Annotated in this window: 49 protein-coding genes and 1 tRNA gene; 9 read left to right on the forward strand and 41 right to left on the reverse strand. The window is 47.7% G+C overall.

The window, feature by feature from the left end:
• A partial coding sequence (locus DFR44_RS08335) for an ESPR-type extended signal peptide-containing protein (protein ID WP_133620989.1) occupies positions 1 to 4,684 on the reverse strand: 4,684 nt, incomplete at its 3' end.
• A 760-nt stretch (positions 4,685 to 5,444) separates the two neighbouring features.
• Between DFR44_RS08335 and DFR44_RS08340 the strand changes: the two genes are divergently transcribed.
• From DFR44_RS08340 to pth, 4 genes are all read left to right on the forward strand, one after another.
• A tRNA-Gln gene (locus DFR44_RS08340) sits at positions 5,445 to 5,521 on the forward strand.
• A gap of 101 nt (positions 5,522 to 5,622) precedes the next feature.
• Positions 5,623 to 6,573, forward strand: coding sequence for a ribose-phosphate pyrophosphokinase (locus DFR44_RS08345; protein ID WP_133620991.1), 951 nt, complete (start codon positions 5,623 to 5,625; stop codon positions 6,571 to 6,573).
• Between the two features lie 111 nt (positions 6,574 to 6,684).
• The gene (locus DFR44_RS08350) at positions 6,685 to 7,239 is read left to right on the forward strand and encodes a 50S ribosomal protein L25/general stress protein Ctc (RefSeq protein ID WP_133620993.1); all 555 of its coding nucleotides are present in this window, start codon (positions 6,685 to 6,687) and stop codon (positions 7,237 to 7,239) included.
• A 79-nt stretch (positions 7,240 to 7,318) separates the two neighbouring features.
• Positions 7,319 to 7,903 (forward strand): aminoacyl-tRNA hydrolase, encoded by a 585-nt coding sequence (pth, locus tag DFR44_RS08355; protein ID WP_133620995.1) that lies wholly within the window; start codon positions 7,319 to 7,321, stop codon positions 7,901 to 7,903.
• Positions 7,904 to 8,327: 424 nt separating this feature from the next.
• On the opposite strand, the gene DFR44_RS08360 is transcribed toward pth, so the two are convergent.
• Complete coding sequence (locus DFR44_RS08360; protein ID WP_133620997.1) at positions 8,328 to 9,797, reverse strand: glutamate synthase subunit beta; 1,470 nt, start codon at positions 9,795 to 9,797, stop codon at positions 8,328 to 8,330.
• A 105-nt stretch (positions 9,798 to 9,902) separates the two neighbouring features.
• Positions 9,903 to 14,630 (reverse strand): glutamate synthase-related protein, encoded by a 4,728-nt coding sequence (locus DFR44_RS08365; protein WP_133621072.1) that lies wholly within the window; start codon positions 14,628 to 14,630, stop codon positions 9,903 to 9,905.
• A gap of 533 nt (positions 14,631 to 15,163) precedes the next feature.
• Here DFR44_RS08365 and grxD point away from each other — a divergent pair.
• From grxD to DFR44_RS08385, 4 genes are all read left to right on the forward strand, one after another.
• Positions 15,164 to 15,499, forward strand: a complete 336-nt coding sequence (gene grxD, locus DFR44_RS08370; protein ID WP_133620999.1) for a Grx4 family monothiol glutaredoxin — start codon at positions 15,164 to 15,166, stop codon at positions 15,497 to 15,499.
• 80 nt (positions 15,500 to 15,579) lie between these two features.
• Positions 15,580 to 16,461: a DMT family transporter gene (locus DFR44_RS08375; RefSeq protein ID WP_133621001.1), complete on the forward strand. Its 882-nt coding sequence runs from the start codon at positions 15,580 to 15,582 to the stop codon at positions 16,459 to 16,461.
• Complete coding sequence (locus tag DFR44_RS08380) at positions 16,461 to 17,063, forward strand: UbiX family flavin prenyltransferase (protein ID WP_133621003.1); 603 nt, start codon at positions 16,461 to 16,463, stop codon at positions 17,061 to 17,063. The genes DFR44_RS08375 and DFR44_RS08380 overlap by 1 nt, the downstream gene beginning before the upstream one ends.
• Positions 17,064 to 17,087: 24 nt before the next feature.
• Entirely contained in the window at positions 17,088 to 17,762 is a 675-nt protein-coding gene (locus DFR44_RS08385) for an O-methyltransferase (RefSeq protein ID WP_133621005.1), read from the forward strand.
• Between the two features lie 58 nt (positions 17,763 to 17,820).
• Here DFR44_RS08385 and DFR44_RS08390 read toward each other — a convergent pair whose 3' ends face one another.
• From DFR44_RS08390 to DFR44_RS08420, 7 genes are all read right to left on the reverse strand, one after another.
• Positions 17,821 to 18,123: an integration host factor subunit beta gene (locus DFR44_RS08390; RefSeq protein ID WP_133621007.1), complete on the reverse strand. Its 303-nt coding sequence runs from the start codon at positions 18,121 to 18,123 to the stop codon at positions 17,821 to 17,823.
• Between the two features lie 94 nt (positions 18,124 to 18,217).
• Complete coding sequence (gene rpsA, locus DFR44_RS08395; protein WP_133621009.1) at positions 18,218 to 19,912, reverse strand: 30S ribosomal protein S1; 1,695 nt, start codon at positions 19,910 to 19,912, stop codon at positions 18,218 to 18,220.
• Positions 19,913 to 20,036: 124 nt separating this feature from the next.
• Positions 20,037 to 20,753: a (d)CMP kinase gene (gene cmk, locus DFR44_RS08400; RefSeq protein ID WP_133621011.1), complete on the reverse strand. Its 717-nt coding sequence runs from the start codon at positions 20,751 to 20,753 to the stop codon at positions 20,037 to 20,039.
• Positions 20,754 to 20,887: 134 nt separating this feature from the next.
• Positions 20,888 to 21,526 (reverse strand): nucleoid occlusion factor SlmA, encoded by a 639-nt coding sequence (slmA, locus tag DFR44_RS08405; protein ID WP_133621013.1) that lies wholly within the window; start codon positions 21,524 to 21,526, stop codon positions 20,888 to 20,890.
• Between the two features lie 151 nt (positions 21,527 to 21,677).
• Complete coding sequence (locus DFR44_RS08410; RefSeq protein WP_133621015.1) at positions 21,678 to 22,436, reverse strand: hypothetical protein; 759 nt, start codon at positions 22,434 to 22,436, stop codon at positions 21,678 to 21,680.
• A gap of 193 nt (positions 22,437 to 22,629) precedes the next feature.
• The gene (gene recN, locus DFR44_RS08415; protein WP_133621017.1) at positions 22,630 to 24,276 is read right to left on the reverse strand and encodes a DNA repair protein RecN; all 1,647 of its coding nucleotides are present in this window, start codon (positions 24,274 to 24,276) and stop codon (positions 22,630 to 22,632) included.
• A 17-nt stretch (positions 24,277 to 24,293) separates the two neighbouring features.
• Positions 24,294 to 25,223: an NAD(+)/NADH kinase gene (locus DFR44_RS08420; protein ID WP_133621019.1), complete on the reverse strand. Its 930-nt coding sequence runs from the start codon at positions 25,221 to 25,223 to the stop codon at positions 24,294 to 24,296.
• A 170-nt stretch (positions 25,224 to 25,393) separates the two neighbouring features.
• Here DFR44_RS08420 and hrcA point away from each other — a divergent pair, with 170 nt between their 5' ends.
• Positions 25,394 to 26,428, forward strand: coding sequence for a heat-inducible transcriptional repressor HrcA (gene hrcA, locus DFR44_RS08425; RefSeq protein ID WP_133621021.1), 1,035 nt, complete (start codon positions 25,394 to 25,396; stop codon positions 26,426 to 26,428).
• Positions 26,429 to 26,456: 28 nt separating this feature from the next.
• Here hrcA and dsbD read toward each other — a convergent pair whose 3' ends face one another.
• The 31 genes from dsbD to DFR44_RS08580 form a co-directional block, all read right to left on the reverse strand.
• Positions 26,457 to 28,229, reverse strand: coding sequence for a protein-disulfide reductase DsbD (dsbD, locus tag DFR44_RS08430; RefSeq protein ID WP_133621023.1), 1,773 nt, complete (start codon positions 28,227 to 28,229; stop codon positions 26,457 to 26,459).
• Positions 28,230 to 28,365: 136 nt separating this feature from the next.
• Positions 28,366 to 28,746 (reverse strand): 50S ribosomal protein L17, encoded by a 381-nt coding sequence (rplQ, locus tag DFR44_RS08435; protein WP_133621026.1) that lies wholly within the window; start codon positions 28,744 to 28,746, stop codon positions 28,366 to 28,368.
• A 181-nt stretch (positions 28,747 to 28,927) separates the two neighbouring features.
• The gene (locus tag DFR44_RS08440) at positions 28,928 to 29,914 is read right to left on the reverse strand and encodes a DNA-directed RNA polymerase subunit alpha (RefSeq protein ID WP_133621028.1); all 987 of its coding nucleotides are present in this window, start codon (positions 29,912 to 29,914) and stop codon (positions 28,928 to 28,930) included.
• 96 nt (positions 29,915 to 30,010) lie between these two features.
• Entirely contained in the window at positions 30,011 to 30,634 is a 624-nt protein-coding gene (gene rpsD / locus DFR44_RS08445) for a 30S ribosomal protein S4 (protein WP_133621030.1), read from the reverse strand.
• Positions 30,635 to 30,906: 272 nt separating this feature from the next.
• Complete coding sequence (rpsK, locus tag DFR44_RS08450; protein WP_114561832.1) at positions 30,907 to 31,308, reverse strand: 30S ribosomal protein S11; 402 nt, start codon at positions 31,306 to 31,308, stop codon at positions 30,907 to 30,909.
• A gap of 24 nt (positions 31,309 to 31,332) precedes the next feature.
• On the reverse strand, positions 31,333 to 31,698 hold the full coding sequence (gene rpsM, locus DFR44_RS08455; RefSeq protein ID WP_133621031.1) for a 30S ribosomal protein S13: 366 nt from the start codon (positions 31,696 to 31,698) through the stop codon (positions 31,333 to 31,335).
• An 18-nt stretch (positions 31,699 to 31,716) separates the two neighbouring features.
• On the reverse strand, positions 31,717 to 31,833 hold the full coding sequence (gene rpmJ, locus DFR44_RS08460; RefSeq protein ID WP_114561834.1) for a 50S ribosomal protein L36: 117 nt from the start codon (positions 31,831 to 31,833) through the stop codon (positions 31,717 to 31,719).
• Between the two features lie 53 nt (positions 31,834 to 31,886).
• A complete protein-coding gene (infA, locus tag DFR44_RS08465; RefSeq protein ID WP_114561835.1) occupies positions 31,887 to 32,105 on the reverse strand; it encodes a translation initiation factor IF-1 in 219 nt (72 codons plus the stop codon).
• 2 nt (positions 32,106 to 32,107) lie between these two features.
• Positions 32,108 to 33,433 (reverse strand): preprotein translocase subunit SecY, encoded by a 1,326-nt coding sequence (gene secY, locus DFR44_RS08470; RefSeq protein ID WP_133621034.1) that lies wholly within the window; start codon positions 33,431 to 33,433, stop codon positions 32,108 to 32,110.
• 13 nt (positions 33,434 to 33,446) lie between these two features.
• Positions 33,447 to 33,881, reverse strand: a complete 435-nt coding sequence (gene rplO, locus DFR44_RS08475) for a 50S ribosomal protein L15 (RefSeq protein ID WP_133621036.1) — start codon at positions 33,879 to 33,881, stop codon at positions 33,447 to 33,449.
• 27 nt (positions 33,882 to 33,908) lie between these two features.
• Positions 33,909 to 34,091, reverse strand: a complete 183-nt coding sequence (gene rpmD, locus DFR44_RS08480) for a 50S ribosomal protein L30 (RefSeq protein ID WP_133621038.1) — start codon at positions 34,089 to 34,091, stop codon at positions 33,909 to 33,911.
• A gap of 11 nt (positions 34,092 to 34,102) precedes the next feature.
• Positions 34,103 to 34,618 (reverse strand): 30S ribosomal protein S5, encoded by a 516-nt coding sequence (gene rpsE, locus DFR44_RS08485; protein WP_133621041.1) that lies wholly within the window; start codon positions 34,616 to 34,618, stop codon positions 34,103 to 34,105.
• Between the two features lie 32 nt (positions 34,619 to 34,650).
• The gene (rplR, locus tag DFR44_RS08490; RefSeq protein ID WP_133621074.1) at positions 34,651 to 35,010 is read right to left on the reverse strand and encodes a 50S ribosomal protein L18; all 360 of its coding nucleotides are present in this window, start codon (positions 35,008 to 35,010) and stop codon (positions 34,651 to 34,653) included.
• A 72-nt stretch (positions 35,011 to 35,082) separates the two neighbouring features.
• Complete coding sequence (rplF, locus tag DFR44_RS08495; protein WP_133621043.1) at positions 35,083 to 35,613, reverse strand: 50S ribosomal protein L6; 531 nt, start codon at positions 35,611 to 35,613, stop codon at positions 35,083 to 35,085.
• A gap of 18 nt (positions 35,614 to 35,631) precedes the next feature.
• Positions 35,632 to 36,027, reverse strand: a complete 396-nt coding sequence (rpsH, locus tag DFR44_RS08500) for a 30S ribosomal protein S8 (protein WP_133621044.1) — start codon at positions 36,025 to 36,027, stop codon at positions 35,632 to 35,634.
• Positions 36,028 to 36,041: 14 nt separating this feature from the next.
• Positions 36,042 to 36,347, reverse strand: a complete 306-nt coding sequence (gene rpsN / locus DFR44_RS08505) for a 30S ribosomal protein S14 (protein WP_133621046.1) — start codon at positions 36,345 to 36,347, stop codon at positions 36,042 to 36,044.
• A gap of 10 nt (positions 36,348 to 36,357) precedes the next feature.
• Positions 36,358 to 36,897 (reverse strand): 50S ribosomal protein L5, encoded by a 540-nt coding sequence (rplE, locus tag DFR44_RS08510; protein ID WP_133621048.1) that lies wholly within the window; start codon positions 36,895 to 36,897, stop codon positions 36,358 to 36,360.
• Positions 36,898 to 36,907: 10 nt separating this feature from the next.
• Entirely contained in the window at positions 36,908 to 37,219 is a 312-nt protein-coding gene (gene rplX, locus DFR44_RS08515; protein ID WP_133621050.1) for a 50S ribosomal protein L24, read from the reverse strand.
• Positions 37,220 to 37,229: 10 nt separating this feature from the next.
• Positions 37,230 to 37,598, reverse strand: a complete 369-nt coding sequence (gene rplN / locus DFR44_RS08520; protein ID WP_133621052.1) for a 50S ribosomal protein L14 — start codon at positions 37,596 to 37,598, stop codon at positions 37,230 to 37,232.
• Between the two features lie 470 nt (positions 37,599 to 38,068).
• Positions 38,069 to 38,335, reverse strand: a complete 267-nt coding sequence (gene rpsQ / locus DFR44_RS08525; protein WP_133621054.1) for a 30S ribosomal protein S17 — start codon at positions 38,333 to 38,335, stop codon at positions 38,069 to 38,071.
• Positions 38,332 to 38,526 carry a 50S ribosomal protein L29 gene (rpmC, locus tag DFR44_RS08530; RefSeq protein ID WP_133621056.1) on the reverse strand — a complete coding sequence of 65 codons (195 nt, stop codon included), beginning with the start codon at positions 38,524 to 38,526 and terminating at the stop codon, positions 38,332 to 38,334. The genes rpsQ and rpmC overlap by 4 nt, the downstream gene beginning before the upstream one ends.
• Positions 38,527 to 38,536: 10 nt before the next feature.
• The gene (gene rplP / locus DFR44_RS08535; RefSeq protein ID WP_114561849.1) at positions 38,537 to 38,953 is read right to left on the reverse strand and encodes a 50S ribosomal protein L16; all 417 of its coding nucleotides are present in this window, start codon (positions 38,951 to 38,953) and stop codon (positions 38,537 to 38,539) included.
• Between the two features lie 2 nt (positions 38,954 to 38,955).
• Positions 38,956 to 39,759, reverse strand: coding sequence for a 30S ribosomal protein S3 (gene rpsC, locus DFR44_RS08540; protein WP_133621058.1), 804 nt, complete (start codon positions 39,757 to 39,759; stop codon positions 38,956 to 38,958).
• A gap of 9 nt (positions 39,760 to 39,768) precedes the next feature.
• The gene (gene rplV, locus DFR44_RS08545) at positions 39,769 to 40,098 is read right to left on the reverse strand and encodes a 50S ribosomal protein L22 (RefSeq protein ID WP_133621060.1); all 330 of its coding nucleotides are present in this window, start codon (positions 40,096 to 40,098) and stop codon (positions 39,769 to 39,771) included.
• 11 nt (positions 40,099 to 40,109) lie between these two features.
• Positions 40,110 to 40,385 carry a 30S ribosomal protein S19 gene (gene rpsS, locus DFR44_RS08550; RefSeq protein ID WP_133621062.1) on the reverse strand — a complete coding sequence of 92 codons (276 nt, stop codon included), beginning with the start codon at positions 40,383 to 40,385 and terminating at the stop codon, positions 40,110 to 40,112.
• A 10-nt stretch (positions 40,386 to 40,395) separates the two neighbouring features.
• Positions 40,396 to 41,223, reverse strand: a complete 828-nt coding sequence (rplB, locus tag DFR44_RS08555) for a 50S ribosomal protein L2 (protein ID WP_133621064.1) — start codon at positions 41,221 to 41,223, stop codon at positions 40,396 to 40,398.
• A complete protein-coding gene (gene rplW, locus DFR44_RS08560; RefSeq protein WP_133621066.1) occupies positions 41,223 to 41,522 on the reverse strand; it encodes a 50S ribosomal protein L23 in 300 nt (99 codons plus the stop codon). The genes rplB and rplW overlap by 1 nt, the downstream gene beginning before the upstream one ends.
• Positions 41,519 to 42,136 carry a 50S ribosomal protein L4 gene (gene rplD, locus DFR44_RS08565; protein ID WP_133621068.1) on the reverse strand — a complete coding sequence of 206 codons (618 nt, stop codon included), beginning with the start codon at positions 42,134 to 42,136 and terminating at the stop codon, positions 41,519 to 41,521. The genes rplW and rplD overlap by 4 nt, the downstream gene beginning before the upstream one ends.
• On the reverse strand, positions 42,136 to 42,807 hold the full coding sequence (gene rplC, locus DFR44_RS08570; protein WP_133621070.1) for a 50S ribosomal protein L3: 672 nt from the start codon (positions 42,805 to 42,807) through the stop codon (positions 42,136 to 42,138). Before rplC ends, rplD begins: the two co-directional genes overlap by 1 nt.
• Positions 42,808 to 43,080: 273 nt before the next feature.
• A complete protein-coding gene (gene rpsJ / locus DFR44_RS08575) occupies positions 43,081 to 43,389 on the reverse strand; it encodes a 30S ribosomal protein S10 (RefSeq protein ID WP_114561857.1) in 309 nt (102 codons plus the stop codon).
• 105 nt (positions 43,390 to 43,494) lie between these two features.
• Positions 43,495 to 43,589 (reverse strand): EF-Tu C-terminal domain-related protein (locus DFR44_RS08580; protein ID WP_133620714.1); only part of this gene is annotated, 95 nt, incomplete at its 5' end.

The raw sequence follows: 43,589 nt of genomic DNA on the forward strand, positions 1-43,589 counted from the left end.
TCAAACCTGCTGAAGTTGTTGTTGACAACGAGTTCACGCTGCTGGTCGATGTGCTAACTGCTGTGCTCAATGCTGTCGAAACGCCTGATGATACCGCCGTTGATAATGAAGCCACCGAACTGTTGGTGCTGCTCAAGCCTGTTGAGGTTGCAGTTGACAATGATGATACCGCGCCACCTGTCACTGAAGACAATGAGGCAATCGCACTACCCGCTGAACTCAAGCCCGTCGCGGTTGCGGTGGACAGTGACGATACCGCGCCACCAGTGGCCGAAGACAACGAAGCAATGGCACTGCTCGCCGTGCTCAAACCTGATGAAGTTGTCGTCGACAATGAATTCACACCACTGGTCGCAGTGCTAACTGCGGCTGAAACCGCACTTGAGACTGCTGTTGAAACGCCTGATGATAAAGCGGTTGACAATGAGGCAACAGAGCTATTTGTTGAGCTAATCGCCGATGATGTCGTTGTTGACAAGGAAGCAACCGCACTTTCTACTCCTGTCAAATCTGCGCCTGTTCCAGTTGAAGCCACTACAGTAGACAAAGATGCCAATGAGCTTTGAGATGTGGATAAGGCTGAAAACAACTGCGCACCGTTGACAGCATCAGTTGAGGTAGCACTCATTTCACCAGCTGCGACATTGACGATTTGACGCTCTGCCCCTGGCGAGCCTATAGAAAGAACACCAACTGCGCCATTTGTGGGGGTTTTATATGTCGAGTTGTTACCCAAAACAATGCTACCTCCCGACCCAGTGTCGACTCCGGCTGGTATCTTTACATTACTGCCAAGCACAACCGAGTTATCAGCAGCGACCTCGTTACCAACGCCCATGACAATACTGCCATCACCCGTGATGATGTTATTGTTACCCATTGCAGCAGAACTACTACTAGTAACGTTGTTACCTATACCGACTACAGTAGTTTGATCGCCAACGACTTCATTTAAAGCACCAACAGCAGTACTTTGATTACTATTTGTGACACTGTTTGTAGTACCAATAATAGTAGTATTGCTGCTGCCCGTACCGTCGTTAAAGCTACCAATCGTAGTCGTATTATAAGTTGCTCTTGTCGAGCGCCCCGTCAAACTCCTCGTTATATTACCAAAACCAAGACTGATTCCTTGGGCACTCCCAGCCTCACTCAAGGCACCGAGAGCGAGCGCACCGAAAGCTGTCGCCTTTGCACCTGCACCCACTGCGACCGCGTATTCAGCCGAAGCGGTAGCCTTGCTACCAAATGCAGAGGCATTGTTGGCTGTTGCGACCGCCATTGCACCTAACGCCACCGTATTTGCATGTGTTGCGCGTGATGAACCACCAAGTGCTAAAGAATTCTGCCCTAATGCTTCAGCGGCCGCACCAAACGCAGCAGCATTTGTGTTACTCGCTTGAGCTCGCGAACCAACAGCCGATGATTCATATCCTGCCGCTGTGGCTAAAACACCATATGCAGAAGCATTTGTCGCTGAAGCAAGACTTGCGCTACCAATGGCAAATGCATTATCAGCAGCTGCTAAGGCGCTTTTGCCTGCAGCAAACGATTGGAAGCCCGACGCCTCCGCCCCACCTATTGCAGCAGAGTTGCCACCCAATGCTTTGCTGGATGCACCTACTGCGACAGCGTTAGTGCCATAGGCAAGAGCAGTCGGACCCAATGCTGCCGCATAAAACCCTTGAGACAAAGCATTATTACCCAACGCAACCGATGAATTACCCGTAGACGTACTGTTAAAACCAATAGCTACTTGTCGATGGAATCCGCTTGCTCTTGAGTATTGACCAATCGCGATAGAGCCCTGAACGTCAGTATATGCGGAATCACCAATAGAAATTTGTCCGCCGATGAGACCGCCCGAGCTCACACTACCCACAACTTGAGCACCCTTACCTATCGCAACGCTGTTTGTGTTCGATACATAACTTGACGTGCCAATCGCTACACCATCAACACCTTGAGCCAGCGAGCCCTTACCCACGGCGATGGATTGAAAACCAGATGCGTTAGCAGTTGAACCCATGGCAAGGGCGCTTTCATTCGTCGCTTTGCTATTGCCACCAATGGCGACGGCATCGACAGCAATGGCTGAACTGCTTTGACCAACTGCAACCGTATTCGCCCCCGCTGCCCTTGTCCATGTACCAACCGCCACTGAATTATTGCCTAAAGCCGAAGACGCCGAACCAACCGCAACACCATTAACACCTATTGCCGCAGCAAGACCACCCACCGCAGTTGACCAATCGCCTGCTGCCGCAGACTGAGCACCGCTTGCAATAGAGCTGTACCCTGTCGCTCTTGCGATACGACCGACCGCCGTCGCATTTTCAGCAGTTGCCGATGACGCGTAGCCCACTGAGGTTGCATTTAATCCTGCGGCGTTGGCTTTCGCACCGAAAGACGTGGCAAAATTACTAGTCGCTTGTGATTGTTTACCGACCGAGCTTGACTCAATACCTGCAGCGTTGGCATACGTACCCATCGCGATGGCATCCGTACCGCCCGCCGTGCTTGACATACCCAATGCATAGGCATTTAAACCCGAAGCTTTGCTGGTATTACCCATAGCAAGTGAATTCACGCCTGAAGCCAAACTACTTGAGCCCATTGCCATGGCGTCTTTTTGTGAAGCCAATGCTGCATTACCGATAGAAACCGTACGGTCGGCTTGAACATTTTGACCCGCAGCATAACCCACTGCGATGTTGTTTGAACCAGAGACGGTCGAACCCGCTCTGAAACCAAAACTATAGTTACTTGAGCCAGACACATTTTGACCCGACTGGTAACCAATCGCAGCGTTACTTGAACCATTCGCATTAATACCTGCATTAAAACCAACCGCCAAGTTACCCGTGCCCGTCACCCCTGCGGCTGCTCCAAAACCCAAAGCTGTGCCGTAAGAAACATCTTTTGAATTAACAGCAGCCCCAGAACCGACAAAAGTAGACCAGCTTGGTGTGCCCAACACATTACGTGCCACACCGTCGCCAATCGCGACAGAAGAAACCCCTAAGCCAGCACCACCCGAACCTGCATTTGCGCCGATGGCAATCACACCTTGATTCAACGCACTTGATGCCGCGCCCACGGCGATTGCATTCACACCTGAAGCCGAAGCACTCGTACCGATCGCCACGGCGTTTTGAGCCGTTGCCTTACCGCTATCGCCCATAGCAATAGAATCTAAACCTATCGCCGAACTGCTTTGACCAATGGCAACCGCTTGGTCAGATGATGCAAGCGCCCATGTGCCAGTTGCCACCGAACCCACACCCATCGCTTTCGCCGCAGCACCTGCTGCAAACGAGCTCATACCCGAAGCTGTAGCAAGAGATCCGACAGCGGTTGACCAGTTCGCGGATGCCACAGAGCGATCACCAATCGCTGAAGCATAACTCGAATTGGCTATCGCAGAACGGCCAACGGCCGTTGTTTGAATACCGTTCGCCGTCGCGTAAGCACCCATCGCCAAAGCATCAAACCCACCCGTTGCCAAAGACTTCAAACCATAAGCAGCAGCACCTGCTTTATTCGCTTCGGCAAACGCGCCCATCGCCAGCGCTTGCTCTCCTGTTGCGGAACTATTTTGCCCTACGGCTATGGATTGGACCCCTGAAGCATATGAACTTGAACCCATGGCAATTGCGGATGTATTGAGTGCTCTACCTAGATTACCAATGGCCACCGCATTGTTAGCCGTGGCGGAGCTGCTCTGCCCCATGGCAACAGATTGAGCACCCGATGCTTTTGTCCATGTGCCCACAGCAACCGCCCCTGAAGCTGAAGACGCTGCCGCAGAACCCAACGCAACTCCATTTTCTGCAGTGGCCGAACTCAAGCCACCCAGTGCAGTAGACCAATTTCCTGACGCACTTGCGCTAGAACCCATTGCAATTGCCTCATTCGCGGATGCCAGTGCTGAGCTGCCCAGTGATATTGCTCGAGTGGCTCGAATCCCAACACCTGCCATACGACCTATCGCTATATTTTGACTACCCGAGGCAGTACCACCTGCCCCATAACCCAACGCCACATTGTCATGACCAGTCACTCTTGAACCAGCTGCATATCCAACCGATGTGTTGGTTGACCCAACCACAGACATCCCCGATAACGCACCAACTGAAACCGTATATGCAGCACCACTTGAATTGCTACCCGCAAACTTCCCGAGGAAAACGGAGTTATTTGGCGAGCCTTGCAAATTACGTCCACTGTTATCACCGATAGCGATGCTAGAGATACCTAAACTTGAACCATCTAAACCTGCGTTATTGCCTATCGCTATTGTGTCAACGTTTCGCGAGACGGCATCCATGCCTATTGCAATGGCTCTAAAACCTGTAGCTGCAGCATTTGTACCAATGGCTACAGCGTTCCCACCTGGTGCGTATGCGCCCGTACCAATATTGACAGCCACCCCTCGAGCCTGTTTAAAAGAGACCGGCCCCGCATCCAAGGCGATTTCATAATTCCCGCTTGAAGCATCAGATTGCTCGGCGATAACAACTTGCGCATTGGAAAAATTCGCGCTCAATGTACCCACAAGAGCCAACGAGGAGCTAGCAACTACACCTAATTTATTTTTTTTACCCGACGTGGACACATTTTCAGCAACTGCAACCCATGTTCCCGTTTGCTCATTATATATACTACGATAACTAATATTCATATCTACTCTATTTCCCCATCAAAAACAAAATATCAAACACAAAATAGCAATTAATTTGTTTATTAAATAAACACTTCAACCGCAAAAAAACTTATTTACACATTTTAGACTTTAGATTTTATATATTAAAAACCACAAGTGTAAAATAAATATATACTTTTAAAATTATTTTGTATTTTATTGTATTTAATATGTTAATTTTTAACGAGAAAAAGAAGCGATAATTTCACATAATTTTATTTTTATATACAATATATTTCTTTTTAAATACTATTAATTGCAAAGAAATCATTTATATATTTAAATTCTTTAGCATGAATACAAATATAACTGTGTTGTTAAAATCAAACATATACTGCCAACTTAAAGTAAATTAAAAAACAGCAAGCAATGCAACGTACGCCTTTTCATGCAACTTTTAAACTCAAACCCGCCCATGCCGGACAAATCTAAATCTAAACCCTCACCTACCCATTTAAAGCCCTCCCCGCCTAATACGCACATCGCCCCCATCAATCGACTCATGTACGGAACAAACAAACACAGAGACACGTAAAATTAACGAACCTGTTATATTTTTATCAACTTTCTATTTGCCCCCCCCAAAAAACAGAACCCGAGCCACACAACGCGACTCATCAACACCACAGCCGATGTCGCACTTTTCGCATCAAAAAACCTATTGGCTCACTTATTTGAAAATTTTTATTTAAAAAACTTGCACAGCATAAAAACCTTCGCTATAATTTCGGTCTCACATAGAGGCGTCGCCAAGCTGGTTAAGGCACTGGATTTTGATTCCAGCATGCGAAGGTTCGAATCCTTCCGCCTCTGCCAATAATAAAAAGTGTTTGTTTAAGGGAAGACCTGACAAACACTTTTTTTATTCGTGATACATCTGCAAAAAACCATCTTTTCTCTTGCGCACGGATGACACCATGTCCACCACCGATTTAATGATTTTTTCTGGCAACGCGAACCCAAAACTCGCAAAAGATGTTGCTGATTATTTACGCTTACCCTTAGGTCAAGCCAATGTTGGTAAGTTTTCTGATGGCGAAATCGCCGTTGAAATCAACGAGAATGTGCGTGGCAAGGATGTATTTGTCTTGCAATCGACATGCGCACCCACCAACGATTCGTTGATGGAAGTGTTGACGATGGTGGACGCACTCAAACGCGCCTCTGCTGGTCGCATCACTGCTGCCATTCCTTATTTCGGCTACGCACGACAAGACCGCCGCCCACGCTCAGCGCGAGTGGCTATTACTGCGAAATTGGTCGCCAATATGTTAATGGCTGCGGGTGTGAATCGCGTGATGACGATGGATTTGCACGCCGACCAAATTCAAGGCTTTTTCGATGTGCCCGTTGATAACATCTACGCCTCGCCTTTATTGCTGGACGACCTTTTCGCCAAAAAATTCGAAGATATGGTTGTGGTTTCTCCAGACGTTGGCGGTGTGGCTCGAGCACGAGCATTTGCTAAAAAATTAGAATGCGATTTGGCGATCATTGATAAACGTCGCCCTAAAGCGAATGTTTCTGAAGTCATGAACATCATTGGCGACATTGAAGGCCGCACTTGCGTTTTGATGGACGACATGGTCGACACGGCGGGCACATTGTGCAAAGCCGCTGATGTCTTGAAAGAGCGTGGCGCAAAGCAGGTTTTGGCATACGCAACCCACCCCGTTTTAAGTGGCCCTGCAATTGAACGTTTGAATGCCTCGGTTTTAGATGAGTTGGTTGTGACAGACACCATCCCGTTGAATGCTGAAGCGGCTGCGTGCGCTAAAATTCGCCAGCTCAGCTGTGCAAAATTATTGGGCGAGACGATTATTCGTATCGCTAAAGAAGAATCAGTCAGCTCTTTATTCTCAGAATAATCTCAGAATAAAACGTGACAACCCTTTTTGTGTGTGTCGTTTCAAATGAGCGATGCCCATAAAATATCCACTTGGTCGCGAGTGGTTATCCTTTAACTTTTGGAGTTTTTTATGACTATTATTGCAAAAAGCCGTTCTTTACATGGCACGGGTGCGAGCCGCCGTATGCGTAACAACGGCATGACACCTGCTGTTGTTTATGGCGCAGCGGAAGCCGCTACATCAATTGAAGTTGAACACAATGGTTTGTTCCACGCTTTGCGTAAAGAAGGCGTGCGCTACTCAGTTCTCGATTTGGAAATTGACGGTACAGTTGAGCAAGTGTTGGTACGTGACGTACAAGTGCACCCATTCAAACCAATGATTTTGCACGTGGATTTTCAACGCGTTAAAGCCGATGAAAAAGTCACTGTCAAAGTGCCTTTGAAATTCCTCGGCGGCGAAACTTCTCCTGCTGTGAAAATTGGCGGTCAACGCATTAAAGCGGCGGTATTCAATGTGAAAATCACTTGCTTACCTAAAGACATGCCACAAGCCATCAACGTGGACGTTTCTAAATTGGAACCAAGCCAAGCATTCAAAGCCAGCCAATTGGTTTTACCCGCAGGCGTGACTTTAGTCTTGGGTAAACAAAAAGACATCACTTTGGCCGCTGCTGGTAAATAAGCCAAGCCCTTGTTTTGTTATAATGCAAATCCCGCCCTGTGCGGGATTTCATTTTATATGATTGATGAAACTCTCTTTTATGACCACAAAACTCATCGTCGGCCTCGGCAACCCGGGGGCAGAATACGAACAGACACGCCACAATGCAGGCTGGTGGCTACTTGACCAGCTGGCACGCCAGTACAACATCAATTTGTCGCCCGAATCGAAATTTCACGGCTTAACCGCTCGCACGCACATCAATGGCGATGAAGTCTGGCTGTTGCAACCGATGCAATACATGAACCGCTCTGGCGCAGCGATTGCGGCTTTGGCACATTTTTATAAAATTACACCTGAACACATCATGGTCTTGCATGATGAATTGGATATTCCAGTCGGTGCAGTCAAAATGAAGGTGGGCGGCTCAACAGGCGGTCATAACGGACTGAAAGACACACAAGCCAAACTGGGCACGCCGCAATTTTGGCGCATGCGCATCGGCATAGACCACCCCCGCAACAGCACCACCCCTTTGCAACCCGTGGCAGACTACGTTCTCAAACCACCCAAGCAATCTGAGCGGATGGAAATCAATAAAGCGATTGATAAGGCAGAAGACGCTATTTCTGATTGGCTGGCAGGCAACTTTGAGCGGGCAATGCGTGTGTTGCACGCCAAATAATATTAAATTTAGCTTTAATTTATAAATAAAACACAATTTTTATCTAAATTAATGGACGCACCGATGAAACTGGTATTATAATCAACGCCATTGAGCAAGACCAATTAAAAAAAGAGGCTGCCCGAAGGCAGCCCGAATCACACAAAGTAATCTTCGTAATAGCGAAAATAAATTTTTCGCTATTTTTTGCTGAACATGTTTGACAACAACAGTTCAACTCAAAAGAGGAATGCTAGATTATCGCGGTGAAACTTTACATGAAGTTTACAACCACAAATAATTTTTCTTCTTTTTATCAATTCTTTGAAAAATCCAATTTTTAAGGTTGCTCTTGCCAAGAGAATTGAAGGCCTTTTGCTTGAATCACTACGCGCATACCCATTTCAAAATCAAACAATGATTCAAGCCCAAGCGCCTTCAATTGTCACAAGGGCAAATTGCTTTCACCCATCAAGGCGGCATCTACGTAGTGTGCAGCCTGACGCCCCTCTTTAATCGCCCACACCACCAAGGACTGCCCTCGACGCACATCACCCGCGACAAAAACCTTGTCAATATTGGTTCGATAGGCGTGCTCACCGACATGAGTTGCACTCGCATTGTGTCGAGCGTCTCGCTCAACGCCAAACGCATCCAATACATTTTGAGCAGGATGGACAAAGCCCATTGCCAACAAGACCAAATCTGCTTTGACATCAAATTCGCTGCCTGCAATTTCCTGCATTTTTCCGCCTTTGAACTCAACGCGTACGCACTGGAGTTTTTCCACCTGTCCATTTTTACCAACAAATGCTTGGGTTGAAACCGACCAATCACGCTCGCCCCCTTCTTCATGCGAAGTGGATGTGCGCATTTTCATTGGCCAATATGGCCAAACACTGTCCGTGCCTTTGTTTTCAAATTCAGGCGGACGCGGCATGACTTCGAACTGCGTGACGCTGGCCGCACCGTGGCGATTTGCTGTGCCCACACAATCCGAACCCGTGTCACCGCCACCAATGACGACAACGTGTTTACCTTTGGCGTTGATGGGATTATCACCATCACCCGCGACGGTCTGATTTTGTGGAATCAACCATTCAAGCGCGTAGTAAACGCCATTTAATTGACGCCCAGGTACGGGCAAGTCTCGGGGTGTTTCTGAGCCAATTGCCAACACAACGGCATGATATTTTTGTTTTAATTCATCAACCGTCACCACCGTGCTGGCACCATTGGCAACACCTACAGGAAAATCGCCACAAGCAACCGCAACGCCCGTTTTGAACGTCACGCCCTCGTCTTGCATCTGCCCCATGCGACGATCAATCAGCCATTTTTCGAGTTTAAAATCAGGAATGCCGTAACGCAATAATCCGCCTATGCGTGAGTTTTTTTCATAAACAGTGACCGCATGGCCTGCACGCGCCAGTTGTTGTGCGCACGCCAAGCCTGCTGGGCCTGAGCCGATGACCGCGACATGTCGACCCGTTTTTTTCTTGGCTTTTTGTGGCTTAATCCAATGATGCGCCCATGCTTTATCAATAATGGCATGTTCGATTGATTTAATGCCGACGGGGTCATTGTTGATATTTAACGTACAAGCCGCCTCACAAGGCGCAGGACAAATACGCCCCGTGAACTCAGGGAAGTTGTTGGTCAACGACAAGGTCGCCAGCGCCTCCGCCCAATCTTGGTTGTACACAAGGTCATTAAAATCAGGAATGATGTTATTGATTGGACAGCCGTTGTGGCAAAAAGGCGTGCCGCAGTCCATGCAACGCGCGCCCTGCTTGCTGGCGTCCGCATCCGATAAGGCATGAACGAATTCTTTATAATGTTTAATACGATTTTCAGGCGCTTCGTACAAAGGGTACAAACGTGCTTGCTCTAAAAAACCTGTGACTTTACCCATGATATTTCCTTTAAATCACATCTGACACATTCAGCGTCAAAAATGATGTCTAACCTATTGCAAAAAATACACTGCTTGACGTGTTGGATGCGGTTATCCCACAACTTATGCCGATAGCTGTTCTTGTGTTTGTCTTTCCAAAACTTTTCGATAATCAATCGGCATGACTTTGACAAACCGCCCCAAGGCCTGCGACCAGCTGTCTAAAATCTCTCTGGCGCGCCCAGAACCTGTGTATTTGAAATGATTTTCAATCAAGGTTCGTAAAATAGCCTCATCTGAAGCGGGTTCGGCATGTGCATTCAAGCGGTGCCATACAGGGTCTTTTTGCGCCTGTTCACTTTCATTCAACACCTTTGACAACGACACCATGCTGGTATTGCATTTGGCGGCGAACGTTTGGTCTGCGTCATATACATACGTCACCCCACCGCTCATGCCTGCCGCGAAGTTACGGCCTGTTGCCCCCAACACCACCACCGTGCCACCCGTCATGTATTCGCAACCATGGTCGCCCGCCCCTTCGATGACCGCTGTTGCACCTGAGTTGCGCACCGCGAAACGCTCGCCCGCCACCCCAGATAAATAAGCCTCGCCTGCAATTGCACCGTATAAGACCGTATTACCCACGATGATGTTGTCATGCGATGCACCACGGAAACTGTTATTCGGGCGCACGACAATGCGACCACCTGACAAACCTTTACCCACGTAATCGTTGGCCTCACCGACCAAATCAAATGTGATGCCATGCGCGAGGAAAGCGGCAAAGCTCTGCCCAGCCGTCCCATTCATTTGAATATGAATCGTGTCATCAGGCAGCCCTTCATGCCCATAGCGGCGTGCAATTTGCCCCGAGAGCATCGCGCCAACCGAGCGATTTAAATTGCGAACATTTTGGATAAATGAGACAGGTTTTACTTCCGACAAAGCCGCCTCACACTGAGAGATGAGCTGCTGGTCGAGGGTGTTGCTCAAGCCATGGTCTTGCGTTAAGCTCTGATAGCTCGTATCGCCCTCGGCATTCGGCACTTGGTGGAAAATACGTGAAAAATCCAAGCCTTGCGCTTTCCAATGGGTGATGCCTTGGCGCATGTCGAGTAAGTCGCTCCGACCAATCAATTCACTCAATGTACGCGCGCCCAGTTGCGCCATTAATTCACGCACCTCTTCTGCAACAAAGAAAAAGTAGTTAATAACATGTTCAGGTTGGCCTGTGAACTTTTGGCGTAAAACAGGGTCTTGCGTCGCCACGCCAACGGGACAGGTATTTAAATGACATTTGCGCATCATGATGCAGCCTTGCACAACCAAAGGCGCAGTGGCGAAACCAAACTCTTCCGCACCAAGCAATGCACCAATGACCACATCGCGCCCTGTTTTGATTTGACCGTCCACTTGCACAATCACGCGCGAGCGCAGGCGATTGAGCACAAGGGTTTGCTGAGTTTCAGCCAAGCCCAATTCCCACGGCGCACCCGCGCTTTTAATGGATGAAACAGGCGATGCCCCTGTGCCGCCGTCGTGACCTGCAATCACAATATGGTCGGCCTTGGCCTTGGCAACACCTGCGGCCACTGTACCCACCCCATTTTCTGCCACCAGCTTGACCGAAATTGACGAGGATGGATTGACGTTTTTCAAGTCATGTATCAGCTGCGCCAAATCTTCAATCGAATAAATGTCATGATGCGGCGGCGGTGAAATTAAACCCACGCCAGGGGTCGAATGACGCAAAGCACCAATGTATTCAGATACTTTACTGCCTGGCAACTGCCCGCCCTCGCCTGGTTTTGCGCCTTGCGCCATTTTGATTTGGATTTGATCCGCAGATGACAAATATTCAGCCGTCACACCAAAACGCCCCGAGGCCACTTGTTTGATGCGCGAGCGCAATGAGTCGCCCGACTTCAACGGGATGTTCGCCAAAATACGGTCGGCTCCAATCACATCCGCGATGCTCATGCCATCCGTGATGCCTGAGTCGCCTGTTTGCATTTCAGCTCGGTATCGTTTGGGGTCTTCGCCCCCTTCACCTGTATTCGATTTGCCGCCAATGCGATTCATAGCCACCGCCAAAGTGGCATGCGCTTCGGATGAAATCGAACCCAAACTCATTGCACCCGTGGCGAAACGTTTAACAATTTCAGTTGCAGGCTCGACCTCATCAATCGAAATCGCACGCGCTGGATTGACTTTAAACTCAAATAAACCTCGGAACGTCATGTGCCGCTTGGATTGGTCATTGATGATTTGTGCGTATTCTTTATAGCTTTCGTAATTATTTTGACGCGTGGAATGTTGCAACTTCGCTATCGCATCAGGCGTCCACATGTGTTCTTCACCGCGTGCGCGCCAAGCATATTCGCCACCCGTCATCAGGCGATTTTGCAAGGCATGTTTTTCACCAAACGCATGCTGATGCAACACCACGGCTTCACGCGCCACTTCAAACAACCCCATGCCCTCAATGCTGCTGGCCGTGCCTTTGAAATATTTATCAATCAATTCTTTTTTCAAGCCAACCGCTTCAAATATTTGCGAGCCTGTATACGACATGTAAGTTGAAATGCCCATTTTCGACATGACTTTTTGCATGCCCTTGCCTATCGCCTTGATGTAGTAGGCAATCGCCTCGGATGGCTTTTTGCCCTTAATCAAACCCTGTTGCACCATGTCGGTCAAAGTGGCGAATGCCAAGTACGGGTGCACCGCTTCTGCACCATAACCGCCGAGCAAAGCAAAATGATGCACTTCGCGCGCGCTGCCCGTTTCAACGACGAGCCCCGTGGATGTCCTTAAACCCGATTCAACTAAGTGCTGGTGTATCGCGGATGTTGCGAGCAACGCAGGAATCGCCATGTTGTCGGCATCAACACCTCGGTCAGATAAGACCAAGATGTTATGCCCCGACTTCACGGCGTCAACCGCTTGTGCGCACAAAGACGCCAGTTGTGCCTCAATGCCTTCAGCGCCCCATTTGGCGGGGTATTTGATATCCAGCGTGTAACTTTTGAATTTGCCGTGTGTGTATTTTCCGATGTGGCGGATTTTCGCCATTTCGTCATAGCTCAACACAGGCTGCGCCACTTCCAAGCGCATCGGCGGATTGGTGTTGTTGATATCCAACAAATTGGGTTTGGGGCCAATGAAACTCACCAATGACATGACCAGCTGCTCTCGAATCGGGTCTATCGGCGGGTTGGTCACTTGCGCGAACAGTTGGCGAAAATATTGATAAAAGGATTTATGTTTTCTCGACAACACTGCCATCGGCGTATCGTTACCCATTGAGCCAGCGGCTTCTTCGCCATTTTGCCCCATGGATTGTAGAATCAACTTAATGTCTTCTTGCGTGTAGCCAAACGCCTGTTGACGATCGAGCAATTCCGACTTGGGCAATGGGCGTTCCTCGACGGGCGTTAAGACATGTTCTAATTTCATCGACAGCCGCGAGTTCCATTCTTTGTAAGGGCGCGAATTGGCGAGGCTGGACTTGATTTCTTCATCTGAAATAATTCGCCCTTGCTCTGTGTCGATGAGCAGCATTTTGCCTGGCTGTAAACGCCACTTTTGCTTAATTTTCGCATCTGGAATTGGCAACACGCCTGACTCGGAGGCCAATACCACCAAACCATCATCGGTCACGATATAACGCGCAGGTCGCAAGCCATTGCGGTCTAAAGTTGCGCCAATCTGACGACCATCCGTGAAGCATAAGGCGGCGGGGCCATCCCACGGCTCCATCAATGCGGCGTGATACTCATAAAACGCGCGACGCGACGAATCCATCTGTTCATGTTGCTCCCAAGCTTCAGGCACCATCATCATCATGGCATGTGCCAACGGATAGCCCGCCATGAGCAACAATTCAAGGCAGTTGTCGAATGAGGCTGTATCGGATTGCCCTGGATAAATCAGCGGCCAAAGTTTATGCAAATCATCGCCCAAGACTGCGGACGAGATGGCTTTTTGGCGTGCTTTAATCCAATTGACATTGCCTTTGACCGTATTGATTTCGCCATTGTGCGCAATAAAGCGATAGGGATGAGCCAACTCCCATGCGGGGAATGTGTTGGTCGAGAATCGCTGATGCACCAGCGCAATCGCCGAAATCGTCCGATGGTCGGACAAATCTTTAAAGTATCGGCCAACTTGGTCGCACAGCAATAACCCTTTGTAAACCACTGTGCGCGCACTCATTGAAGGTACAAAATACTCTTTGCCATGCTTGAGCTTAAGCGACTGAATGCGATGCGATGCCGTTTTACGAATCACATACAACTTGCGCTCCAGAGCATCGGTGACCATGATGTCAGGGCCGCGTCCTATGAAAATTTGGCGAATGACGGGCTCAGTGGCTTTCACTGTTGGGGACATGGCCATCTCTGCATCCACAGGCACATTGCGCCAACCCAGTACAACTTGCCCTTCTGCCTTAACTGTACGCTCTAATTCTTGTTCGCACGCCAAACGCGAAGCCTCTTCCTTTGGCAAAAAAATCATGCCAACACCGTATTCGCCCGCAGGTGGCAGCATCACACCTTGACGCGCCATTTCTTCTCGGTACAAGGCATCTGGAATTTGCAACAAAATCCCCGCACCATCACCCATCAATTTGTCTGCGCCCACCGCGCCGCGGTGGTCAAGATTATGCAAAATCAACAAGCCTTGCTGAACGATGGCATGGCTGCGCTGCCCCTGAATGTGTGCCACAAAGCCAACACCACACGCATCGTGCTCTTGCGTGGCATCGTATAAGCCATATTGTGCGGCCTGCTCGCGCTCGTGCGTTATATTAAGTACATCCAGTGCTGCTGCGCTCTGCGTCATTGTGTCGTGCTCTGTGTATTGCTGCTTCATCTGACATCTCCAAACCAAAGGGGCTCTGATTATTTTGCAAAAATTCCGTATGCAAACGGCTGTTTGTTGCTCAATAGTCTGAGTAAATATCCAAAAGTTAAATATTTATTACTCGATATGATTAACCTGACTATAAACAGATTTCTTTAAGCATACAACCACATTTAAAAGGGGTCAGCTTACAAATAAAACACAAACATTTATTTTGCCTCAATTAAATAGGGACATACTTAATTCATCAATATAAACAAACCGTTACAACCCCCTGCGCAACCACATTGCTTATCTCTGAAGTATTTTTGAATTGTTCACTTATCTCGACTACTTTGCGCAGTCTTTTTTATGTTGTAAAAATATCGCCTGCCTTTTCAAATCAACTGTAAAAAATCAAGGTCACACAAAACTTAGACCCGTTAAAAATGCCACTGCAAATCCTATTTGCCTTTTCACGTATAATGTAGCCCATGCATTCGGGCATACTGACAACCCTTTTGGAGCACATCATGAGCAATCCCACACACGACTTCATTCAACAAACCATTAAAGACCATCCTATTGTGCTGTTTATGAAAGGTACGGGGCAATTTCCACAATGCGGATTTTCTGGGAAGGCCATTCAATTGCTTAAAAGCTGTGGCGCCACTAAAGTTGCTACTGTCAACGTACTTGAAGACGACGAAATTCGCCAAGGCATCAAGACCTTTTCGCAATGGCCTACTATTCCTCAGTTATACATTCAAGGTGAATTTATTGGCGGTTCGGACATCATGAACGAGATGTATGAGTCTGGCGAATTGCAAACATTAGTGGCGGAGGCCATGAAAGCGACTGACGCATAAGCCCACATTCGGCACTGACCACAACGGGCGTGCTTTGAATACTTATTAATACAAACAACGCCCCGACTCAATAGCCCATCATGTCCAACAATGTCCTTCTGCGTTTCACCTTGCTCGCCGCCATCTGGGGCTCTTCTTTTTTGTTCATGCGCATTCTTGCTCCAGTGGTCGGCGGCTTTTGGACGGCAGAACTGCGACTCACCATCGGGGCGCTGACCCTTTTGATATTGGGACTACTACGCGGTCACCGATTCGACCTGCAATATTGGCGCCATTACGCCATGGCGGGCTTGTTGAACTGCGCCATACCATTTACCTTATTTGGCTTGGCTGGGCAAGTGTTGCCAGCGGGCTATTCAGCAGTTTTAAACGCGTCCGCACCCTTGTGGGCTACAGTGTTCGGTGTGTTATTTATGAAGGATACTTTTACACCGCAGGGGTTGTTGGCATTGTTGTTGGGCGTATCTGGCGTAACGATGGTTGCCCAGCCTTCTGGCAATGTCGATTTTAGCTTGGCTTTTATCAGCGGCGTATTGGCATGTGTTTGCGCAACCGCTTGCTACGCACTCAATGGCATTTACATCAAAACCCGCTCTGTCAAGTTGGAACCTCACACCATTGCCACACTGTCGCAGGCCTTCGGCGCGCTGATGCTGCTGCCTTTCACCTTATCACTCAGCCCTACCGTCGGCAGCGTCACCCCCGCCGTTGTTATCAGTGCGTTTTCGCTTGGCGCGCTGTGCTCTGGCGTGGCTTTTTTGTTGTACTATCGCTTGCTCAGTGAAATCGGCCCGCTCATTCTCAGCGGCGTAACTTTTTTGATTCCGCTATTTGGAATTTTTTGGGGCTGGCTGATTTTAAACGAACGTCTCGATTGGCATGTATTTATGGGGTGCGGGCTGATTATCAGTGGAGCCCTTTTATTGTACCGTAGCCACATCATCATCCAGAAAGCCAAATAATGAGCGAACACTTACAAACCCCGAAGAAGCGACTTATCATTGCCATCACGGGCGCAACAGGTGCTGTTTTTGGCATTCGCCTACTTGATGTCTTGAGCACTTTGAGTCACATTGAAACGCATCTTGTTGTCTCTGAGGCAGGCTGGTTGACCATTGAACATGAATTAGGCCTGAACAAAGACGCGGTACGCCAACGTGCAGATGTTGTCCACGCAGCGAAGAACATTGGCGCATCCATCTCCAGCGGCTCTTATCCATGCGATGGCATGATTGTTGCGCCCTGCTCAATGAAAACCCTCGCCGCGATTGCCCACGGTTACTCAGATAACCTCATCAGCCGCGCAGCGGATGTGACATTGAAAGAACGCCGTCGCCTCACGCTGCTCGTGCGCGAAACGCCATTGTCATTGATTCACCTGCGCAACATGACCGCAATTACCGAAGCGGGCGGCCTTATTTTTCCACCAGTCCCTGCTTTTTATCATCAGCCCAAGTCAATAGATGACATCGTTAATCATACTGTTGCCCGTGTACTGGATGCGCACGGCATTGATGCGCAACTCGCCCCGCGCTGGAGCAGCATCAACGATAGCCCTGAATAGCCCTCCTCTCCGCTTATTTCAATCATGACACCTGATTTTAAACAGTCTCTACTGGCCCTCAACAGCCAGCTGGCGCAAGAAAAACGTCTACTCAATTTAACTGAAGTCGTCAACGAGCTACCCCACGTTAGCCCCACGACCTGCGATGATGCGACTTTGCACCAATACCTAAATGCACTGTACACTCAAGGTCGAACGCGCCACACGCCGAACATCAGCCCCATCAATACCGTTTTTTTACAAACGCTATTGCAACAGCATCAACCCAAGCGCATTCTCGAAATAGGTTGCGCCAACGGTTATTCGACTTTGCGATTTTGGCAAGAGGCGCGCGCGTGGCAAGCGCACATCTGCACACTTGAAATTTCCACCCCAAACATCATTGAGGCCAAACATCATTTTGCCGCCACAGGTGCAAACATCACACTGTACGAGGGTAATGCACTTGAACTGATGCCGCACATGACGGACACATCTTTTAATTTCATTTTTATTGATGCACGCAAAATAAAGACATTAGATTTTTTTATTCAAGCCCGTCGATTAGCCGCGCCCAAGGCACTCATCGTGATTGATGACGTGCTCAAATTCAAAGATAAAATGCAAAATTTCTACGATTACTTGGCACAAGAGCAGATTACTTATCACATTGAAACCATTGATGATGACGAAGATGGCGTAATGCTTGTTCAGCTATAAACGATAAGTTATAAAAAAAAACGGTACATTTAAAAATGTACCGTTTTTTAATTTAATTTCAAACCAACTCTGTTGTTTGCCCCATTTGGTCAACACGCTCTCGCATGTCTTTACCCGCTTTAAAATGAGGCACTTTTTTTGTAGGCACCAGCACTTGCTCACCCGTTTTCGGATTACGCCCGATTCGTGATGAACGCGCACTCACAGAGAAACTGCCAAATCCGCGAATTTCCACGCGCTGCTCAACTGCCAACGTATGGGTAATCGCATCCAAAATAGCATGGGTCGCCATTTCAGCATCACGCGCCAATAACTGCGGAAAGCGCGCCGCCAAGTTAGCTATCAATTCAGATTTGGTCATGGCTTTATTCCAAGCAAAGTTTAACGATATTCCAGCTCAACAATACAGCTAAAACCTCAAGCGAAGTCTTTCATCCGCTTGAGGTTTGGCGATATTATTGTTGTTCCAATTTAGCTTTCAACAACGCGCCCAAATTGGTTGTGCCAGAAGACGCCGCACCTGATTGCTCAGAGATTTTTTCCATAGCGGCTTTAGTTTCCACTTGGTCTTTGGCTTTGATTGACAACTGGATTGAACGGCTCTTACGATCCACGCTGACAACCACGGCTTCAACTGCGTCACCTTCTTTAAAGTGCGTACCCGCATCTTCAACGCGATCGTTAGCGATTTCAGAAGCGCGCAAGTAGGCTTCAACGTCATCCGCCAAAGTCACAACCACGCCTTTGGCTTCAACAGACTTAACAGTGCCGTTGACCAAGCTGCCTTTGTCATGAATCGCAACGTAGTTCATGAATGGGTCGCCTTCGAGTTGTTTGATGCCCAAAGAAATACGTTCTTTTTCTACATCAATCGACAAGATGATGGCTTCAACTTCTTGACCTTTTTTGTAGTTGCGAATCGCCGCTTCAGGCGCTTCGTTCCATGACAAGTCAGACATGTGAACCAAACCATCGATAGAACCGTCTAAGCCAACAAACACGCCGAAGTCAGTGATTGAACGGATGGTGCCTTTAACGTGGTCGCCTTTTTTGAAGCGTGTTTCAAAGTCGTCCCATGGGTTGGCTTTGCATTGTTTCATGCCCAAAGAAATGCGGCGTTTTGATTCGTCGATTTCGATAACCATGACTTCAACTTCATCGCCCAAAGTAACCATTTTCTTCGGATCAACGTTTTTGTTCGTCCAGTCCATTTCAGAGACGTGTACCAAACCTTCGATGCCTTGTTCGATTTCAACGAACGCGCCGTAGTCAGTGATGTTGGTGACTTTACCGAACAAACGCGTGTTCGCTGGGTAGCGGTGCGCCAAACCAGACCATGGATCGTCGCCCAATTGTTTGATGCCCAAAGACACGCGGTGTTTTTCTTGATCGAACTTGAGGATTTTCGCTTCGACTTCTTGGCCGACCGTCAACACCTCTGATGGGTGACGGACACGACGCCATGCCAAGTCGGTGATGTGCAACAAACCATCGATGCCACCCAAGTCCACGAACGCGCCGTAGTCGGTGATGTTTTTAACGATGCCTTTAACCACTTGGCCTTCTTTCAATGTTTCAGCCAATTTCGCACGTTCTTCGCCCATGGTCACTTCGAGGACCGCACGGCGGCTCAAGACCACGTTGTTGCGTTTACGGTCAAGTTTAATGACCTTAAATTCCATGGTTTTGCCTTCATAAGGCGTCAAGTCTTTGATGGGACGCAAGTCAATCAACGAACCGGGCAAGAACGCACGGATGCTGTTGGCCATGACCGTCAAACCACCTTTGACTTTACCTGTAATCAAGCCGGTGACCAATTCGCCACTTTCCAAGGCTTTTTCCAAGTCCAGCCATGCTGACAAACGTTTTGCGCGGTCACGCGACAAAACCGTGTCACCAAAACCGTTTTCCAAAGCATCAATTGCAACGCTCACGAAGCCGCCCACTTCTGCTTCTAATTCGCCTTGGTCGTTCATGAATTCAGCGACTGGAATGAAAGCTTCTGATTTCAAACCCGCGTTCACGACGACGAAATTGTGGTCAATGCGCATGATTTCTGCGGTAATGACCTCACCTGTGCGCATTTCTTGACGCGCTAATGATTCTTCAAATAAAGCTGCAAAGCTTTCGTTGTTTGCAATAGATGACATGTTAAATTCACTTAAAAAACACATGAAGTCTGGGGCGGGCGCACCATGCGCGTCGCAAAAAACCCACAAATCACGGAGTTAAAACACAGATAACGTCTTTTTTCAGCCGAACTGACGGCCTCCATCAAATATTACCCACTTGTTGCGCATACATTTTCAACACCACATCAACCGTTTCTAAAAGGGTCAAATCGGACGAGTCTAATATATACGCGTCCTGCGCAGGCTTGAGTGGCGCTTGGGTGCGATTCGCATCACGCGCATCACGCTCATTCAAATCTTGCAAGAGGTCTACCATATTAGCAGAAAAACCTTTTGCTATCAATTGTTTATAACGTCGCTCCGCCCGTACCTCAGCACTGGCTTGTAGAAATATTTTTAAAGGTGCATCAGGGAACACCACACTTCCCATGTCTCGCCCATCAGCAACCAAGCCTGCCCCTTGGGCAAACGCACGCTGTCTTTCCAATAAGGCCGAACGTAAAGTGGCACTCACAGCGATTTTTGACGCCATATTGCCGACGCGCTCTTCACGAATGTCTAATGCAACATTTTCAGAGTTCAGAAGTACTTGCTCACCGTCAAATCGAACGTCTAACTCAGCCGCCCATTGCGCCAATTGCAACTCATCGTTTTCGCTCAACAATCGGTCATCTGCCCAACCCGCACGCAATGCCTGCAAAGCAACAAGGCGATACAACACACCGCTGTCCAAATAAGCAAAACCCAATGCTTCCGACACTAATTTTGCAACAGCTCCTTTACCAGAGGCTGTAGGCCCGTCAATGCACATCACGAAAGGAGAAGATTTTGTTTGAAGTGCGATTTTTGTTGAAGTCATGGTGTACAAATTAAAGATTGTAAAGCTATCATTATAGCCCCTCAAAGGACAAACCTCAAAAAAAGCCCGCCAAATGGCGGGCTTATTATTTAAGATGTTTTTTCAAATTTTTTTAAGGGAGCGGTCGGCATCCATCAATGAGCAACAAACAAAACAGCAGGCCCCAAAACCAGCCACGCCGCCTCCAAATTATCATCGGGAGCACGCTTGAAACCGCTGCGTACAAAGGCATGCCAACGCCCGACAATCCAGCTCATCAAGACCTCACTGCACGTGCCGACATCAGTGACAGGTTGACTGTCTGTTTCTATGGCCACATTACGCAGGGTTTGCTTAAGCGTCGCTGCAACACGCTCTATAAACTGTGTAATGCGTTGCTGCAAACGCTCATGCTCATTAATCAACGCATCACCAATCATGACGCGCGCCATACCTGGATTCTTATGAGCAAATACAAGCAAGACTTGCACCATCTTTTTCAATTGTTGCTCCGCTGGCGCATCACTGGCCGCAATTTGATTGAGCAAGCCAAATAAGCTGGACTCGATGAATTCAATCAGACCTTCAAACATCTGTGCTTTGCTCGCAAAATGGCGATACAAGGCGGCTTCAGAAACGCCCAGCGACTTTGCTAGACCAGCGGTGGTGATTTTATCACCCGCAGGGTTTTCCAGCATGTGAGCCAGCGTTTGAAGGATTTGTACGCGCCGCTCGCCTTTTGCAGGGCGAGGGGCTTTGCTTTTTTCTACGGTGGTATCGCGAAGTTCGTTCATGTGTCATCCAGAGTGCTAAGTTTTAAATTGTAACTGATTTTGTTGTTAAAACCGCTTTATCTGCCACAAAAAATCTACGCGCACTCTGACCACAGTTAAAGCGAATCAATGTGTACAGAAATAAATAACAAATTCTCTTATTTATCACACATTAAAAACCCAGCACCTTATAGCCGACCTCAACCCCCCAAGTTCCGGGCCGCTCGCCACCAGCAAACACTGTGGGCTTAATAAACACCTGACTGTTACCACCAAAAGCTGGGCCTGTTGATCGACCAAGCGTGACCGCCAGACTGGCAAATTGCTTTTTCGTTTCCCAATCCAAAGAAATCGCAGGGTCTAGCGTCATAAACCATTTGGGATTTTTGAATTTAGGCACATAATAAAAATCAAATACCGTGTTATTCACGCTTGCTCGATGACTTTGCCCCCACAAGCTATTGCTTTGAACCACAGAGGGTGCAAAGATGTCTCCATTTTTCAAAAATTGGGCATAAATCAGTGAGCCTTTAAAGACAGTCTTACCCGTCCCTAACTCATCGCGTTCCGCGGTGTCAAAATCCATTTCACCCGCCGCCACCACACCGTATTCAGGCGTGAGTTTCAATAGTCGCGTGTATTTGAGCGAAAAATCACCAACGGCATAATGGTTCTCATTCATCCCCGTAATACGCAACACGGGTAAACGCACCCTGATGTTGCTGTGTTTTTGTGCGCCCAGCGGTTGCCAATAGGTTAAGTTAAGAACCTCTGAACTTTTATCATCCAGCAGGTTAAGTCGCTCCCACTGAACCGCTGCGGTGGTTGAAAATTTTGTCGGGTCTGTGCCGTTATCCACTTCATTTGCAACAGCAGCAAAACTTGCCGCATACATCAAAATCAACCCAATTGTTATTATGTTTTTTTTCATTTTGACTTCCCTTTATAAAATGCTGCAGACGAATCCCAACCTTTTCCTAACCGTCACTTTAGCAGTTATCCGTTTTTGATGATGTATTCTTTTACTGCTGTGATGCTGAAAATTTACTCACAAGCGGATTTGCTGTCATTTTAAGTAGAAAGTCTCCCAGCTTTTTAAAGTCAAACTTATCGCTCGTTTTGACTTATAAGGACAACATTTCTTGTGCGTGCGCACGCGTGGTGTCACTGACATTAACGCCACCGAGCATGCGTGCAATCTCTTCAATCCGTTCTTCGGACGTGAGAACATGGATATGAGATGTGGTGACATTGTCGTGTGTTTGCTTAACCACTTGCCAATGTTGCTGCCCTTGCGCGGCCACTTGTGGCAGGTGAGTGACGCACAGCACTTGCCGTGCCTGCCCAAGCCGAGCAAGCAGTTGCCCCACCACTTCCGCAACGGCACCGCCGATGCCCGAATCCACTTCGTCAAAAATTAAAGTGGGCACTGGGTTGGCCGCGCTGGTGATAACCGACAAAGCGAGGCTAATCCGAGCCAACTCGCCACCTGAGGCGACTTTGTTCAGTGCTTGTAATTTAACGCCCGCATGACCTGCAACTTTAAACTCGATGTTATCCATACCATGCGCGGCTGGGGTCGCCTCTACAAGCTCGATATCAAACTGACCGCCTGTCATGTTGAGCGCTTGCATGCTGGCAGTGACTTCTTTAGCCAGTTTTTTTGATGCCGCGGTGCGTGCTTTGCGCAAGGCAAGTGCCGCTTTATGATATTCATCAGCGGTCACTTGCTCACGGGCAATGAGTGCCTCTAAGTCCAAACCCAACTGTAGATTCTGAAATTGCGCTTGCAATTGCATCCAGTGGTCATGCAAGTCCTCGGGGGCGACGCGAAATTTACGCGCCTGCTCGTACCAATCGCCGATGCGCGCGTCCATTTTCGCCCACATTGATTCGTCCATATCGGCGCGTTGAGCGTAATGATTCAGCTGTTGTGCGGCTTCTTGCACATTAATTAAAGCCACATCCAGCATTTCCGCCGCCTCGCCTAATCGCTCATCCAAGCGCACCAACGAAAGCAAACTTTGTAGCTGCTCTCGCAACTGGTCACTCACCGAATGGTCCTGCTCAATCAAGTGATGGGCGACTGCCGCACTGCCTTGAATCAAGGTGCTGGCATGCGAGAGACGGGTGTGTTCCACCAGCAGGCTTTCCCACTCATCACGTTGAGGCGCGAGCGCGTTCAAGCCATCCAATTGCCATGTCAGCGTTTCGAGTTTATCCGACAGTTCCGCAGCGTCAGTTTCCGCGGCTTCTTTTTGCTTTTTAGCTTGTTGCCATTGCTGAAAAGCGGCGTACACCATGTCTCGTAAGTCGCTCAACTGGGCGTGCTCGTCTAACAAGTCGCGTTGCGCCGAATTTTTGAGTAGTTGTTGATGCGCATGTTGTCCATGAATATGCACCAATTGCTCACCCAAGTCGCGCAACTGCGCCAGCGTGGCGCTGATGCCATTGATGAAAGCTCGGCTTTTACCTTGCGCGTCAATGGTGCGTCGAATCAAAATCAAGTCGTCGTCGCCTGACAACTCCGCTTCTTCAAGCCAAGCCATCAAAGTAGGACTGCTCATAAATTCAGCTTGTACATCGGCCTTGTCTGCACCTTGCGCCACCATATTCGCTTCAGCGCGGTCGCCCAGCAGCAAACCGATGGCATCGAGCAAAATGGATTTGCCCGCCCCCGTTTCGCCCGTCAGCACAGTGAAACCCGATTCGATGTCGAGGTCTAAACTTTTAACAATTACAAAATTACGCAGGGACAGGCGGGTGAGCATAAAGTGACGCCTCGTGATTAAATAGGACGCGCGGGATTAAGTTGCCAATTGAGTTTTTGGCGCAGCGTCGCATAGTAGTTGTATGATTTTGGATGCCAAAAAATTGATTTGTACGGCGCGGGCGATATGCGAACCACATCGCCACGGCAGGCCTCGGCATACGCGTGCACATCAAAATGCACCACGGCGGCGTGTGATGAGACAATCTCAATGTCAATCACACTGTCGTTTGGCAACACTATGGGGCGGTTCGATAGCGACTGGGGCGCAACAGGCGCAAGCGTAATGCCTGCCAGTTGAGGGTGTAAAATCGGGCCATTCGCGGCCAAGGAGTATGCCGTTGAACCAGTTGGGGTGGCGATAATCAATGAATCTGCGCGCTGTGCATACATGAATTGACCGCTGACATCGACATTTAACTCCAGCATACCGCCAATGCCTGTCCGCCCAACCACCACGTCATTTAAAGCCGTGCCGTGATACACCACTTCTCCATTGCGAATGATTTCAGCATAGAGCAAATCACGCATTTCAACGTCGTAAGAGCGCTCCAATAATATTTCGCGCAACACTGAAGGGGCATCCGCCAACGAAATGTCCGTAATAAAACCAAGATGTCCTTGATTCACTCCAATCAGCGGAATTTGATACGGCGCGACCCTACGCGCAACGCCAAGCATCGTACCGTCTCCACCCACAGCGATTATGACATCAGCACAACTGCCAATATCTCTAAGATTCACGCTGGGGAATTGACTCAGCTTGAAATGCTGCGCGGTTTTTTCCTCGATAATGACGGCTTTACCTAAGCCCAATACGGTCTGAATCACTTGCAGCAAAGGCTCAACAGAGGTGTCTGCTTGCAAACGCCCAGCCAATGCCACCGTTCGGATGTCATAAGGATGGGCGCGTAAATCCGCCGTGGTTGTGGTGAGAAAATCATTCATGGCGTGATTGTAAAGGAATGGCACATTTTCTGCCAGCCGCTTTCAATTCGGTGAAAGATATCGAGAAAATATAACCATTTTCTAGCTGAAATGGCTACAATTGAAACCATCAACAATATTTTTAACCTTAGAAGCTGCGTTAGCTCACTTTAATTTGACTCTCGCCGAACATGCACCTTGACGACCGCGCCCACACCCTTTTGACCACCCTCGTGTCACAATACATCACGCAAGGGCAACCTGTTGGCTCAGGCACTTTAGCGCAACAGGCTGGTCTTAAATTATCGCCCGCGACAGTGCGCCATGTCTTGGCCGATTTGGAACACATGGGTTTAATCAGCAGCCCACATACTTCAGCGGGGCGAGTACCCACTCCGCAAGGTTACCGCTTTTTTGTTGACGCGATGATGACGGCAAGCGCATTTGAAACCATTGACGACAGCACGTTTCGCAGTTCCCTCCAGCCCGACAGTGCACAGCGTTTGGTCAGCAGCGCGGTTCAACTGCTCTCGCATATTTCAAAATTTGCGGGCGTTATTTCAACACCTAAACGCTCACAGGTATTTCGTCACATAGAATTTTTATTGTTGTCACCCCAGCGGGTTTTAGCAATTTTAATTACGCCTGAGGGGGACGTACAAAACCGTCTGCTTGAGCTTGAGTATCCCTATCAAACCAACGATTTGGTGGCGGCCGCGAACTACTTAAACACCCACTGCGCAGGACGGAGCCTTGAGCAGATTCACTATCAATTATCACAAGAGCTGCACAGTTTACAAGAACGGGTCACTTTTTTGATGCAGGCTGCGGTGTCGCAAAATAACGACACGCCATCTGCTCAAGACGACGCGGTCATTGTTCGCGGTGAACGACATCTTTTGGATGTATCCGAGTTTGCGAACGACATGAATCGTTTGCGTCAGACCTTCGACCTGTTTGATGAAAAAAATCGTTTGCTGCAATTACTCGAACGCACCAACCACGCAGGCGGCGTTCAGGTGTTCATCGGCGGCGAGTCAGATGTTTTACCGTATGACGGTGTTTCACTCATCAGCGCACCTTACACGGCCAGCAGCGGTGTCATTGGCGTACTTGGCGTGATAGGCCCTTCACGTATGGCCTACGAACGGGTTATTCCTTTGGTGGACGTCACGGCGAAATTTTTATCGCGGGCGATGGGACACAAAGATGCACAAGAGCCATAAACCGCCAATGCGCCCCATCCTCTCAAGTTTATTTTTTAAGTGCTTTATCCAAACTTTGGATGAAGACATCGGGCGGCTCATAGCCAATCACACGCATCTGTTCCTTACCTGTCAACGGCTCTAAAATCAGCATGGCGGGCGGGCCATACAATCCAAAATGTTTAAGCAAGGCTGCATCGGCATCTGTGTATGCTGTCATGTCAATGCGCACACGCTTCAAACCAGACATGCGCTCTTGAACTCGTGCATCTGTGAATGTTTTTGTCTCCATCTCGATGCAGCTTCTGCACCAATCCGCGTACACATCAACAAATACAGGATGCTCACTTGTGAACACCAGTTCATTCAGCGTTGTCAATGAATCAACAGATTGAAAAGTAACTGCTGGCGACGGGTTTCCCCATATTTTTTGCCAAGTTCCAGACCATAAAGGTTGGGCTATCCACAGTGCAGCCGCAATCATCACCAAGCCAATCAACTGCTTCATGCGCACCATCCATGCACCTGCTTTAGGTAAAAACTGACCCATACCTGCCCCCAAAAGCAACAAGGGCAATCCCATCCCATAGGACAAAACAAATAGAGCCAAACCACCCAAGACGGTATTCCCTGTCTGAGCAATATAAGTAATCACGCCAACCAAAGGCGCTGTGACACAAGGCGAGGCTATTAGTGCGGAAGCCGCGCCCATCAAAGCTATTCCGACATAACCCTTCTGACCTTGCGTTTTGAGATGAAGCCAAGCGCGCCAACGCTCTGGCAGCTGGATGTGAAACACATCAAACAAACTCAGCGCCAACAACAAGAGTAAAGCTGAAAAAACGCCCAATACCCACGGCTGTTGTAAATAGCGATGCAAACCTGCACCCGTTTTCGCCGCCAGCACTCCCACCAAAGCATATACAACCGCCATGCCCGTGACATAAGCCAGAGCTAAACTCAAACCCCGCTTGCGCGAGACCAGTTGTTGTCCCGCCAAAACACTCGATAAGATAGGAACCATGGGCAGCATACATGGCGTCAGCGACAGCAAAATGCCAAGCCCAAACATTAAAATCAACGCAACGGGTAGGTTGTGCTTACTAAAAACATCACGCGCATAAGCACTGTTGTCAATTGAGTTGGTTGAATTTTCTGACGTGACAGTACTACCCCGCGTTGACGTCTGCTGCTCTGCTGACGCTTTTTTGTCAGCTACAGGCATATTATCGTTTTTTGCTCCTGGCACACTCTGCGCATCACTTGTCACAACATTATTTTCAGGCTTGCTTATTTCAAGAGGCTCAAGCCTTCGGCTCTTCCCATCACCTGCTTCAGCGGCTTGAGCCAGCGGTTTTGCCACATCAACAGCATCTTGCGTGGAGCTCGCGGTCAATACTGCTTGCGTCTTACGCGGTGGATAACACAAACCGCCATCTGCACAGCCACGAGATGTCACTACCAGTTTAAACAGCCCCTCGCCTTTAACGGGCACATTGACACTGAAGCTGCCATGATAAATCGCCATGGTTTTATTAAAATTCTCATCAAACTTCATTTGCGCTTCTGGCAACTTAACAGGACCGTCTTGCACAACCTTACCGTCTGGGCTAACTATAGCAAATGAAAAATCATCACGATACATGTAATAATTCGGCGCAATCGTAAAGCGAACTTGCGCATGCGCTCCATCACGCATGTTTGCAGAAAACGCAAAAGCTTGCTCAGGTGGTAAAAAATCCGCCGACGCGCTTTTCATAAACGTAAAAAGCACAAATACAAAGCCCAATATGCAAAAATGTGTCCGTATTTTCTTTTGCATGCCCAATTATTCCTCAATAAACAAATATGTAATACCCAAGCATTTTAGTACAGTCATAAAAAAACGGATTGAATTTATCAATCCGTTTTTTATATAAAAGCAGTTTTATGTGAAATAAGAGTATTTCACAGGAATATTACTCAGCTGCTTCGTCTTCCTCTGGGCGGTCAACCAATTCAACAAATGCCATTGGTGCGTTATCACCCACGCGGAAGCCACATTTCAAAATACGCAAATATCCGCCTGGGCGATTCGCGTAACGTGGACCGACTTCGTCAAACAATTTTTTAACAATATCACGATCACGCAAGCGATCGAACGCCAAGCGTTGATTTGATAACGTATTTGTTTTGCCTAAAGTGATAAGGGGCTCAATCACTTTGCGCAATTCTTTAGCTTTTGGCAAAGTAGTTTTGATGACTTCATGTTGCAATAAAGACACAGACATATTGCGGAACATAGCCAAGCGATGGCTGCTGGTACGATTAAGTTTACGTAAACCTGAACGATGACGCATGATAATTTCCTTAAAAAAAATGAATCTAAACTTCAGCTCTTCTATCCCAAGTGGGCGGGCTCGTGAATTTAAAAATAAGCGGAAAAATAACTTTTCCCACTGATTAAGAGAGCTTATTCGGGTGTTACCGAACAAACTCTCTATTTTTTAACCAAAAAAGTAGGATTTTACTTTTCTGATGTTATACCTCTAAACCAGCGGGAGGCCAGTTCTCGAGTTTCATTCCCAAAGTCAAGCCGCGAGCAGCCAAGACTTCCTTGATTTCTGACAATGACTTACGACCCAAGTTTGGTGTCTTAAGCAAATCTTGTTCTGTACGGCGCACCAAATCACCAATGTATTGAATGGCTTCTGCTTTTAAACAGTTGGCCGAGCGAACTGTCAATTCCAACTCATCAACAGGACGCAATAAAATCGGATCAAATTGCGGCGTATTAATACGCTGAGCTTGAGCCTCATTTGGGTCTTCAGTATTTTGTAACGCAGCAAAAACAGACAATTGTTCAATCAAAATAGCGGCTGATTGACGCACTGCCTCTTCGGGGCTGACCACGCCATTGGTATCAATGTGCATGACGACTTTATCTAAATCGGTACGCTGCTCCACTCGAGCCGACTCAACACTGTAGCTAACGCGGCGAATTGGAGAAAACGAGGCGTCAAGCATGATATGACCAATTTTGTTGCTGTGGTCATCAGCAAAAGCGCGAACGTTACCAGGTACGTAGCCACGACCTTTTTCAACTTTGATTTGCATATCAAGTTCACCACCAGCGAGGTGGGCAATCACGTGGTCTGGATTAACAACCTCAACCTCATGTGAACCTTCGATATCGGCAGCGGTGACAACACCTTCACCCGACTTTTTCAGGGTCAATGTAATTTCATCACGAGTGTGCAACTTAAATACAATGCCTTTGACATTCAGCAAAATATCAACAACGTCTTCTTGCACACCATCCAACGTTGAATATTCGTGCAAAGCGCCTGCAATTTGAACTTCAGTGGCAGCATAGCCCGTCATTGAAGACAACAATACGCGACGCAAAGCATTGCCCAATGTGTGCCCATATCCGCGCTCAAATGGCTCTAACACCACTTTCGCACTGTGCTCACCTGTGGCTTCTACTTGAATGTTACGAGGCTTTAAAAATGCGTTTTTAGACATGGAATTCCTTTCAACAAAGCCGTGCGCGCGTCAAAGACGCGCACAGCTTGGGGATGTGAAAAACCTCACCTGTGATCAGCAGGCAAGGGTACCGCATTAACGTGAGTACAACTCAACGATCAAGCTTTCATTCACATCTTGAGCAACATCAGAACGGTCAGGAACAGACTTGAACGTTCCTTCCATTTTTTTCGCATCAACACTCACCCATGACGCCATGCCCACTTGTTCAGCCAACTGTAAAGCTTCTTGGATACGAACTTGTTTTTTGGCTTTTTCAGTAACAGTAATCACGTCACCAGCTTTAACTTGGATTGAAGGAATATTAGCAACATGTCCATTCAAAACAATTGATTTATGGCTAACCAACTGACGAGCTTCCGCGCGCGTTGAGCCAAAACCCATACGATAAACAACATTGTCCAAACGTTGTTCAAGCAAGCGCACCAAGTTTTCACCCGTGTTGCCACGCAAACGATCCGCTTCTGCAAAATAGCGACGGAACTGACGCTCTAAAACACCATACATGCGTTTCAACTTTTGTTTTTCACGCAATTGATTGCCAAAATCAGAAGTACGCATACCTGATTTAGCGCCGTGCTGACCGGGTTTAACATCTAATTTGCATTTTGAGTCTAAAGTGCGACGTGCACTTTTCAAGAATAAATCTGTGCCTTCACGGCGGGCCAACTTGGCCTTAGGTCCTAAATAACGTGCCACAATGGTTCCTTGAGTAAAATGCGCCAGCTCACTTGAGCAAGCGCACGTTTTTAAATTAATCTTACCGAGGGTAAGAATATTAAAAACAGTGGTCTTAAATTGACAATAATATCAATAAAATAAAATGCGCGAACAGTGCGACAAGCACTGTTTGCGCTTTACAACAGCTGTTAAATGGGTTTTTAACCTGCCTAAAACAGGTAAAAAACTTTCTTAACAAAAATGCAATCGCTGATTATACACGGCGACTTCGCATTGGTCAATCAAATCAATTAGATACGACGACGCTTTGGAGGACGGCAGCCGTTGTGCGGCACAGGCGTCACATCTTGAATTGAGGTGATTTTAATGCCTAAAGCATTCATCGCACGCACAGACGACTCACGACCAGGTCCTGGGCCTGTAATGCGAACCTCAAGATTTTTGATGCCGTATTCCAAGGCCACTTTACCTGCAGTTTCTGCGGCAACTTGAGCTGCAAACGGGGTCGATTTGCGTGAGCCTTTGAAGCCCGCACCACCCGCAGTTGCCCAAGACAAAGCGTTACCCTGACGGTCAGTAATAGTTACGATGGTGTTGTTAAACGATGCATGAACATGCAAAATGCCATCAACAACATTCTTTTTTACTTTTTTACGCGCGCGAGCAGCGGCGTTATTTGCAGCTTTAGCCATTTAATTTATCCTTAAATTTGCCGATTATTTCTTGTTCGCAATGCTTGCTTTACGCGGACCTTTGCGTGTGCGGGCATTGGTTTTAGTGCGCTGCCCACGGCAAGGCAAGCCTTTACGATGACGCATACCACGGTAGCAACCCAAGTCAATCAAGCGTTTGATAGACATCGTCACTTCACGGCGCAAATCACCTTCAATCGTGAAAGAACCTACCGCTTCGCGTAATTTTTCCAAATCAGCGTCGTCGAGATCTTTAATTTTTTTGTTTGCCGCTACGCCTGTTGCCTCACAAATTTTTAAAGCGCGAGGACGACCAATACCGTAAATCGATGTCAAACCGATAGAGGTGTGTTTGTGCGGGGGAATATTAACACCAGCAATACGTGCCATTTCTTAGTTCCTTTTTAATTAACCTTGACGTTGCTTGTGACGTGGATCACTTGAGCAAATCACACGCACAACGCGATTGCGACGAATAATCTTGCAATTGCGGCAAATGCGCTTAACAGATGCGAGTACTTTCATTTTAAAACTCCTCAACTACTTTCAATTAGCCGTTTTAAGTCGCGATTATGCGATTACTTCGAACGGAATACAATACGGGCTTTGGACAAATCATAAGGGGTTAGCTCTACCGTCACCTTATCTCCAGGTAAGATTCGAATATAATGCATTCGCATTTTTCCTGAAATATGTCCTAAGACCACATGCCCATTTTCCAACTTGACGCGAAAGGTGGCATTCGGTAAATTCTCGACCACTTCGCCCTGCATTTGAATCACATCATCTTTTGCCATGCTTACTTCGAGCCTTTAAAGTTTGCTTTGCGCATCAATGACTCATACTGCTGACTCATCATTGCCGATTGCACCTGAACCATAAAATCCATTGCAACCACAACCAAAATCAAAACTGATGTGCCACCAAAGTAAAACGGAACCGACCATTTAAGAATCATCAACTCTGGTAACACACACACGGCCAACATGTACAAAGCACCAACCAATGTTAAACGAGTGATAATTTTGTCTAAATAACGAGCAGTTTGCTCACCTGGGCGAATACCTGGCACGACAGCTCCACTCTTTTTCAAGTTATCCGATGTTTCACGGCTATTAAACATGAGCGCCGTGTAAAAAAAGCAAAAGAATACAATTGAAACAGCGTACAAAGTGATATACAAAGGCTTGCCTGGCGATAACTCAGAAGCCCAATCACGAGCCCACATGGAAGTCGAAGAATTGCCCAACCAGTTTAAAACTGTCGCAGGAAACAGCAAGATAGACGATGCAAAAATTGCTGGGATAACACCTGCCATGTTCAACTTCAGCGGTAAAAACGAGCTTTGACCACCGTAAATCTTATTACCTACTTGACGCTTTGCGTAATTAATAGGGATTTTGCGCTGAGCACGCTCAACAAAAACCACAAAAGCAGTCACCAATAATGCCATTATTACAATAATGAAACCTGCAAATGGGCTAAGTGCTCCCGTATTAATCATTTCAAAAAGCTGTGCCATACCACGAGGCAAACCAGAGACAATACCCGCAAAGATAATAATCGAGATACCATTACCCAAGCCACGCTCAGTCACTTGCTCACCCAACCACATCAAAAACATGGTACCAGTAACCAAGCTAACCATAGTCATAAACTTGAACATCAAGCCAGGTTCTGACACCATACCTTGCTGACCTTCGAGCCACGTAGCAATTGTCAAAGACTGAGCCATAGCCAAAACTAAAGTAAAGTAACGCGTGTATTGCGTAATTTTACGTTGACCTGAAGCACCTTCTTTTTGCAAAGCTGCAATCGACGGCACAACAATCCCTGCCAACTGCATGATAATCGATGCGGAAATATATGGTGTAATACCTAGCGCAATGATTGTTGCTCGACTTAACGCACCACCAGAGAACAAGTTCATCAGACCGAGTACGCCACCTTGGTTAGATTGTTTATTAAACAAATCTGCCAAAACAGCAGCATTAACACCAGGCACGGGGACATGGGCACAAATCCTATACACAACCAACGCCAAAATCAAAAAGATTAGGCGTTGCTTGAGCTCAGAACTGATTTGTAAACCACCCGTTTGATTCGATAATTTGGCTGTAGCCACAAATACCTCTCAATTACTCAGCGACGCTGCCACCAGCAGCTTCGATGGCTGCACGTGCGCCTTTTGTTGCACCAATGCCTTTTAAACTGACTTTACGAGTAAGCTCACCTGTGGCAACAACTTTAGCACTTGTTACGAGCTGACCCAATAGACCAGCCTGTTTCAAAGATTGCAAATCAATTTCCTCTACGGGCAATGCTTGCAAATCAGCCAAGCTCACTTCGCCCACGAATCGACGAGTCATTGAGTTAAAGCCACGCTTTGGTAAACGACGATGCATTGGCATTTGACCACCCTCAAAGCCCAAACGGTGAAAACCACCTGAACGAGACTTTTGGCCTTTGTGACCACGACCTGCAGTTTTACCTAAACCTGAGCCAATGCCGCGACCAACACGGCGGCGATTTGCCGTCGCACCCGCTGCTGGCGCAATGCTATTTAAAAACATGTGTTTCTCCGTTTTTACTTAATGTTATTAGTCAACGATACTGACCAAATAACGGACTTTATTAATCATGCCACGCACTGCAGGTGTGTCTTCCAATTCGCGTACTTGACGGATTTTTTTCAGACCCAAACCAGCGACTGTGTCACGATGTGATTGTTTAGTACCAATCATACTTTTCACCAAGGTGACTTTTAATGTTTTTTCAGCCATTATGGTTCCCCTTAACCTGTGATTTCTTCAACTGTCAAACCACGTTTAGCAGCGATGTCGGCAGGTGTTGACTGCTTACGCAAGCCATCGATTGTAGCACGCACCATGTTATATGGATTGCTAGAACCTAAAGACTTCGCCACAACGTTATGAACACCCATTACGTCAAAAACGGCACGCATTGGACCACCCGCAATAATGCCAGTACCATCTTTAGCTGGTGACATCAAAACAGTTGCCGCACCGTGCTTACCAGTCACAGAATGCTGTAAAGTACCGTCTTTCAAAGGCACTTTAAACATTGAGCGACGTGCTTGATCCATTGCTTTTTGAACAGCGATAGGCACTTCTCGCGCTTTACCTTTACCCATGCCGATGCGACCATCGCCATCACCAACTACAGTCAAGGCTGCAAAACCCATGATGCGACCACCTTTGACTACTTTAGTCACACGGTTGACTGCAATCATCTTCTCGCGTAAGCCATCTTCCGCTTGCGATTGATCTTTTGCTTGAACTTTAGACATACAAATTCCTTAATAATGTCGTTGAACGTGGCTTAGAACTGCAAGCCAGCTTCACGAGCTGCTTCTGCCAATGCTTTAACGCGACCATGGTATTGAAAACCTGAACGGTCAAACGCCACTTGAGTCACACCCGCTGCTTTTGCTTTTTCTGCAATAGCCGCACCAACCGCTTTAGCTGCGGCGACGTTACCGCCGTTGCCTTTTAATTGCTCACGTAAGCTCGCCTCTTGGCTAGAAGCACTCGCCAACACTTTCGCACCTGACGCATCCAACAGATTCGCGTAGATGTGCAAGTTTGTGCGGTGTACCACCAAACGATTGACTTTCAACTCAGCAATTTTGGCACGGGTTTTGCGTGCTCGGCGCAAACGCGCTTGCTTTTTGTCTTGCATCATAATTCCTTTAAATGAATCGACCTTCAAGCCAGCGGTGCATTTTTACAAACAGACCGCTGAACTTAACGATTATTTTTTCTTGGTTTCTTTCAACAACACCACTTCGCCAGTGTAGCGAACACCCTTGCCTTTGTAAGGCTCTGGCGGACGGTAAGCGCGCACTTCTGCCGCCACTTGACCGACTTGTTGTTTGTTAACACCTTTGATGACGATTTCGGTTTGCGTTGGGGTTTCCGCAGTAACGCCTTCTGGCATGGCGTGAAACACGTCATGAGAAAAGCCCAATTCCAATTTCAAACCGTTGTTCTCGGCTTTCGCACGATATCCAACACCCACCAAATTTAAACGTTTTTCGAAACCAGCGGTCACGCCTTGCACCATATTCGCCAAAATGGCGCGAGTGGTACCAGACAATGCGTTCGATTCACGTGACTCATCAACACGGGAAACGTTCAACTGACCATCTTTGTTTTCAACGGTGACTTTGTCGCTAAATGCGGTTGTTAAAGTACCCAACTTACCTTTGACGGTCACAACATTGCCGTTCAGGGTCACTTCAGCACCATTTAACGCAACCGGATGTTTACCTACTCGAGACATGCTTTTCTCCTTTTCCGATTACGCAACAACGCACAGCACTTCACCACCAACACCCAAAGCACGCGCTTTACGGTCAGTGATAACGCCTTTTGACGTTGACAAAATCGCTACACCCAAGCCGTCCATCACGCGAGGAATAGCATCGCTTTGACGGTAAATGCGCAAACCAGGCTTAGACACGCGCTCAATACGTTCAATCACAGGACGACCTGCGTGGTATTTCAATGCGATGTCCAAAACAGGCTTGGCTGCTTCGCCGCCAATTTTAAATTCTTCAATATAGCCTTCGTCTTTCAACACTTTCGCAATGGCCACTTTCAGTTTAGAAGAGGGCATAGAAACCGCCACTTTTTCAACCATTTGTGCATTGCGAATGCGCGTCAACATATCGGCAATTGGATCACTCATACTCATATTCGATTCTCCTATTACCAGCTGGCTTTAACCAAGCCCGGGATTTCACCGTTCATGGCGGCGTCACGCAACTTGCTACGACCCAAACCAAACTGACGGAAGGTGCCACGTGGGCGACCTGTCAATTGGCAACGGTTACGCAAACGGGTTGGGTTTGCATTGCGTGGCAATTGTTGCAACTTTAAGCGAGCTTCGTAACGCTCTTCTTCAGATTTTGATTGGTCGTTGATCACGGCAACCAAAGCTGCGCGTTTAGCAGCAAATTTTGCCACCAAAGTTTCGCGCTTTTTTTCACGATTAATCAGGGATAATTTAGCCATTGCCCCACCCTCAATTTCTGAAAGGAAATTTAAAAGCCGCCAATAATGCCTTGGCTTCTTCGTCGGTTTTTGCCGTCGTGGTGACACTGATGTTCAAACCACGCAACGCGTCGATTTTGTCGTACTCGATTTCGGGGAAAATAATTTGCTCTTTCACACCGATGTTGTAGTTACCACGACCATCAAATGATTTGCCATTGACACCACGGAAGTCACGCACTCGTGGGAATGCCACAGTAACCAAACGATCCAAAAACTCGTACATTTGCACGCCGCGCAATGTCACCATGCAACCAATCGGGTAATCTTCACGGATTTTGAAACCCGCAATCGCTTTACGCGCTTTGGTCACCACAGGCTTTTGGCCTGCGATTTTGGTCATATCGCTAACAGCATGCTCGATGACTTTTTTGTCTGCCACAGCTTCACCCACACCCATGTTCAAGGTGATTTTGGTGATGCGAGGCACTTCCATTACAGATTTGTAGCCGAATTTCTCGGTCAATTCTGCAACGATTTTTTCTTTGTAAATATTTTGCAAACGAGACATGATATTCCCTTTACGCCACGACATCGCCGCTCGATTTAAAGACACGAACTTTTTTACCGTCCACTTCTTTAATCGCAACGCGATCCGCTTTTTGGGTTTTGGCATTAAACAACGCAACATTTGAAACATGAATCGGCATTACTTTTGAAACAATACCGCCTTCTTTATTCAACATGGGATTTGGACGCTGATGCTTTTTTGCAACATTAACGCCTTCAACCTTAACGTAGTCCGCATCGACACGCTCAGTCACGATGCCACGCTTGCCTTTATCTTTGCCTGTTAAAACAACAACATTATCGCCTTTGCGAATCTTTTCCATGTCGTTCTCCTTACAGCACTTCTGGCGCCAAAGACACGATCTTCATGAACTTTTCACCACGCAATTCGCGAGTTACTGGGCCAAAGATACGGGTGCCAATAGGCTCCAACTTAGCATTCAACAATACGGCCGCGTTATCATCAAACTTAACTTTCGAACCGTCGGCGCGGCGCACGCCAGAAGCAGTACGAACCACCACTGCGTTATACACTTCGCCTTTTTTAACGCGACCACGAGGGGCTGCGTCTTTAATACTGACTTTGATGACATCACCCACGCCAGCGTAGCGGCGTTTAGAGCCACCTAACACTTTGATACACATTACCGAACGAGCGCCCGTGTTATCGGCGACGTCCAATCTGCTTTGCATCTGAATCATGATATATTTCCCAACTTGATTACCTAAAGGCAGTCAGTTTTGGTCTCACTACACCCTACAACTTGAGGCTATAAGGGCAGCACTTGAGTAGAATTCTGCGAACCACCAGAATTAGACTTTTTTGCTATTGCCAATCGACTTTAACAAAGAATCGCCATTTTAGTACTTTTTCTGCATGTTAGGCAAGAACTAAATATAAAACAGGCATATTTGTTTCGAATAAACCACAATTTGCCTTATTGGTAGCCTACTTGCTCAACTTCTTTACCGCATCAAACCACCAAACCTTTTGAGCGTTAAAAACATGTTTGCCAAACAACTGTAAATAGGCATCCACTTAGACATTTTCGACTCAAATAAAGCATCTTATGGTTCGGACTAGAGTTTTTCAACTTTACCCATGCCCAGCAAACAAAAAAACCACGACTTGACGTGGCTTTTTTGTTTTATTACCGCACTTCGTTAACAACTTAAACGATTCGCGCTGCTTCGATAAGCTTAATCACAGCCCAAGATTTGGTCTTAGATACTGGACGAGTCTCAGCGATTTCAACGAGGTCGCCTTCATTGTATTGATTTGCATCGTCGTGCGCGTGATACTTTTTCGATTGAACGATAATTTTACCGTACAAAGGATGGGTTACACGACGCTCAACGAGCACAGTCACTGTTTTGTCCATTTTGTTAGACGTCACACGACCGACCAATGTACGCGTTAATTTAGTTTGTTCACTCATTTTTGACCTGCCTTTTGGTGCATGATAGTGCGCACGCGAGCGATGTCACGACGTACTTTTTTGAGCTGATTGACATCTGCCAACTGCTGCATGGCGCGTTGCATACGCAAGTTAAATTGCGTTTTCAACAATGCGCTCAACTCAGTTTGCAAAGCCGCGGTGTCTTTGGTCATTAATTCTTTTGCTGACATATTTTTCTCCTTAACCGCCAATGGTGCGCGTCACAAAAACGCACTTCAATGGCAATTTGGCTTCTGCCAAACGGAAGGCTTGACGCGCCAAATCTTCTGACACACCGTCCATCTCGTACAGCATTTTACCTGGTTGAATTTCAGCAACATAGTACTCGGGATTACCCTTACCATTACCCATACGCACCTCTGCAGGCTTGTTAGAGATTGGTTTGTCTGGGTAAATACGAATCCAAATACGACCACCACGTTTAATGTGGCGAGTCATGGCACGACGTGCTGCCTCAATTTGACGCGCAGTGATACGACCACGTTCCACTGATTTTAAGCCGAAATCACCGAACGACACATCGGCACCACGAGTGGCGACGCCTGTGTTGCGGCCTTTCTGCTCTTTACGGTATTTTCTACGTGCGGGTTGCAACATGATTATTCTCCTGCACTTGCTGGCTTGGCTTCAGCAGGTTTGCGCGCACCTGAGGTGCGGCGTGCTGGAGCATCGCCATCACGACGTTTGCGGTCGCCACTTGGACGGCCTTCGCGGCGTGGTTGTTTTTTATCATCTTTACCATCGTGTTCGTAGCCTGTGCCTGGCAGGTTTTTACGCGAAAGCGTATCGCCTTTGTAGACCCAAACTTTGATGCCGATGATGCCGTAAGTAGTCAAAGCGGTTGATGTGGCATAGTCAATGTTCGCTTTGAGTGTATGCAAAGGCACTCGACCTTCACGTTGCCACTCTGAACGAGCAATCTCAATACCATTCAAACGACCTGAACTCATAATTTTGATGCCTTGCGCACCCATGCGAGTCGCACCTTGTAAAGCACGGCGCATTGCACGGCGAAACATGACACGTTTTTCGAGCTGCTGGGCAATGCCGTCACCAATCAGTTGCGCGTCGATTTCTGGCTTGCGCACTTCTTCGATATTCACATGCACAGGCACATTCATCATTTTTTGCAAATCAGAGCGCAAAACTTCAATGTCTTCGCCTTTTTTGCCAATAACCACGCCTGGGCGTGAGCTGAAAATGGTGATACGTGCTGTTTTCGCAGGGCGCTCAATCAAAACACGCGCAACCGAAGCGTTCTTCAATTTTTTCTTGAGGTACTCGCGTACTTTCAAGTCTTCATTGAGGGTTGCTGCGAATTCGCTGTTTTTGGCATACCAACGAGAATCCCAGTCCTTGGTGACCTGCAAACGAAAGCCAGTCGGGTTAATCTTTTGTCCCATCTTGACTCCTTATTGTCCGACAGTCACGTGAATGTGACAGGTTTGTTTTTCGATGCTGTTGCCACGGCCTTTGGCTCGTGCCGACATGCGCTTGAGCGACGTGCCTTTGTCGATGTAAATGCGTGTGACACGCAATTCGTCGATGTCTGCGCCATCGTTGTGTTCGGCGTTAGCGATTGCTGACTCCAACACTTTCTTGATGATCACAGCTGCTTTCTTTTGAGTGAAAGCCAAGGTGTTGAGCGCCGCTTCAACTTGTTTGCCGCGAATCAAATCGGCCACTAAGCGACCTTTTTGAGCCGACAAGCGCACACCACGTAAAATAGCTGTAGTTTCCATAACGCTTATCCTTATTTCTTCGCTTTTTTGTCCGCAGCGTGACCTTTAAAGGTGCGCGTGAGGGCAAACTCGCCGAGTTTATGACCGACCATGTTTTCAGAAACATAGACGGGCACGTGCTGACGGCCATTGTGCACTGCAATAGTCAAGCCGATGAAATCAGGCAAAACTGTTGAGCGACGAGACCACGTTTTGATTGGTTTTTTGTCACGATTTGCGACCGCTGCTTCCACTTTTTTCAATAAGTGAGCGTCACAAAATGGACCTTTTTTGACTGAACGAGCCATTTGCTACTCCTTATTTAAAGCGACGTTTAACGATCATGCTGGTCGTGCGCTTATTGCGACGCGTACGATAGCCTTTGGTTTTCTGACCCCATGGTGACACAGGATGCATACCAGCCGAGGTACGACCTTCACCACCACCGTGCGGGTGATCAACCGGATTCATGACCACACCACGCACTGTTGGGCGAATACCGCGCCAGCGCGTTGCACCGGCTTTACCGATTTGACGCAAACCGTGCTCTTCGTTACCGACTTCACCGATGGTCGCGCGGCAATCAACGTGCACGCGGCGAACTTCGCCAGAACGCAAACGCAATTGCGCGTAAACGCCTTCACGGGCCATCAATTGCACTGAAGTACCAGCCGAACGGGCGATTTGCGCGCCTTTACCGGGTTTCATTTCGATGCAGTGAATCGTTGAACCAACAGGAATGTTGCGAATCGGCAAGGTGTTACCCGCTTTGATTGGGGCTTCCGCACCGCTCACGAGCTCTTGACCTGCTGACACACCGCGTGGGGCGATGATGTAGCGACGTTCGCCGTCTGCGTACAACAACAATGCGATGTTGGCCGAACGGTTCGGATCATATTCCAAACGCTCAACTTTGGCGACGATGCCGTCTTTGTCGTTGCGTTTGAAGTCGATGACACGGTAGTGGTGTTTGTGACCGCCACCTTTATGGCGAGTGGTAATCACACCACGGTGGTTACGACCTGACTTTTGTTTTTGTGCTTCTAACAAAGGTGCATGGGGCGCGCCCGTGTGCAACTCTTTATTGACCACTTTCACGAGGCCACGACGACCAGGCGAGGTTGGTTTGACTTTTACGAGTGCCATTATTTAACCTCCTCGTCAAAGTGGATTTCTTGACCTTGTTTCAAGGCCACGTAAGCGATGCGCACATCTGAGCGTTTGCCCATACGTTTACCTGCACGCTTGGCTTTACCTTTACGGTTCAACACGCGCACAGCATCGACTTCCACTTTAAACAATAATTCAACCGCCGCTTTGATTTCAGGCTTAGTCGCAGATGGCACAACGCGGAACGCAACGTGCTCATTTTTTTCAGCGATAAAGGTGCTTTTTTCTGAAACAATCGGCGCCAAGATGACTTGCATTAAACGGTCTTGATTCATGACAAGATCTCCTCGATTTGTGCAACCGCTGCCTTGGTTACCAATACTTTGCCATAAAACAACAACGATAACGGATCAACATGTTTTGGTTCGCACACATAAACATTGACCAAGTTACGCGCCGCCAAGAACAAGTTCTCAGAGTAATCCGCCGTGATAATCATGGCTGAATCCGTGCCCAGCGCTTTCAATTTGTCAGCGACCAATTTCGTTTTTGGCGCGTCAACATTGAAGTCTTCTACCACAACCATGCGGCCTTCGCGCGCCAATTGAGAGAAGATGCTGCACATTGCTGCACGGTGCATTTTGCGGTTTACTTTTTGCGTGAAATTCTCATCAGGAGAATTCGGGAACGCGCGTCCACCTCCGCGCCAGATTGGCGAAGATGTCATACCAGAACGCGCACGGCCTGTACCTTTTTGAGCCCATGGCTTTTTGGTACTGTGCTTAACTGTTTGACGGTCTTTTTGTTGACGATTACCTGAGCGGGCGTTGGCTTGATAAGCCACAACGATTTGATGAATCAACGCTTCGTTATATTCACGACCAAACACAGCATCCGATGCAGACACCGAGCCTGCTTGACCTTGTGCATTAAAGAGCTGAATATCCATTATTTAGCTCCTTTGACTTTAACCGCAGCACGCACTACGATGTTGCCGTTTTTGGCACCAGGAACAGCACCTTTAACCAACAACAAACCGCGCTCCGCATCGACGCGAGCGATTTCTAAATTTTGTACAGTACAGCTGACATCACCCATGTGACCCGTCATACGCTTACCAGGAAAAACGCGGCCTGGATCTTGCGCCATACCAATTGAACCTGGAACATTGTGCGAACGCGAGTTACCATGCGTTGCACGACCAGAACCAAAGTTGTAGCGCTTGATTGTACCAGCATAACCTTTACCAATAGTAACGCCTGAAACGTCCACTTTTTGGCCAGCTTGGAAAATATCAACAGTTACGCTTGAACCCGCTGACAATTGCGCAAGCGCTTCAGCATCCAAACGGAACTCTTTAGTGAAGGAACCCGCCTCAACACCTGCTTTTGCCAAATGACCCGCTTGGGCTTTAGCAACACGTGATGCACGACGAGTACCGTAGGCTACCTGAACGGCGGCATAACCGTCGACTTCAGGCGTCTTAACTTGGGTAACGCGATTGCCAGAAACGTCCAACACTGTTACGGGGATAGAAACACCATCCTCAGTAAAAATGCGGGTCATACCGACCTTGCGCCCCAACAGACCCAGTCCATTGTGACTCATTATAAACTCCATTCTCGACTGCGATTGGCCGAGCTAGATTACCATTTAGCGTCATTTTGATTAATGACGCCTCTAAAAAACCTTTTCCCATCGAAACAAAAAGGTTAGCTTAGTATGATATTACAATTCACTGCCATACGCAAGCCGCGATTACCGCTAACTATTTATTTTTGAATGATTTTGTAGCTTTACAACAAAACAGCAGTAACAGAATGATAAACAGACCTAGATAAAATGAAAAACGCGCCTTTAGGCGCGCTTTTCATTTGACATTGCAACAACTTTTTACACTTTAATTTCAACATCGACACCAGCTGGCAAGTCGAGTTTCATCAAGGCATCTACTGTTTTATCCGTTGGATCAACGATGTCCATCAAGCGTTGATGCGTACGAATTTCAAATTGGTCACGCGACGTTTTATTAACGTGAGGCGAACGCAATACGTCAAAACGCTGAATGCGTGTAGGTAAAGGTACTGGACCTTTAACAATCGCGCCTGTGCGTTTTGCTGTTTCCACAATTTCAGCCGCTGACTGGTCGATTAAACGATAGTCAAACGCTTTTAAACGGATACGGATTTTAGTGCTGGCCATAATAGGACTTTCTAAAGAACGAGGTGAGTAACTTTCACCAAACAATAAAGAACAACTTAACTTGAACACGGGGCGGCGCGCCACCCCGTGGAAACATCATGCTACTTACGCAGTAATTTTAGCGACGACACCTGCGCCGACGGTACGACCACCTTCACGAATCGCAAAGCGCAAACCTTCTTCCATCGCGATTGGAGCGA

It is taken from the genome of Hydromonas duriensis (genome assembly GCF_004363775.1).
GTDB lineage: Bacteria > Pseudomonadota > Gammaproteobacteria > Burkholderiales > Burkholderiaceae > Hydromonas > Hydromonas duriensis.

Bases quoted from the DNA above. Each gene is read 5' to 3' on its own strand.
- DFR44_RS08345 (WP_133620991.1), top strand. From the start codon at position 5,623: ATGTCCACCACCGATTTAATGATTTTTTCTGGCAACGCGAACCCAAAA.
- DFR44_RS08350 (WP_133620993.1), top strand. From the start codon at position 6,685: ATGACTATTATTGCAAAAAGCCGTTCTTTACATGGCACGGGTGCGAGC.
- pth (WP_133620995.1), top strand. From the start codon at position 7,319: ATGACCACAAAACTCATCGTCGGCCTCGGCAACCCGGGGGCAGAATAC.
- DFR44_RS08360 (WP_133620997.1), bottom strand. From the start codon at position 9,797: ATGGGTAAAGTCACAGGTTTTTTAGAGCAAGCACGTTTGTACCCTTTG.
- DFR44_RS08365 (WP_133621072.1), bottom strand. From the start codon at position 14,630: ATGACGCAGAGCGCAGCAGCACTGGATGTACTTAATATAACGCACGAG.
- grxD (WP_133620999.1), top strand. From the start codon at position 15,164: ATGAGCAATCCCACACACGACTTCATTCAACAAACCATTAAAGACCAT.
- DFR44_RS08375 (WP_133621001.1), top strand. From the start codon at position 15,580: ATGTCCAACAATGTCCTTCTGCGTTTCACCTTGCTCGCCGCCATCTGG.
- DFR44_RS08380 (WP_133621003.1), top strand. From the start codon at position 16,461: ATGAGCGAACACTTACAAACCCCGAAGAAGCGACTTATCATTGCCATC.
- DFR44_RS08385 (WP_133621005.1), top strand. From the start codon at position 17,088: ATGACACCTGATTTTAAACAGTCTCTACTGGCCCTCAACAGCCAGCTG.
- DFR44_RS08390 (WP_133621007.1), bottom strand. From the start codon at position 18,123: ATGACCAAATCTGAATTGATAGCTAACTTGGCGGCGCGCTTTCCGCAG.
- rpsA (WP_133621009.1), bottom strand. From the start codon at position 19,912: ATGTCATCTATTGCAAACAACGAAAGCTTTGCAGCTTTATTTGAAGAA.
- cmk (WP_133621011.1), bottom strand. From the start codon at position 20,753: ATGACTTCAACAAAAATCGCACTTCAAACAAAATCTTCTCCTTTCGTG.
- slmA (WP_133621013.1), bottom strand. From the start codon at position 21,526: ATGAACGAACTTCGCGATACCACCGTAGAAAAAAGCAAAGCCCCTCGC.
- DFR44_RS08410 (WP_133621015.1), bottom strand. From the start codon at position 22,436: ATGAAAAAAAACATAATAACAATTGGGTTGATTTTGATGTATGCGGCA.
- recN (WP_133621017.1), bottom strand. From the start codon at position 24,276: ATGCTCACCCGCCTGTCCCTGCGTAATTTTGTAATTGTTAAAAGTTTA.
- DFR44_RS08420 (WP_133621019.1), bottom strand. From the start codon at position 25,223: ATGAATGATTTTCTCACCACAACCACGGCGGATTTACGCGCCCATCCT.
- hrcA (WP_133621021.1), top strand. From the start codon at position 25,394: ATGCACCTTGACGACCGCGCCCACACCCTTTTGACCACCCTCGTGTCA.
- dsbD (WP_133621023.1), bottom strand. From the start codon at position 28,229: ATGCAAAAGAAAATACGGACACATTTTTGCATATTGGGCTTTGTATTT.
- rplQ (WP_133621026.1), bottom strand. From the start codon at position 28,746: ATGCGTCATCGTTCAGGTTTACGTAAACTTAATCGTACCAGCAGCCAT.
- DFR44_RS08440 (WP_133621028.1), bottom strand. From the start codon at position 29,914: ATGTCTAAAAACGCATTTTTAAAGCCTCGTAACATTCAAGTAGAAGCC.
- rpsK (WP_114561832.1), bottom strand. From the start codon at position 31,308: ATGGCTAAAGCTGCAAATAACGCCGCTGCTCGCGCGCGTAAAAAAGTA.
- rpsM (WP_133621031.1), bottom strand. From the start codon at position 31,698: ATGGCACGTATTGCTGGTGTTAATATTCCCCCGCACAAACACACCTCT.
- rpmJ (WP_114561834.1), bottom strand. From the start codon at position 31,833: ATGAAAGTACTCGCATCTGTTAAGCGCATTTGCCGCAATTGCAAGATT.
- infA (WP_114561835.1), bottom strand. From the start codon at position 32,105: ATGGCAAAAGATGATGTGATTCAAATGCAGGGCGAAGTGGTCGAGAAT.
- rplO (WP_133621036.1), bottom strand. From the start codon at position 33,881: ATGTTTTTAAATAGCATTGCGCCAGCAGCGGGTGCGACGGCAAATCGC.
- rpmD (WP_133621038.1), bottom strand. From the start codon at position 34,091: ATGGCTGAAAAAACATTAAAAGTCACCTTGGTGAAAAGTATGATTGGT.
- rpsE (WP_133621041.1), bottom strand. From the start codon at position 34,618: ATGTCTAAAGTTCAAGCAAAAGATCAATCGCAAGCGGAAGATGGCTTA.
- rplR (WP_133621074.1), bottom strand. From the start codon at position 35,010: ATGCAAGACAAAAAGCAAGCGCGTTTGCGCCGAGCACGCAAAACCCGT.
- rplF (WP_133621043.1), bottom strand. From the start codon at position 35,613: ATGTCTCGAGTAGGTAAACATCCGGTTGCGTTAAATGGTGCTGAAGTG.
- rpsH (WP_133621044.1), bottom strand. From the start codon at position 36,027: ATGAGTATGAGTGATCCAATTGCCGATATGTTGACGCGCATTCGCAAT.
- rpsN (WP_133621046.1), bottom strand. From the start codon at position 36,347: ATGGCTAAATTATCCCTGATTAATCGTGAAAAAAAGCGCGAAACTTTG.
- rplE (WP_133621048.1), bottom strand. From the start codon at position 36,897: ATGTCTCGTTTGCAAAATATTTACAAAGAAAAAATCGTTGCAGAATTG.
- rplX (WP_133621050.1), bottom strand. From the start codon at position 37,219: ATGGAAAAGATTCGCAAAGGCGATAATGTTGTTGTTTTAACAGGCAAA.
- rplN (WP_133621052.1), bottom strand. From the start codon at position 37,598: ATGATTCAGATGCAAAGCAGATTGGACGTCGCCGATAACACGGGCGCT.
- rpsQ (WP_133621054.1), bottom strand. From the start codon at position 38,335: ATGAGTGAACAAACTAAATTAACGCGTACATTGGTCGGTCGTGTGACG.
- rpmC (WP_133621056.1), bottom strand. From the start codon at position 38,526: ATGTCAGCAAAAGAATTAATGACCAAAGACACCGCGGCTTTGCAAACT.
- rplP (WP_114561849.1), bottom strand. From the start codon at position 38,953: ATGTTGCAACCCGCACGTAGAAAATACCGTAAAGAGCAGAAAGGCCGC.
- rpsC (WP_133621058.1), bottom strand. From the start codon at position 39,759: ATGGGACAAAAGATTAACCCGACTGGCTTTCGTTTGCAGGTCACCAAG.
- rplV (WP_133621060.1), bottom strand. From the start codon at position 40,098: ATGGAAACTACAGCTATTTTACGTGGTGTGCGCTTGTCGGCTCAAAAA.
- rpsS (WP_133621062.1), bottom strand. From the start codon at position 40,385: ATGGCTCGTTCAGTCAAAAAAGGTCCATTTTGTGACGCTCACTTATTG.
- rplB (WP_133621064.1), bottom strand. From the start codon at position 41,223: ATGGCACTCGTAAAAGTCAAACCAACCTCGCCTGGTCGTCGTGGCCTC.
- rplW (WP_133621066.1), bottom strand. From the start codon at position 41,522: ATGAATCAAGACCGTTTAATGCAAGTCATCTTGGCGCCGATTGTTTCA.
- rplD (WP_133621068.1), bottom strand. From the start codon at position 42,136: ATGGATATTCAGCTCTTTAATGCACAAGGTCAAGCAGGCTCGGTGTCT.
- rplC (WP_133621070.1), bottom strand. From the start codon at position 42,807: ATGGAGTTTATAATGAGTCACAATGGACTGGGTCTGTTGGGGCGCAAG.
- rpsJ (WP_114561857.1), bottom strand. From the start codon at position 43,389: ATGGCCAGCACTAAAATCCGTATCCGTTTAAAAGCGTTTGACTATCGT.